Below are 57,671 nucleotides of genomic sequence, written 5' to 3'. Positions count from 1 at the left end.
ACGTATTGCGGCAAGGACGTATCTGGCAAATGTCCACGACAGACGATTCGATCCGCCAGTTCTGAAGGCTACGGATCAACAAGGACGCGAGGTCGACGTTGCTGCAAATCTCGACGCCTACCGCTTCTGTTTTATAGAAAAAAACCGAATCGACGCATTCTCAAGAATCGCTGCCCGGCCTAATGCTCAGCGAGCCGAACTGATTGCCACACTCTTTGGTATGGACCAGTTCAATGAATTCGTAGGCCACTTCAACGAGACCATTGACGGACAGCTTGTTCTGGTCGCAGAACTACAAACCACCTTGACGATGCGCCGGAACGCGCTGAAGGCAGACCAAGCAACCGTTAATGGAGAAGCTGCCTCCCAGCAACTGCTGGACGAAGAGGAATCCTCTCTAGCCAAGGAGTACGCAGTTGAACTCACTTATCAAACCCTGAAGGGCTTGATTGGTACAGGGGAATCTCCGGGACGTCTCCAAGAGCTTGATGACATCCTGGAAGCGGTTCCACCGAGTGTTCTTGGTGTCACACGACAAGGTCTCCAGAATGCTTTCGCAGAGGCACACCAGTGCTCCCAGGAGCTTGATGCGGTTATCGACTCTCTTCGGGCCAAGAGCGACCAAGTGTCCTTCAAGGCACTGTACAACTCTGTTCTCGCCTTGCAGCAGACTGTTGGAGACCGCTGCCCCGCTTGCGACACACCATTGAACGGTGACGCTCATGTTGCCGCAGATCCGTTTAAGAAGGCAGTCGACGGCTTGCAGCAGCTTGAAGAGCTGGGTGCCCTTCAAGAGCAACAGCAGACCATTGAGGTAAAACTTGGCCAAGCATCTCGCGCGTTGCGGCAGATGTTCTCCCCCCTCAGCGCGTTCATAACTGCTCACCAAGAAGAGGAATCAGTAGTCGGTCGATGGGCTCTGCAGCTCCCCGCGGAGCCTGTCGGTCGTTGGTGGACAGATATCTATCCCCAGCCCCCCACAGGCCAGCGCGGATTGCCTTCGGTGGATGAGATCCTCGGCGTAGTAGACCGCATGACCGCGCAAGACGAGGCGTCAAGGACGGCTCAGCGAGATCGACAACCGCACATCGATGAACGTCGGCGACTCAACGAATTCCAGCTAAAGGTGCAAGCGCAAGATCTCAGGCGGCAACAACTGCAAGCGGATATCGAAGCAGCACGTAACCGCATCAAAGCATTCGACGAAACAAATGCTGGGTTGATCGCACAAGCGGAGCAGGAGAGACTAGATATCGCCCGCGACAGGCCGTACAAGACCGCCTACGACAGATTTCTCGAAGTACTTAGATCTTATAGAGGTCAACTCCCTGGTCAGCTAATGGCTGGGCTGAATGACGCTGCCAGAGACCTCTATAACGCATTCAATCGCAATGATCGCGACGAGGACAAGCTATCAGCGCTGCATCTGCCTTTGACTGGCGAAGAAAAGATCGAAATCAGCTTCCGGGGAAATCCTGGGGCCCGCGTCGATGCGCTCCACGTTCTGAGCGAGGGGCATATACGCTGTCTCGGCCTTGCCATTTTGATGACCAAAGCGAAGAGCATCGGCTGCCCAGTTATCGTTTTCGACGATGCCATCAATGCCATCGACCATGACCATCGAGGCGGAATCCGAGAGGCGATCTTTGAGGGCGACCACTTCGCTCAAATCCAACTAATCGTCACCTGTCACAGCAACGAGTTCATTAAAGACATCCAACAACACCTTCCTGCCCATCGCAGAAATGCGTGCCAGGTCTACCTGTTCCGACATCACGATGGCAACTATCAACCGAGAGTTACCGGCAACGTACCGAGCGCGAATTACATTGCCAAGGCCAGGGCAGCAAGGGAAGCGCTCAACGACCGAGATGCGCTCGCTGCTTCTCGCCAAGCCTTGGAGATGCTGAGCGAGAAAGTTTGGCGGTGGCTTGGAAGTCATGGCCAAGGCGTGTTGAATCTCATGTTGGCTGGCGTCGGTGCCGAGCCTGCGTTGAGAAATCTATGCGAAGCGTTGGTCAAGAAATTGGGAGATGCCCAGACCTTCCACCATGCGAACAGAGAGCCACTTCTTGCTGCGTATGGCCGCATTTTGGGTATTCCAGTCAATAATCTTGTCTGGACCTACCTGAACAAAGGCACTCATGAGGAGGCAGACCGCGATGACTTTGACGGGGAACTTGTCGAGGTCGTTGTCCAAACTCTTGAGGAGCTAGACCGCCTAGATCTACGAGGCGGACGCTAGCATTCGTTGCGGCGCACGCCTGGTCTCGGCTGGGAGTAGCATTAACTTCAACTATAGGGGCGAGTACACAGGCAGCTCCTTTATCAATAGACTTCTCCCAACACAGATATTACGGCTAGCAGCGTAAGCAGCTAGCCGTAATATCTGTCGTTGAGCTATGACACATCGGACACCGAATGTGATTTGGTGTCCTACCAGGCGCTTGGTGCCCTGCCCTAGGCGACCAATCATCCAGGCATCCCCCGTGCAAGCCGAGTCTGATGTACATTGAAAGCCATCGACGACCACCCTGCTCCGCCTCAGAGATCGCCAATCTCGATCGCCCGCATATCCCGCACTACTGGGGGCAAAACTGGGGGCACATTTGAATTTTTTCCGCCTGAAAACACCGCCCTAGAGCCAAGTCAAAATGTTCTTCGGAGATCCGGATAGCCTCTAACCGTCGTCGGCAGGCTGTTCATCTTGATCATGCCTGCCTTTCACAGGCCGTGGGGATCGTCGATTCCAGACCACTTGATCGCCACACTTTATCGACCTGCAGCGTCGCGCTGCGCTACAAACTTAAGCTAGAGATTCGAACTTACCCTCATCGACCGCAGATCGTCGCAGTTCGAGGATCGTGCGCTCGTGCACAGCTCCCCACTCTCGCATGGCACTCACCAGAGGCGCGAGAGAGTTACCCAGTGGTGTGAGCGAATACTCTACTTTGGGCGGGACCTCGCGATAGATTTCGCGATGAATAACTCCATCAGTCTCCAGTTCCCTCAGCTGGAGGGTCAGCATCCTCTGCGTGATGTCTGGTATCAGGCGACGCAGCTCGTTGAAGCGCTTCGTCCCTGACATCAGATGAAACAGTATGAGCGATTTCCATTTCCCCCCAATGACATCGACGGTAAACGCGACGGGGCAAGCGAAGGCCTCCATCTCATCCTGAGGATTGCATTTTTTCACTTTAATCACCTTGGTATAAAAAGTGTGCCTACAGCACAAAATTGTGCGTACTTACACGAAAGTGCTGTGCACGCTAGCATGAATTCCATACCTGCCACTATGGAATCCGCTAGATGAGCTTGCTGCTGTCCCCCCATGAAATCAAAGGCCTTAAACTGAAAAACCGCGTCGTCATGTCGCCTATGTGTATGCACATGGCAGCGGATGATGGCTTCGTCACTGACTGGCACCGCGTTCATTACGGTGCTCGCGCTCTGGGTCAGGCGGCGCTGATTTTCCCCGAAACGCTGGCTATCCAGGCTGACGGTCGTATCGGTGCCGGTGACCTCGGTATCTGGAGCGATGAACACGTTGTCGGCTTGAAAGCGCTGACTGAACTGCTTCACGGTTTTGGTGCAAAAGCCGGCGCCCAGATCGGCCACGCGGGGCGCAATGCTGATCTGCCCGGTCTGATCCACATCGCGCCATCGGCGATTCCGTTCACGGAAACCAGCCCGGTGCCTCGCGAGCTCGCGGCGGATGAAATTCCGGGTTTGGTCAAGCTTTACGGCGATGCCGCACGGCGCGCCAGCGATGCCGGATTCGACGTACTTGAGATCCATGCCGCGCACGGTTACTTGCTGAGTGAGTTTCTTTCGCCGCTGGCGAATATCCGCGACGACGAATATGGCGGAGATGCCAAACGTCTCTATCGTTTCCTGCGGGAAGTGCTGGAGGAGGTCAAAACCCATTGGGGCGATCGCCCTCTGTTCGTTCGCATATCCAGTTCCGATTACGCCGAAGGCGGAAACACACCTGAGTCGTTCCTTGAATATGGTCGCTGGATGAAAGAGCAAGGTGTTGACCTGATCGACTGCAGCTCCGGCGGAATCAAGATGGTCAAGGTGCAGACCTACCCGGGTTACCAGGTCCCGGCCGCTGAATTACTGCGTAAGGAATTGCATATTGCTACAGGTGCTGTGGGTGTGATTCAGAGTGGGCGTCAGGCCGAAGAAATCTTGCAAAACGGCCGAGCTGATCTGGTGTTCGTGGGTCGGCAAATGCTGCGAGATCCATTCTGGGTTCGCACCGCTGCAGATGACCTGAAAGAAGTCATTGAGATACCTGCTGCCTACACACGCTATGGATCCGTCTGGCTTGATACCAAAGCGTGAAGTGCGTTTCGCATTAATCAATCAATGATCACTGGAGCAACAACATGACCAAGCCTACTTACGTCCAGGAATACCAAGCTATTACTGAAGTGCTGAACAAATACATTGAGGGCTGCAAGCAGGCCAAGAGCAGCATCATGCAGCCCGCTTTCAGTGAACAAGCGACCATGTATAGCGTCAATGGCGACGGCAAGCTGGAGGGTGGCGCGATTCCAATTCTGTTCGAGGGGATCGACAAGGGCTTTCGCCCGTCTCCGGACGCACCGGCAGCTATTGTCCGTATCGAGATCGTCGGTACTGCGGCGAGCGCTCGCATCGACGCTAACGACATGTCCGGCATCTCCTTCACCGACTTTTTCCATCTTCTGAAAGTGCATGGCAAGTGGACGGTGGTCAGCAAGATCTTCCACACCCACGTCGCACCTTGAATCTCAAATTATGAGTGAACGCATGAAAATTGCCTCTATCAAGAGCTTGTTTTTTGTCGGCCTGATTTCTGGTTTGGGCGCGATTGCTCAAGCAGATAACCTGCCAAGTGAGCAACAAGTCACCAGTGCAGTAGTGAGAAAACCTACGTATGTAGAAGAATATCAAGCGATCACTGAGGTGCTTGACAAGTACATCGAGGGTTGCAAGCAGGCCAAGAGCAGCATCATGAAGCCCGCTTTCAACGAACATGCGACGATGTACAGCGTCGGCGCCGATGGCAAGCTGACAGGCGGCGCGATTCAAACCCTGTTCGAGGGAATCGATAAGGATTTCCGGCCCTCCCCTGACGCCCAGGCCGCTATCGTCCGCATCGAAATCGTAGGCACTGCGGCTAGCGCTCGCATCGACGCTAACGGCATGTCAGGCATGTCTTTCACTGATTTCTTCCATCTACTGAAAGTCGAAGGCAAGTGGACTGTGGTTAGCAAGATTTTCCAGGCACATTGAAAGTTCGCATCAGGGCTGATCGCGTTCACCCTGGAAGGAGCCCCTCCACCTGATCACATTTTTGACGTACTCTGAACGCCTCTCACACACTTACCGCTTTAGAGCCAGGTCAAAGTGTTTTCGGGGTCCGAATAGCCTTTGAATCGACTCGTCGAATGCCACAGCAAAGCCCCGATTCAGGGGCTTTGTCTTTTTGCTGGTGCCCTACCTGAAGTTACAAGGACGTACTGATGTTCCCTTTGCTACAAATGCCATATGCAAAATCCGTGATCCGCTCCTTTCAGACCCTGCTGCTGGCAAGTTTTATCTTGCTTGGCAGCGGCTGCGCGATCATGTCGAACAAATTCACATTGAAAACCGAGTTGCCCGCAAACTACACGGTCTCCGTTACCGCGCAGTACAGCGAATTGTTCGCAGGCGTGTGTTTTTTACCTGACGACTACAAGGGCGATCCGGAGCCTGACAAGAAAAGATTCAGCAGCGCGTTCCATGCGACGCCTTTCACTTCAGAGTTCGAAGTGCCGGTCGGTTATACGCTCGAAGACTGCTTTATGGCACTCAGTGGCATTGAGTTCATGATCGAAGGGACGGACAAAGCCAACGATAACTACTTCGACATTTCCACGGTTGAGCTAGACGTAGAGACTTACCTCAAGGAGGACGAAGAGCTGTCCACCCGGATTGACGAGCAGCTACTTCAAGTGCGTTGTCATTGGGAGGCTCTAAAGCCCGGCAGTCCCGCCAAGCGCGAACTTCAATGTCATGGACTGGACGCCAACGGCAAGGAGCGCGAGGGCCGGCGATTGGGCATGCTGAAAAACCGCCAGCTTCAAGGATTGACGTTGCGCCTGAAGGTTGAAGAGGACGAGACCTCCCGCAAACCTTAGCCCCGACAGCGCCAGCAGCGTTAATTTCAGCGCCAGACACCGCTAATGGCCAAGTGCCTGATGACAAATCTTGTAATAAAGATTAAGTTACCGCCGCCTCGGCCTATGGAAGGTCGGGCAATTCGCATTCAAGTTAAGGAAAACGATGGCAATGGTCTATTGTCGTGCATGTGCCAAGGAGCTTCACGAAACGGCGCCCACCTGCCCCCAGTGCGGGGCTGGCCAGCAGGCCAACGTGCCGCACCAACAAGCCGGGTCGCCATGGCTGGCCATCGTTTCGTTGGTTTTAGGCATTCTCTGCGTACTCAGCCTGTTTGATGATTCCGAATGGGACAGTGACACGCTCGCTGGTTTGAGCGTTTTCGCTGTCGCAGGTCTCGTCTGCGGCATTCTCAGCATCAATAAAAGACTCCCTGGACACAATCTTGCAATCGCCGGCGTTGTCTTGTCGGGCATTGCTGCGCTTGTGTTCATCGGGCTGTCGATCGATTAATTTTTAGGGAAAAAAATATGAGCATGGTTTTTTGTCGTGGTTGCGCCAAAGAGATTCACAGCACAGCGGCAGCTTGCCCACAGTGCGGTGCGACTCAGGTAATCCAACAGTCCTATGCACAGGGCCCCGCGATTACAACGGGTAACCCATACATGGAAGCGTTGAAAAATTACGCTGTGTTCCAGGGCCGTGCCACTCGCCGCGAATACTGGATGTTCATTCTGATCAACCTCGGGATCGCAATAGTCATCGGCGTCATCGATGCACTGCTGAGCACCAAAGGTATCATCTCCAACCTTTACAGTCTGGCCATGTTCCTGCCGAGCATTGCAGTCGGCGCACGCCGCATGCATGACACCGATCGCAGCGGCTGGTGGTTGTTGCTGCCAATCGTCAACCTGGTGTTCCTGGCGCAAGACAGCCAGCCGGGGCCGAACCGTTTTGGTCCAAACCGTAAAGGCATCAACTGATACACGTCGGCATTTAGCTGATCGAGACGGCCTCTATGGCCGTCTCTTTGTTTGCGGCACCTTGGTTTCATTTCAATCTGAACATTACCTGTCGGGAATACAGAATTGTCATCAATCAGATTGATAGCCCCCTAACGAAAGGCGCATGCTAGAGGGCTTTCCCGGCGCTTATATCATTCCGAATGATAGTTACCTTCGTGTCATTCGATTCGTTTGCTTCCAGCCCGCCGATCATCATCCGCCCATCTTCAATACTTGGCGGATGCATTCCATGGAACAGTCACTCAAACATTTGCGCTTCCCGTTGGCCTTGTTGGCCGTCGTGGTGATGAGCGCCTGCGGCAAGAATCCGGAATCCGCCGCCGCCCCGCCCGCTGCCAAGGTCAGCGTAGCGAAGGTGCTGGAACAACCGGTCAACGAGTGGGACGAATTCACCGGTCGCCTCGAAGCTCCGGAAACCGTCGAAATCCGTCCTCGCGTCTCCGGCCAGATCGATGATGTCGCCTTCACCGAAGGTGCGTTGGTCAAGAAAGGCGACTTGCTGTTCCAGATTGATCCGCGTCCGTTCCAGGCCGAAGTTCGCCGCCTCGAAGCCCTGGTTGCTCAAGCCCGCGCCAATGCCAATCGCAGCGAAAACGAAGCCGTTCGCGGCGAACGTCTGCGCACCAGCAACGCCATCTCCGCCGAACTCGCCGACTCGCGCACCAGCGCCGCACAAGAATCCCGTGCAGCGGTAGGCGCGCTGCAAGCGCAACTCGATCTGGCGAAACTGAATCTGAGTTTCACCCGCGTCACGTCGCCGATCAGCGGCCGCGTCAGCCGTGCCGAAATCACCGCCGGCAACCTGGTCACCGCCGATACCACCGCGCTGACCAGCGTGGTTTCCACCGACAAGGTCTACGCCTACTTCGACGCCGATGAACGTGTGTTCCTCAAATACACCCAGCTCGCTCGTCAGGGCCAGCGCGGCGCTACGACCCCGGTGTACATGGGCCTGTCGAATGAAGACGGCAACCCGCATCAGGGCCAGATGAACTTCGTCGACAACCAGGTCAACCCGAAAACCGGCACCATCCGTGGTCGCGCCGTGTTCGACAACAGCGACGGCACTTACACCCCGGGTCTGTATGCACGTCTGAAACTGGTCGGCAGCGGCACCTACAACGCCATGCTGATCAACGACGAAGCCGTCGGAACGGACCTCGGCAAGAAGTTCGTGCTGGTGATGGATGGCGACAACAACACCGCCTACCGTCCGGTCGAACTCGGGCCGAAGATCGAAGGTTTGCGCATTGTGCGTAGCGGCCTGAACAAAGGCGACACGATCATCGTCAAGGGTCTGCAACGGGTACGTCCTGGCTCGCCGGTCACCCCTGAAGTGATCCCGATGGCCAGCGAACAGACCCTCGCGGCACTCGCTCAACAACGACAAGCGCTGGAAGCCAGCAACCTGCCTAAAGTCGCGCCAGCCAAAGGCGCGCCGGGTTCGGTTGTGAAACTGGCTGCTGCGACTCCACGCGGTTAAGGGACAACAACTCCGATGAATTTTTCCCAATTCTTCATTTCGCGGCCGATCTTCGCAGCGGTGCTGTCGCTGCTGATCCTGATCGCCGGTGCGATTTCGCTGTTCCAGCTACCGATCAGCGAATACCCGGAAGTCGTGCCGCCAACCGTGGTGGTACGTGCCAACTTCCCGGGCGCCAACCCTAAAGTCATCGGTGAAACCGTGGCCGCTCCGCTGGAGCAAGCCATCACCGGCGTCGAGAACATGCTGTACATGTCCTCGCAGTCCACCGCTGACGGCAAGATCACCCTGACCATCACCTTCGCGCTGGGCACTGACCTGGACAACGCGCAGGTACAGGTGCAAAACCGCGTGACGCGGACCGAGCCGAAACTTCCCGAGGAAGTGACGCGCATCGGTATTACCGTCGACAAGGCTTCGCCCGACCTGACCATGGTTGTGCACTTGACCTCGCCGGACAAGCGCTACGACATGCTCTACCTGTCCAACTACGCGATCCTCAACATCAAGGATGAGCTGGCTCGTCTGGGTGGTGTGGGTGATGTGCAACTGTTCGGCATGGGCGATTACTCGCTGCGCGTCTGGCTCGATCCGAACAAGACCGCTTCGCGTAATCTGACCGCCACCGATGTGGTCACGGCGATTCGCGAGCAAAACCGTCAGGTGGCTGCAGGCCAACTCGGCGCGCCCCCTGCCCCGAGTGCCCAAAGCTTCCAGTTGTCGGTCAACACCCAGGGCCGTCTGGTCAGCGAGGAAGAGTTCGAGAACATCGTCATTCGCGCAGGCGACAACGGTGAAATCACTCGCCTCAAAGACATTGCTCGCATCGAACTGGGCTCCAGCCAATATGCCCTGCGTTCGTTGCTCGACAACCAACCGGCGGTGGCCATTCCGATCTTCCAGCGCCCAGGTTCCAACGCCATCGACATCTCCAACGATGTTCGCGCGAAAATGGACGAGCTGAAGAAGAACTTCCCGCAAGGCATGGATTACAGCATCGTCTATGACCCGACGATCTTCGTGCGTGGCTCGATCGAAGCGGTGGTTCATACCCTGTTCGAAGCGCTGATCCTTGTAGTTCTGGTAGTGATTCTGTTCCTGCAAACCTGGCGCGCCTCGATCATTCCGTTGGTGGCGGTGCCGGTATCGTTGATCGGTACGTTTGCGGTGATGCACCTGTTCGGCTTCTCGCTCAACGCTTTGTCACTGTTCGGTCTGGTACTGGCCATCGGTATCGTGGTGGATGACGCCATCGTGGTGGTGGAGAACGTCGAGCGCAACATCGAGCTCGGACTGACACCGGTCGAGGCCACCAAGCGCGCCATGCGTGAAGTGACCGGTCCGATCGTTGCCACGGCACTGGTGCTGTGTGCGGTGTTTATCCCGGCGGCCTTCATCTCCGGCCTGACTGGACAGTTCTATAAGCAGTTCGCGTTGACCATTGCGATCTCCACAGTGATCTCGGCATTCAACTCGTTGACCTTGTCGCCTGCATTGGCAGCAGTTCTGCTGCGCAGTCACGATGCACCGAAGGATCGTTTCTCCAAGGTGCTGGACAAGATCTTCGGTGGCTGGTTGTTCCGTCCGTTCAACCGTTTCTTCGAACGTGCCAGTCATGGTTACGTCGGCACCGTGGCGCGGGTTATCCGCAGCAGCGGCATCGCCTTGCTGTTGTACGCAGGCCTGATGGTGCTGACCTTCTTCGGATTCGCGCACACCCCGACCGGTTTCGTACCCGGCCAGGACAAGCAATACCTGGTGGCCTTCGCGCAACTGCCGGACGCCTCGAGCCTGGATCGCACCGAAGACGTGATCAAGCGCATGTCCGACCTGGCACTGAAACAGCCAGGCGTGGAAAGCGCTGTAGCGTTCCCCGGTCTGTCGATCAACGGCTTCACCAACAGCCCGAACGCCGGCATCGTGTTCGTGACCCTGAAACCGTTCGACGAACGTAAAGATCCAAGCATGTCCGCCGGTGCAATCGCCGGTGCCCTGAACGGCCAGTTCGCCGGGATTCAAGAAGCCTACATGGCGATCTTCCCGCCGCCGCCGGTACAAGGCCTGGGCACCATTGGCGGTTTCCGTCTGCAAATCGAAGACCGGGGCAACCTGGGTTACGACGAGCTGTACAAAGAAACCATGAACATCATCAACAAAAGCCACAACGTGCCTGAATTGGCCGGACTGTTCACCAGCTACACCGTGAACGTGCCGCAGGTCGATGCCGCCATCGACCGGGAAAAAGCCAAGACTCACGGCGTGGCTGTCAGCGACATCTTCGACACCCTGCAGATCTACCTGGGTTCGCTGTATGCCAACGACTTCAACCGCTTCGGTCGTACTTATCAGGTCAACGTTCAGGCCGAGCAACAGTTCCGCCTCGAATCGGATCAGATCGGTCAGCTCAAAGTGCGTAACAACAAAGGCGAAATGATCCCGTTGGCGACCTTCATCAAGGTCAGCGACACCTCGGGCCCGGATCGCGTGATGCACTACAACGGCTTCATCACCGCTGAAATCAACGGTGCCGCAGCCCCCGGCTACAGCTCTGGCCAGGCCGAAAAAGCCATCGAGAAACTGCTCAAGGAAGAACTTCCGAACGGCATGACCTACGAATGGACCGACCTGACCTACCAGCAGATTCTGTCCGGCAACACTGCACTGTTCGTGTTCCCGCTCTGCGTACTGCTGGCGTTCCTGGTACTCGCTGCTCAATACGAAAGCTGGAGCCTGCCACTGGCGGTGATCCTGATCGTACCGATGACCCTGCTGTCGGCCATCACCGGCGTGATCATCTCGGGAGGCGACAACAACATCTTCACCCAGATCGGATTGATCGTACTGGTAGGACTTGCGTGTAAGAACGCGATTCTGATCGTCGAGTTTGCCAAGGACAAACAGGAAGAAGGCATGGACCCGCTGGCTGCGGTGCTTGAAGCTTGCCGTCTGCGTCTGCGGCCGATCCTGATGACTTCCTTCGCGTTCATCATGGGTGTGGTGCCACTGGTGTTCTCCAGCGGTGCCGGTGCCGAGATGCGTCACGCCATGGGTGTGGCGGTGTTCTCCGGGATGCTCGGGGTGACCTTCTTCGGTCTGCTGCTGACGCCAGTGTTTTACGTACTGATTCGTAACTTTGTCGAACGCGGTGAAGCCCGCAAAGCGGCCAAGTCCTTGAAACTGGAGGCGCAACAATGAGTCTGAAAGTCTTCCTGCCGAGTCTGCTGGTGTTGGCCCTCAGTGCCTGCGCCGTCGGCCCCGACTACAAGACCCCAGCCACGGAGGCGGCGCACATCACGTCCGCCACCGACGGCGCCGCAGGTCAGAAGAACTACGACCGTTCGAAGTTCGAAGGCATCTGGTGGCAGCAGTTCGATGATCCGACCCTTAACCAGTTGGTGACGCAATCGCTGCAAGGCAACCGTGAACTGCGCGTGGCATTCGCGCGCTGGAAAGCCGCCCGGGCAATCCGCGACGATGCCAGCAACGATGTAATGCCGACCATCACCAGTCGCGCCAGCAGTGATCTGGCCAAAGGTCAGATTCCCGGCCAGACCACCAACAGGGTGAATAGCGAACGCTATGACCTGGGGCTGGACATGGCCTGGGAACTGGACTTGTTCGGCCGCATCCAGCGCAATCTGGAAGCCAGCGATGCCGATCAGCAGGCTGCCGAAGCCGATCTGTACCAACTGCAAGTCAGCATGATTGCCGAACTGGTCGACGCTTACGGTCAACTGCGCGGTGCGCAACTGCGCGAGAAGATCGCACTGGCCAACCTGAAAAATCAGCAAGAGTCGCGCAAGATCACCATCAGCCTGCGTGACGCCGGCGTCGGCGATCAACTCGACGTGGAACGTGCCGATGCGCGTCTGGCCTCGGTCGAAGCCAGCGTGCCGCAACTGCAAGCGGAGCAGGTTCGACAGAAAAACCGCATCGCCACGCTATTGGGCGAGCGCCCGGACAAACTGACTGTCGATCTGAGCCCGACAGACTTGCCGGCAATTGCCAAGGCACTGCCAATCGGTGATCCGGGCGAACTGCTGCAACGTCGTCCGGATATCCTCAGCGCCGAGCGGCAATTGGCTTCCGCCACTGCGCGTATCGGCGTGGCCAAAGCGGATCTGTTTCCTCGGGTCAGCCTCAGTGGGTTCCTCGGCTGGACTGCCGGGCGTGGTTCGCAGATTGGCTCGTCGGCCGCCAGCGCCTGGGCACTTGGCCCGAGCATCACCTGGGCGGCATTTGACCTGGGTAGCGTTCGCGCCCGTTTGCGCGGCGCCGATGCGGATGCCGAAGGCGCGTTGGCCAATTACGAGCAACAAGTGCTGCTGGCACTGGAAGAGTCGGAGAACGCCTTCAGCGATTACGGCAAGCGTCAGCAACGCCTGATCTCGTTGATCCGTCAAAGCGAATCGAGCCGCAAGGCTGCCGACCTCGCCGAGATCCGTTACCGCGAAGGCACCGCCGACTTCCTCGTGCTGCTCGACGCCCAACGTGAACGACTGGCCGCCGAAGACAGCCAGGCGCAAGCCGAAGTCGACCAGTATCGCGGCATAGTAGCTATCTACAAGGCACTGGGTGGCGGCTGGCAACCGGAGACCGTCGCGACCAAGTAACCGATTTTCAAGAGCTCCTTTGGTTGGCCGCAACCAACCAATTTTTTGCCCCGCGTATCATTCGGTAGCGGGGTTTTTTTGTGCCTGTTTTTCGTGATCTCCCTGCCCCACTTGGCGAATGCCTGGCCTGCGTTACATTTCAACCTGCGTACCCAGTTCAATCACCCTGTTAAGCGGTAATTTGAAGTACTTCAGGTTGCTGTTGGCATTCTTCAGGAGGAACGCGAACAGGCTTTCTCGCCAGCGCGCCATCCCGATGCGCTTGGTGGGAATAACGGTCTCGCGACTGAGGAAATAGGTCGTGCGCATCGGGCTGAAGTCCAGCTCATGCAAGTGGCACAGACTCAACGCCATCGGCACGTCGGGTTCCTCCATGAAGCCAAAGTGCAGACTGACGCGGAAGAATCCTTCGCCATAGGCTTCAACCTCAAACCGCCGATCAGCAGTCACCCGCGGGCGATCTTCGGACACGACGGTGAGCAGTACCACTTGCTCGTGCAATACCTGGTTATGCAACAAGTTGTGCAAGAGCGCATGCGGCACAGCGTCAGCCCTGGCCGTCAGGAACACCGCTGTACCCTGTACACGATGCGGCGGCTGTGAGCGGATGCTGCTGATGAACAGCGGCAGAGGCAGTGCGGTCTCGTCCAGCCGCTCGACCATGATTTTTCGCCCGCGTTTCCAGGTGGTCATCAAGATAAATAAGCCAATACCCGCGATCACCGGGAATGCACCGCCCTGGAAAATCTTCGGTGCATTGGCGGCGAAGTACAGCGTGTCTACCAGCAAAAAGCCGAGCAGCAACGGAACCGCGAGCCAGCGCGGCGTCTTCCACAGAAGCAGGACAACCGCCGAAGACAACAGCGTGGTAATCAACATGGTGCCGGTCACCGCAACACCATAAGCGGCCGCCAGTGCACTGGACGACTCGAAACCGATCACCAGCAGAACGACACCCACCATCAGCGCCCAGTTGACCGTGCCGATGTAGATCTGCCCCTGCTCCTGGCTTGAGGTGTGCTGGATAAACATGCGCGGCACGTAGCCCAGTTGAATGGCCTGGCGTGTCAGGGAAAAGGCACCGGAGATGACTGCTTGCGACGCGATGATGGTCGCCATGGTAGACAGTGCAACCATCGGCAGCAGTGCCCAGCTCGGTGCGAGCAGGTAAAACGGATTGCGCACCGCCTCCGGGTTTTCCAGAATCAAGGCGCCCTGGCCGAAATAGTTCAGCGCCAGACCAGGCAACACCAGGATGAACCAGGCACGGGAAATCGGTTTGCGGCCGAAGTGGCCCATGTCGGCGTATAACGCTTCGGCGCCGGTCAATGCCAACACGACAGCGCCCAGGATCGCCACGCCCATTCCTGGGTGCGCGATGAAAAACTGCACTGCCCAAGCAGGATTAAGCGCCTGCAATACTTCCGGGCGCTGCAAAATGCCATGGATACCGAGTGCGCCCAGCACCACAAACCACACCACCATGATCGGGCCGAAGAGGATTCCGATTCGCGCCGTACCGTGTTTCTGGATCAGGAACAGCGCCACCAGCACGATCACTGAAATAGGCACGACCCAGTGCTCTATCCCGTCAAACGCCAGCTGTAGTCCCTCCACCGCCGAAAGCACGGAAATGGCTGGGGTAATCATGCTGTCCCCGTAGAACAGCGCAGCCCCGAACAGCCCCAGCAGAACCAGTATTTTGCTCATGTGCGGATAAGGGGCTGCTGCGCGGCGTGCCAATGCGGTCAACGCCATGATGCCGCCTTCACCCTGATTGTCGGCACGCAGGATGAACAGTACGTACTTGATCGAGACGACCCAGATCAGTGACCAGAATATCAATGACAGAATGCCCAGCACGCCGTCGTGATTCACCTGAACGCCGTAGTGGCCGGAAAACACTTCTTTGAGGGTGTAAAGGGGGCTGGTGCCGATATCCCCGTAAACCACACCGACAGCAGCGACGAGCAAGCCTGCTGCTGACGTTCTGGATGGGGAGTCCTCATTTACCGCGGTCGTTGTCACATTCAAGGGACGCTTCTCTCAACTTTTCTGAGGGTTGGGGCACGCCATCCTTGCGCATTCACGAATTCCGGCGCCTTCGCAACAGCGAGGCGCGCGGCCAAAAAGCGCGGCTAGTATCGTTACCGATCGAGACGTCTACCGTAAAGAAAGCGTAAAAATCGGCGGGCGCGAGCTGCAAACTTGAGACCATCAGGTCTGCGCGGTAGCCAAGGCGCGCGAGCGCGGCATATTACGTACCGTCAGACTTTTCGACGCAGATTGCAGGACGCTTCAACCAAAATGACAGATTCAGGTGTTTGACTCACAGCCCCAGCTGACCGAAGCTTGCCCTCTCTGGTTCAGTATCAATGTTTCGGATAACTGCATGCCCCAGTCTCGCCGCTACCTGTTCATCAGCCTTGGCCTTGTGCTTGTCATCATTGTTGCCTGGTTGTCCTTGCGCAGCACCGCACCGGTGATGCCCCAGTCGATCAAACACGGCTATAGCGAAGCGCTGGCCGCTGCACGCACCGGTCAACCGGGCGCGGCGCGCGTGCTGTATCAGCAATTGGCGCGCCCGGATATTTCGGTAAAACGCCGCGTCTGGTTGCACGCTGAACTGCCGAATTACCCGAGTCCGCAAGCCTTGAAGCTGGCAGATGCCGACCTGCAGAATGAAGCCGTCGAAGTGCGGCTCGCAGCCATAAAGAGCGTGGTCGGGCTGGTGCCGGGCGGGCCGCGCAGTCTACTGCTGGGGCCGATGCTGGATGACCAGGAGCAAAGCGTGCGTTTCGCTGCAATCAACGCCCTGCTCGGTTTATCGCCGGACGACCTCGGGTTGTATTTCGGCCCGCTGCAACAGGCCATCGACAGCTGGGAACAAGTGCTTAAAGCCCAACCGGAAAGTGCCGCCAATTACGCGCAACTGGCGCGTCTGCATCTGCACAACGCCGAACTCAAAGCGGCGCAGGAAGCGCTTGAGCAAACCCTGCGTCTGCAACCTGGAAATTTGCCGGCACTGGTGATGCAGATCGATGTGCTCGACCGCCAGGGCCAAAGCGACGCTGCCCGGCAACTGCTCGCCAAACAGCTGAAAAACCAACCGGACTCGGCCTATCTGCAACACGCGCTGGGCTTGTGGCTGCTGCACCACGGTCAGCGCGAGTACGCCCTGCTCGGCCTGTCCAAGGCCGTCGAGCTGGAACCCGACAACAAGGATTACCGCTACGACCTCGCGACTACCCTGCATGACGCCGACGAACTTGAAGCGGCGCAGAAGCAGTTGCAGGAGATCGTTCAGCGTCACCCGGCTGACCGCAAGGCGCGGGTATTGCTGATCAACTATTGGAAAGAAAGCGGCCAGTTGCAGAACGTGCAGATTCTGCTGGCTCAACTTGAGCAAATGAACCCGGACGACCCGTCATTGCAACAGGGACTCTAAACAATTTCGACAGAGTTTCTTCATCTGCATAAAGAAACTTCGGAACCGTCATCTAGGCCAGGGGTCAAGTGTTCAGGCAGGCAGGATTGGCAAAATGCGCCATCCGCTTCGCTCTCCTTAGTCACTAGAGGACATTTTTTGTCTAAATCTAACGAGTTGATCAGTGCAAAAGCCGCTACCGGCATCGAAGGTCTGGACGACATTCTTGCCGGTGGCCTTTCACGCGGTCATGTGTTTTTGCTGGAAGGTGAGCCCGGTACCGGCAAAACCACGGTCGCCTTGCAGTATCTGTTGGCGGGCTCGCGTGCCGGCGAACGCTCGTTGTACATCACGCTTTCGGAAACCGAGCGGGAGCTGCGTCAAGGCGCGCTCTCTCACGGCTGGGAACTGGACGAAAACATTGAGATTTTCGAACTGACGCCGCCGGAAAGCTTGCTCAACGCCGAACACCAGCAAAGCTTGCTCTACTCCTCTGACCTGGAGTTGGGCGAAGCGACCAAGCAGATTTTTGAAGTGGTCGAACGCTTCAAACCGACGCGTGTGGTACTCGACAGTCTGTCGGAGATCCGTCTGCTGGCGCAGAGCTCGCTGCGCTATCGCCGGCAGATTCTGGCGATCAAGCACTATTTCGTGCGCTATGACGCTACCGTCCTGTTGCTCGACGATTTGACTACCGAATCCCTCGACAAGACCGTGCACAGCGTCGCGCATGGCGTGATTCGGCTGGAAGAACTGACACCCGCCTACGGTGCCGAGCGCCGACGCGTTCGCATCGTGAAGTATCGCGGCCAGAAGTATCGCGGCGGCTTCCATGACTTCAGCATCCTGGAAGATGGCATTCATGTGTTTCCACGGCTGGTGGCAGCCGAGCATCGTAGCGACTCTGTCCGCTCACAATTGAGCAGTGGCATTCCTGAAATGGACAAATTGCTGGGCGGTGGCATCGAAACCAGTTCCAGCACGTTGATTCTCGGCCCGGCCGGTACCGGCAAATCGTTGATCACGATGATCTTTGCCGCTGCGGCAGTGGCACGCGGCGAGAAGGCAGCACTGTTCATATTCGACGAAGAGCTGGGATTGCTCTTCGAACGCATGAAAAATATCGGCATTGATCTCAAGGCCCTGCGCGATACGGGCAACCTGATGATCGAACAAGTTGACGCCGCCGAACTGTCGCCCGGCGAATTTGCCCATCGGGTCCGTCGCTGCGTCGACAAGGACAACATCAAGACCGTTGTCATCGACAGCATCAACGGCTACCAGGCGGCAATGCCGGAAGAAAATTCGCTCGTGCTGCACATGCACGAACTGCTGCTGTACCTCAACCGTCGCGGTGCTGCGACCTTCATGACGGTCGCGCAGCATGGGCTGGTCGGCGACATGCAGGCGCCGGTCGATATTACATACCTGGCAGATACCGTGATTCTCTTGCGCTACTTTGAGGCCATCGGCCAGGTTCGTCGGGCTATATCGGTGATCAAAAAGCGCACCGGCAGCCACGAATCGACGATTCGCGAGTACAAGATTTCGACCCAGGGCATGACCATCGGTGAACCGCTGGATGCATTTCAGGGTGTATTGCGCGGCGTCCCGACCTACATGGGCGCCAGTAAACCGCTGCTCAAGGAAGACAAGTTGTGACGGTCAACGTAACACCGTCCGAACGCGCGCTGATTCTCGCGCCCCAGGGACGCGACAGCCAGGTTGCGCTGATGATCCTCAACGAGGCAGGTTACGGCGGTGTGATCACGCCTGATCTGGGGTAACTGTGCGCCGAGCTTGAGTCCGGTGCGGGGCTGCTGCTGATTGCTGCGGAAGCGCTCACCGGTCTGGAGATCGAAACGTTACTGGCGTATCTGGAGCACCAGCCTACATGGTCTGACCTGCCGATCATTCTGCTGACCCATCATGGCGGCCAGGAGCAAGGGTTCTCCTCAAGACTGCGGGGGTTACTCGGCAACGTGACATTTCTGGAGCGCCCGTTTCACCCGGTGACCCTGGTCAGTCTGGTTTCAGCCGCCCTGCGCGGTCGCCGCCGACAATACGATGCGCGCGACCGCCTGATCGACCTCAGCGAAAGCGAGCAGCGACTGCAATCTACCCTGGAATCGCTGGAACAACAGGTCGAAGAACGCACTGCGCAATTGCGGCACAACGAAGAAGCCTTGCGCCAGTCGCAGAAAATGGAAGCGGTCGGTCAGCTTACCGGTGGTATCGCGCACGATTTCAACAACATGCTGACCGGTATCATTGGCAGTCTGGAGCTATTGCGTCGGCGCCTGGCGCGCGGTCGACTGGATGATCTCGACAGCCTGATCGATCTGGGCGTGACCTCCGCCAACCGTGCGGCCGGCCTGACTCATCGGCTGTTGGCTTTCTCCCGTCGGCAGTCGCTTGATCCCAAACCGGTCGATATGAACAGCCTCGTGCAATCGATGAGCGAGTTGCTGCAACGCAGCGTGAACGAAAGCATTCGGATGGAGCTGCATCTGGATGAGCAATTGTGGGTAGCCGAAGCCGACCCCAATCAACTGGAAAGCGCCCTGCTCAATCTGGTGATCAATGCCCGCGACGCGATGCCGGACGGCGGCAAACTGATGGTGCAGACCAGTAACCAGATCCTCGATGAGAGCTTCACTGCAGCCTATAGCAATTTGAAAGCCGGCGAATACGTGGTCTTGAGCGTATCTGACACCGGTTGCGGCATGCCTCCGAGCGTCAGCAGTCGCGCTTTCGATCCGTTTTTCACCACCAAGCCCATCGGCCAAGGCACAGGATTGGGCTTGTCGATGATTTACGGCTTCAGCAAACAGTCCGGCGGTCACGTGTCGATCGACAGTGAGATTGATCAGGGCACGACCGTTAGGCTCTACCTGCCGCGTTTCCGTGGCGAGCCTGTCCCGCAATCCTCTCCCAACCCAGAGCAAGCCCCCGATGCCGTCGAAGGCGAAACCGTGATGATCGTCGAGGACGATCCGGCCGTTCGCGTACTGGTCAGCGCGGTGCTCAGTGAATTGGGTTATGCGTATGTTGAAGCGAGTGACGCGGACAGCGCGGTGCCGATTCTGGATTCCACGCAGCGTATTGATCTACTGATCAGCGACGTTGGCCTGCCGGGCATGAATGGTCGGCAACTGGCCGAAATTGCGCGCCAGTTCAGGCCGGATCTGAAGGTGCTGTTCATCACCGGGTATGCCGAACACGCGGCGGTACGCGGCGGTTTCCTCGACTCGGGGATGCAGATGATCACCAAGCCTTTCACCTTTGATCTGCTGACCGCCAAAGTGCGCGAGATGATCAAAAGCTGAACGACAGACAAAAAAATGGCCTGCATCAGCAGGCCTTTTTTATGCCAACAATTCCTGAATCTTTTCCTGCAACACATCCAGATCGAACGGCTTTTCCAGGATCGGTGCCTTGAGCGTGATCGGGCTGCCGGTTTCGCGGATTTCCTGCGGATAACCGCTGATGAAAATCACTTTGAGATCCGGGCGCAACTTGACGGCCGGCTCGGCGATCTGCACGCCGGAGATGCCACCGGGCAGACGGAAATCAGTAATCAACATGTCCAGATGTGGCTTGCTCGCCAGAATCTCGAACGCCTGCTCGCCGTTTTCGGCCTGCAACACGCGATATCCCTGGCCCGACAGATAATCGGTCAGCACCATCAAGATAACCGGTTCGTCCTCGACGACGAGTACTACATCTTGTGCATCTACGCTCATGGGAAGCCTATGTTCGGTCAATAGCTGCTGATACGACCGTGTGGTCACTCAGAGGTTGCGTTTGTTTAGCCGATTTCCTGGAGCGGCAGACAAACGCGAAACAGGGCGCCCTCGTTGATCTTGCTCTCGACGACGATTGAGCCGCCATGGGCGGCGATGATCTGCTCGGAAATGAACAGGCCCAGTCCGAGCCCGGCCACCACCGTCTTGGCGGACACCCGTTCGAACTGTTGGAAAATGCGCTTCTGGTTCTCTTCGCTGATACCGATACCGCGATCCTGAACCTCGACCCGCGCCTCGCCATCTACAGCATAGACACGCACCTGAACCGGACTCCGGCCGCCGTAGCGCAAGGCGTTGGTCAGCAGGTTGGTCACCACTTGTTCGATGCGGAACTCGTCCCAATGCCCTTCCACCGGTTCCGGCGCAGAGAAGCTGACTTCGGTCTCGGCGGCTTCAATCTGCGCCGCAAAGTTTTCCAGCAGATTGCCTACCAGTTGCGCCAGATCGAAACGACTCGGGCGGATCGACAGCTTGCCGGTGCGGATACGCGACACGTCGAGCATGTCCTCGATCAGGCGGATCAGGCTTTTGATCTGGCGCTCATCGCGATCGACCATGGCGTGCATCTTGTCGAGGGTGAACGCCGCAGCGTTGTCCCGCGCCAGGTGCATCTTGCGCAGCTGGGTTTCGAGGATAAGGCCGTTCAGCGGCGTGCGCACTTCATGGGCGACGATCGACATGAAGTCATCGCGCATGCGCACCGCCTGCTCCAGCTCGCCTTGGGTGCTCTGCAATTTCTGCAACAGCACTTCCTGCTCGCGGCGGCTCTGTTCCAGCGCTTCGACCTGTTCTTTCATTGCCTTGCTTTGGCGATACAGGTCAACGAACACATTGACCTTACTCTTCACCGCGTGGATATCCAGCGGCTTGTGCAGGAAATCCACAGCGCCGCTTTCATAGCCCTTGAACGCGTAATTCAGCTCACGGCCGGCGGCGCTGACGAAGATGATCGGGATGTTCTTGGTTTTCTCGGTGCCGCGCATCAGCTCGGCCAGTTCGAAGCCGTTCATGCCGGGCATCTGCACGTCGAGAATGGCCATGGCAAATTCGTGCTGCAGCAGCAGCGACAGCGCTTCGTCGGCCGACAGGGCTTTATAGACGGTGCGGTCTTCGCGTTTGATCAGCGCTTCGAGGGCCAGCAGGTTCTCGGGCAGATCGTCGACGATCAGCAGTTTTGCTTGAATATTACTCAGCATGCGATTCGTTCCAGCTCGACAAGCAGACGGCCGATGCCGTGGATGGGAAGAATATGGTCCGGTTGATGAATCTTCAGTGCAGCTTTAGGCATGGTGTCGACCTGCGCGTCGTCCGGATCCTGCACGATGGTCAGCCCACCATAGCGTTTGACCTTGGCCAGGCCGCGCGCGCCGTCATGGTTGGCGCCGGTCAGCAGCACAGCGGCCAGTGTCGGCCCGTAGACATCGGCGGCGGATTCGAACAGAAAATCAATCGACGGTCGCGAATGGTGCAGACGCTCTTCGAGACTCAGCGACAAGCTGCGATCTTCTTCCACCGACAGGTGATACCCCGGCGTAGCGAAGTACAAAGTGCCAGCCTTGATCTCCTGTTTATCGCTCGCTTCCATGACCGGTAACGCCACGCGCCGGGAGAACACTTCGGCCAAATGGCTACGGCGATCATCCGGCAAATGCAGGACGACGATAATCGGCAATACAAATCCTGCACGCAGCGAACCGAACAACGTCAGTAACGCTTCAACGCCACCGGCCGAAGCGCCGATCACAATGGCCTCGATCCGAGGCAAATCCGCTGCGATATTCATGATTTGCGATAAATCCGTTCTTGTTTGACCAAGGGTTCGAACTGTTTGGCGTAATTGGAAAAATCCAGAGTCTCTTTGCTGCCCAGCACCAGAAAGCCGCGATGACACAGCGACTCATGGAACAATCCGAAGGCTCGATCCTGAAGCTTTTTATTGAAGTAAATCAACACGTTACGACAGGAAATTAATTGAGTTTCAGAGAACACGCTATCGGTCGCCAGACTGTGATCGGCGAACGTCACGTTCTCGCACAAGGTCTTGTCGAAAATCGCGTATCCATACGCGGCAGTGTAGTAGTCGGCGAACGAACGCTGACCGCCAGCCTGCTGATAATTGGCGGTGTAGGCGCGCACGTTCTCCATCGAAAAAATCCCCTGCTTGGCCTTGTCCAGCGAGCGCGGGTTGATGTCGGTGGCGTAAATGATCGTGCGGTCGAGCAGACCTTCTTCGCGCAGCAGAATCGCCATCGAATAGACCTCCTCGCCCGTGCTGCAGCCGGCGATCCAGATTTTGATCGATGGATAAGTCTTGAGCAGCGGCACCACTTCGCGGCGAATCGCCAGAAAGTGCGACGGATCACGAAACATCTCACTGACCGGAATCGTCAGTAATTGCAGCAACTGCATGAACGCGGTCGGGTCATGCAGAACTTTTTCCTGCAACGCCGAAATGGTCGCGCACTCGAACTGGCTCAAGGCGTGGTTGACCCGGCGCTTGATCGAAGCGCCGGAGTAATCGCGAAAATCGTAGCTGTATTTGAGGTAGATCGCCTCGATCAGCAGGCGCAACTCGATTTCGCTATTTCGCTCTGCCGGATTACTGCTTTCCACTAAATACGTTCCATTTTTGGCAACCACACGCGAATCAACGAGAACAGGCGATCGAGGTCGATAGGCTTGGCCAGGTAATCATTGGCGCCCGCTTGCAGGCAGCGCTCCTGATCGTCCTTCATGGCCTTGGCCGTTACCGCGATGATCGGCAGCTTGCGCCAGCGCGGATCCTTGCGGATTTCGATGGTGGCTTCAAAACCGTCCATCTCCGGCATCATCACGTCCATCAACACCAGATCGATGTCCTCGACCTCATTGAGTCTTTCGATCGCTTCCCGGCCATTTCGACCGATGACTACGACCGCACCTTTGGTTTCGAGTGCGCTGGTCAGGGCGAAAATGTTGCGCACATCGTCGTCCACCAGCAGCACTTTGCGCCCCTCGAACACCTTGTCGCGGCTGCGCGCGGTCTTGAGCATCTTCTGCCGTTCATGGGACAACTGCGATTCGACTTTGTGCAGAAAGAGTGTGACCTCATCCAGCAGCCGCTCTGGCGAGCGTGCGCCCTTGATGATGATCGAGCGCGAGTACTTGCGCAGATCGGCCTCTTCATCACGAGTCAGGTTGCGCCCGGTGTAAACGATCACTGGCGGGAACGAGCAGATATCCTCGGTGGCCATGCGCTTGAGCAGTTCGTTGCCGAGCATGTCCGGCAGCTTCAGGTCGATGACCATGCAATCGAAAATCGTCGTGCGCAGCAGCTCCAGCGCTTCCTGGGCGAGGCCGACAGCGGTGATTTCGATGTCTTCATCGCCGATCAGGCGAGCAATGCTTTCGCGCTGCAAGTCATCGTCTTCGACCAGCAACACACGTTTGACCTTCTGCGTCAGCTTGGCTTCGAGACGGGCGAACACGTCTTTGAGCTCTTCGCGGGTAGTCGGTTTGACTGCGTAACCGATGGCGCCCATGTGCATGGCTGCTTCGACGCGGTCCTCGACCGAAATCACGTGCACCGGGATGTGCCGGGTTTCGGCGCGTTCTTTCAGGCGTTGCAGCACTGTCAGACCGGAGTGATCCGGCAGGCGCATGTCGAGCAGGATCGCGTCCGGCACGAATTCCCGCGCCAGGTCGTAACCTTCGTCGGCACCATGGGCGACCAGGCACTGGTAGCCGAGTTCATGCGCCAGGTCGTACAGAATGTGCGCAAAATTCGGTTCGTCTTCGACCACCAGAATGCAGCGCGTGGCGAACGGCGCGTTGCCGCGATCGTCGTTGAAGCGTGGGATGTGCACCGGCGCCAATGGCGAAATTGGCGCGACCGGGGCGGCAAGCGGCGTGGTGGTTATCGAAGGGGTGAACGTCAGCGGCGCAAACGGGGTTTCGCCCGGTTCGCGGTATTGCAGCGGCAAGACCAGGGTGAAGACACTGCCCTGCCCCGGCGTGCTGCTGATGCTGATCGAGCCGCCGAGCAAGTTCGCCAGATCCCGCGAGATCGACAGCCCCAGACCGGTGCCGCCGTACTTGCGATTGGTGGTGCCATCGGCCTGACGGAACGCTTCGAAAATACTTTCCTGCTGATCCTTCGCGATGCCGATCCCGGAATCCTGCACGATAAACGCAATGCGCTCGTTCGGTTGAGCGGCAATGGTCAGGCTGACCGCACCTTTCTCGGTGAATTTCACCGCGTTCGACAGCAGGTTCTTGATCACCTGCTCCAGGCGCTGGCGGTCGGTGAACATCATGCCCGGTGCGCCCGGTTGCAACTCGACGCTGAACGCGAGTTTCTTGTCGGCCGCCAAAGGTTCGAACATGCCGCGCAAGCCTTCAGCCAAGCGCGCCACACTGGTGTTTTCCGGCAGCACTTCAAGCTTGCCGGCCTCGACTTTGGAAATATCCAGAATATCGTTGATCAGATTCAGCAGATCGTTGCCGGCGGAGTAGATCGACTCGGCAAACTTGACCTGTTCGGCACTGAGGTTGTCGTGCGGGTTTTCCGCGAGCAATTTGGCGAGGATCAGCGAACTGTTCAGCGGCGTGCGCAGTTCGTGAGACATGTTGGCGAGGAATTCGGATTTGTACTTGCTCGAGCGCTGCAACTCTTCGGCGCGCTCCTCGAGTTGCACTTGGGCCTGATTCAGCTCGGTGTTTTTCAGATCCATGGCGTCGCGCTGGTCGGCGAGGATCTGTGCCTGTTCGGCCAGTTGTGCGTTGGTCTGTTCCAGCTCGACTTGCTGGGTTTCCAGATGCGCCTGGGATTCCTTGAGGATTCGCGATTGCTCTTCGAGTTCTTCGTTGGCGGTTTTCAGCTCTTCCTGCTGCACCTGCAACTCTTCGTTGAGTTGCTGGGTTTCGGCCAGCACTTCTTGCAGACGCTGGCGATAACGCGCCGCTTCAATAGACGTGCCGATGTTGCCGGCAATCAACTCCAGCAGTTCGATGTCGCGGTCAGTGAGCGGACGCAGGAAACCCAGTTCGATCACGCCGTTGACGCGCTCGTCATCGCTGGTCGGCACCACCAGCACGCTGTGCGGCAAGCCTTGGCCAAGACCGGAACTGACTTTGAAGTAATCGGACGGCACCGAGTCCAGACGGATCAGGCGCGCTTGTTGCGCGACCTGGCCGACAATGCCTTCGCCGCTATAGATCGCCTGCTCCTGCTCTTCCTGCTCGCGGGAGAAACCATAGCTGGCGACGCGCTTCAATCCGCCATGTTCTTCGCGCACATACATGGCCGCCACGGCTGTACCGAGGTATTGCGCGCAGAATTGCAGAATGTTGCGCCCCAGCAGATTGAGCGTCAGTTGCCCCAGGACCTGCTCAGCCAGTTCGGTCTGGCCATTGCGCAGCCAGGCTTGTTGCTCCAGACGCCGGGCGCTGGCGTTTTGCGCAGCCAGGGTCGCACCGTAGCTTTCAGACAAATTGACCAGGTCGCGACGGCCGATGTAGGCCAGCAAAGCGCTGATACCAGCAACGAACAGCAAATAGAGGGTAATGCTCAAGATCGTGGTGCGGCGCACTTCTTCGTTGCGCGTGGTGCGCAACTGCTGCTCCATGTCGATCACGTCTTCGAACTGCTTGCGGATCTCGTCGGTCAAACGCTTGCCGCGACCAGCCTTGACCGCCGCACGGTAGTCACCGCTGGCGCGTTGCAGGTCGATCATCGATTGCGCGTAGGTCGCCCATTCGGTCTGCAACGCCTGCAAACGGCGCAGGCGGTCAGTCTGCACCGGGTTGTCGGCCGTCAGTTCGAGCAAGGTATTGAGCGCGACATTGATCCGCGGCTTGGCCGTTTCGTACGGATCGAGAAAATGCTCGTCGCCGCTGAGCAGGAAACCGCGCATGCCGGTTTCCAGATCGACGGTGAGCTTCACCGCTTCATTGGCGTTATTGATCACCCGGTCGGTGTGTTCAACCCACTGGATAACCGACAGCAAATAGGTAATCAGCGACACGAAGAACACGGCGCTGAGTACGCCAACGCCCAGCGGCAGGCTGATGTTGCGACTCAGGAGTTTACGAAACCGTTGCTCATCAACCGAAGACGGAGAGGACATGGATTAGCCTTGTCGAACTGTTGAAAAACACGGAGTTTGCCCGAAAACTACGGGCTGGATCCATATTTCTCACAGCTTATGCGGCTAAATCCTACATTTGCCTGCGCCGAATCATGGCCAACAGTTATCCTTGCCGGCCGTTTGCGCCTATGCTTTTTTGTATCCACGCGGGAACTTGTGGCTACGCGCCACTTACTCATGCAAGAGCCCGGTATTTTCGATCGACCGGCGCCCCTGAAATCCACCCTCGAGAGCAGCCAATATGTCCACCCCAGCATCCACCATCCTTGTAGTAGAAGACGACGACATCGTGCGTATGTTGATTGTCGATGTGCTGGAGGAACTGGAGTTCAAGGTGCTTGAGGCAGATGGTGGCGAGCAGGCGCTGGAGCAGCTCGCCAATGATGATGTGCATATCGACTTGATGATGACTGATGTCGGCCTGCCAGGGATGGATGGACGGGAATTAGCGCAAGAAGCACGCAAGCTGCGCCCTGCTCTGCCAATCCTGTTTGCCAGTGGTTATGCCGAAACTATCGATGCACCGAAAGATATGCATGTAATTGGCAAGCCGTTTTCGATTGATCAGTTGCGTGACAAGGTCAAGGGCATACTCCTGCAAGCTTGAATACGTACTGTCCTGTTGGTCAATCGCCGACTGACCGTCCCAGTGATCCCGCGCTACAGCTGTGGTTTAATCGCGACCCTTTCGTGTTAGCCCAATTCGTTGTCGTGTCGAGGTCCTGTTGTCCATGAACACCCCCCGCAATATCAGAGTGCTGGTGATTGGTTATGTCTGGCCAGAACCGCGCTCTTCTGCCGCAAGTGGGCATGTGATGCAAATCCTCGATACCTTCTTGCGACAGGGCTGGGACATTACGTTTGCCAGCCCTGCCGGTGCCGGCGAACATCCGGCTGACCTCACTGAATTGGGCATTCGCCAAGTCCCGATCGAATTGAACAACAGCAGTTTTGATGTATTCATCAGTGAGCTGGCGCCGGATATTGTCCTGTTCGACCAGTTCATGATCGAAGAACAGTTCGGCTGGCGCGTGGAGAAACACTGTCCCGACGCCCTGCGCGTTTTGGAAACCTCCGATTTGCAAAGTCTGCGGCACGCTCGGCACCAGCGCTTGAAAGATCGGCTCAAGGCCAGCGATGACGCCAACGACTTCAATGAGTTGTTCGCCCCAGCGCTGGCTGAAGAGTTTCAGTTGATGGCGGACACCGATCTGGCCAAACGCGAGATCGCCGCACTTTATCGCTGTGATCTGAACTTGATGATCTCGCAAGTGGAAATCGAGTTGCTGGTAGAGCAGTTCAAACTGCCGCGCGAACTGTTGCACTGGTGTCCGCTGATGGTCGACCCGCCCGTTGTGCCGGCGAAACCTTCCGAACAGCGCGCGCACTTTCTGAGTATCGGTAACTTTCGCCACGCGCCCAACTGGGATGCGGTGTTGTGGATGAAAACCACGATCTGGCCGCTGATCCGCGAACAACTGCCAAAGGCGCAACTGCATATATATGGTGCTTACACGCCGCCCAAGGCGACCGCGCTGCACAACGCGGCTCAGGGTTTTCATGTGATGAACTGGGCTGAGGATGCGCTGCAGGTCATGTCGGATGCGCGGATCTGTCTGGCGCCCCTGCGCTTTGGTGCCGGAATCAAAGGTAAATTGGTCGATGCGATGCTTTGCGGCACGCCGAGCATCACCACACCGATCGGAGCGGAAGCCATGCACGGTCACCACGCATGGCCGGGGGCTGTGGCCTTGACCGCGCAAGATTTCGCCAATGCGGCAGTGCAACTCTACGTTGATCAAACACGCTGGCAAACAGCCCAGGCGCGGGGACATGCACTGCTGGAGGAGCGTTACCAGCGTGTAGAACACGGCCTGGCGCTAGTCAACAAACTGCTCGATTGCCGTAACAATCTTGCCCAACTAAGAAACAATAACTTTACCGGAAGCATGCTGCGCCACCACGCACACAAAAGTACGCAATACATGGCGCAATGGATTGAGGCAAAAAACCGCAACTCATAGGATTACCGAAACTTGCGAACACACTAGCCAATAATCTGCATTAATTAATGCGTCGCCATCAAGTAACTTACGCCTTATAACCATCTTGCAACCGCCACCCTCACTACTTGATGGGTGGCGCATTATTCATTCACGCAAGATGAAATCATGAACGAACCAGATAACAACTATTCCAAGACTAACTGGATGGCTGCCACGCCCGCCATCGACTCACTGTCAATCTGTGAGTTGACGCTGCCGGGCACCCACAACGCGGGCAGTGACTGGCGGGCGTCGTATTCGATTTGGGCTCCTCCTCGCCATTGGCTGGCGTGCCAGCATGACTCGTTTTACGCCCAACTGCAGCACGGCGCACGGGTTCTGGACCTCCGGTTGGTGTATGAACCGAAGGCTGAAGGATTGGGTCGGTTTCGAGCCTGTCACGATAAATATCCAAACTCCAGAACATTGGGCCACATCATTGACGACGTAAATAATTTCCTGCGGAAAAACCCCGATGAATTTATCCTTCTGGACTTTCACAGCCTTGACGGCGCGGACTTTGATTACGATTACTTCAACAAAATGATTACTCACTTGCTCGGGCGCCGGCTTATCCCAAGCAGAAACATGCATCTCAGTCTGCATCAGCTCAAACAAGTCAGCGCTGAGCAGCGAGTGTTTGTTGCCGCAAGATCGCATTGGGAACTTGATAGCAATGTATTTCTCGATTACATCAACCATAAATGGATCGGCAAAGCATTGGTCAGCGCCGATGAATTGAAATTCTTTATCGACAAAGTTCTGCAGGCACCACCTGGCAGCTGGGCACCTTGGTCGCTTTCCGCCACCTGTTACTCCGCGCTGGGCGGCCCGGTGGATATTCACGACGAGCTGAATCAGTGGTTTGATCCTACTCACAGTGACTGGGCGGCGAGGTGCAACATTATCAACGTGGATTTCATTGAGGAGTCCAGAGTGGTTGAGTTTTGCCGAGAGGTGAACCTGGCCAAAGCTCGCCAGCGCACCCCTTGATCAAACGCTCTACACGCTAGCGCGACGGATGCGCAAAGAGGCATGATCCTTTGGCGATAACAAAAAAAGCGCCCAGCCATGACCCGAACTGCCCGCGTGACCGACCCCTCCTACGAGTTGATGGATGACCATAACGGCTTGTCCATCATCTACCGACAGCATGGCTTCCCCTGCCCGCTGGTGCGCTGGCATTTCCACAAGGAATACGAACTGCACCTGATTGTCGCCAGTTCGGGCAAGGTGTTCATCGGTGACTACATCGGCAATTTCTATCCGCAGACCTTGTTTTTGACCGGGCCAAATCTGCCGCACAACTGGATCAGCCAGGTTGCTGAAGAGGAGGTGGTAGAGAAGCGCGACATGCTGGTCAACTTCACTGATGAGCTGTTTGAGAGTGGCCATCAGGTATTTGCCGAATTGAAAACTCTGGCGCCGCTGCTGGAGCGTGCGCAATACGGCATCGAGTTCCGTTCGCCGCAGACCATCCGCCAGGCCATGACGCTGATGCAACGCATCGCCGATTCGCGCGGCATCACCCGCCTCGGCCATTTTCTGATCCTGATGGAGCTGCTCGCTGCCAGCGACGATTACCAGCTGCTGTCCGGCGCCACTACCCCGCAACTGGCCGACGAGCACAACATCGACCGCACCAACCGCGCGGTCGATTACATCTTCGCGCACTACGCGCGGGAACTGCCGCTGGAGGAAGTCGCCGAGCATTTGGGCATGAAACCGACTTACTTCAGTCGCGTGTTCAAACAGGCGACGGGGCGCAATTTCATCGAGTTCGTCAATCGCCTGCGCATCAGCAAGTCCTGCGAACTGCTGGCCGACGGCGACAAACCGGTGACCGAGGTGTGTTTCGAGTCGGGCTTCAACAACATCTCGAATTTCAATCGGCGCTTCCAGCAGCTCAAGGGCATGACGCCTTCGCATTATCGGCGCCTCGTCGTGCAACGCTTGACCGAGCAGAATCGCGGTTAAAAATCCAGTGCAAAAAAGTATCGGTTCCAGTGCTAGGGATGATTTGTAACGCCGGCGATTGAAGGCTGTAATCAGTGCACATTCTTCCTGCCCCGGAAGACACAAAAACAATAACTGTCCTTCTGATTCCTGCTGGACTCAGAAAAGGAGTGCACGATGCAACCCACTGCAAAAGCTCTGCTGGCCCTCACCTGCATGACCCTCAGCAGCGTCAGCCTTGGCGCCCAGACCCTGACCATCGCCACCGTCAACAATAGCGACATGATCCGCATGCAAAAGCTCTCGAAAACTTTCGAGACCGAGCACCCGGAGATCAAGCTCAATTGGGTGGTGCTGGAAGAAAACGTCCTGCGCCAACGCCTGACCACCGACATTGCCACCCAAGGCGGGCAGTTCGATGTGTTGACCATCGGCATGTACGAAGCGGCACTCTGGGGCGCCAAGGGTTGGCTGGAGCCGATGAAGGATCTGCCGGCCAGTTACGCCCTCGACGATGTGTTCCCCTCGGTGCGCGAAGGCCTGTCGGTCAAGGGTTCGCTGTACGCCCTGCCGTTCTATGCCGAAAGCTCGATTACCTATTACCGCACCGACCTGTTCAAGGATGCCGGCCTGAGCATGCCCGAGCGTCCGACATGGGAGCAGATTGCCGGTTTCGCGGAAAAACTCACCCACAAAGACAAAGAGCAGTACGGCATCTGCCTGCGCGGCAAGGCCGGTTGGGGCGAGAACATGGCGCTGGTCACCACTGTCGCCAATGCCTACGGCGCGCGCTGGTTCGATGAGCAGTGGAAACCTGAATTCACCGGCCCGGAGTGGAAAAACGCGCTGAACTTCTACGTCGAAACCATGAAGAAATCCGGCCCGCCGGGTGCTTCCAGCAACGGCTTCAACGAAAACCTCGCACTGTTCAACAGTGGCAAGTGCGCGATCTGGGTGGATGCCAGCGTCGCCGGCTCATTCGTCACCGATAAAACCCAGAGCAAAGTTGCCGACCACGTCGGATTCACCTTTGCCCCGCATCAGGTCACCGACAAAGGTTCGGCGTGGTTGTACTCGTGGGCGTTGGCGATTCCGACCAGTTCCAAATCCAAAGACGCTGCAAAAGAGTTCAGTGCCTGGGCTACCTCCAAAGAGTACGGCGCACTTGTTGCCGAGAAGGACGGCATCGCCAACGTGCCGCCGGGCACTCGCGCTTCGACTTACAGCGAGGCGTACATGAGCGCGGCGCCTTTTGCCAAGGTCACGCTGGAATCGCTGAAAGTTGCAGATCCGGGCAAGCCGACTCTGAAACCTGTGCCGTATATCGGCATTCAATTGGTGACCATTCCTGAATTTCAGGCGGTAGGTACGCAGGTTGGCAAGCTCTTCTCGGCGGCTCTGATCGGTCAGACCACGGTTGATCAGGCGCTGGCCGCGGCGCAGCAAACCACAGAACGCGAGATGACGCGCGCCGGTTACCCCAAGTAACCACCACTAAACCTGTGGGAGCGGGCTTGCCCGCGATAGCGTCAGCACAGTCAACATTGCTGTCGGCTGACAGACCGCTATCGCTGGCAAGCCAGCTCCCACAGTGAACTTCGTCTGCCTGTTCATCATTGGTTGTGATCGCCATGAATACTTCAACTGCCAAAGCCCACATCGACCTCGCCCAACCGCAGCGCAAAAGCCGCGTGGCCAATCCCGGCTGGTTTCTGGTCAGCCCGTCGGTGGCCCTGTTGCTGCTGTGGATGATCGTGCCGCTGGGCATGACCATCTACTTTTCGATGATCCGCTACAACCTGCTCTATCCGGGTGAAAACGAATTCGTCGGGCTGGATAACTTCAGCTACTTCCTGACCGATTCCGGATTTCTGCCGGGCGCGTCCAACACACTCCTGCTGGTGGGCAGTGTGCTGCTGATCAGCGTGGTGCTCGGTGTTTTGATCAGTGCGCTGCTGGAGGCCAGTGAATTCCTCGGTCGCGGCATCGTGCGGGTCATGCTGATTTCGCCGTTTTTCATCATGCCTACGGTCGGTGCGCTGATCTGGAAAAACCTGATTTTCCACCCGGTGTCCGGGATCCTCGCCTACCTCTGGAAGCTGTTCGGCGCGCAACCGGTGGACTGGCTGGCGCACTACCCGCTGCTGTCGATCATCATCATTGTCTCGTGGCAATGGCTGCCGTTCGCAATCCTGATTCTGATGACGGCGATGCAGTCGCTGGACCAGGAACAGAAAGAAGCGGCGCGTCTGGATGGCGCCGGTCCGATTGCGATCTTCTGGCACCTGACCCTGCCGCATCTGGCGCGGCCGATTGCCGTGGTGGTGATGATCGAAACGATCTTCCTGCTCTCGGTGTTTGCCGAAATTTTCACCACCACCAATGGCGGCCCCGGCTACGCCTCGACCAACCTCGCCTACCTGATCTACAACCAGGCGCTGGTGCAGTTCGACGTCGGCATGGCGTCTGCTGGCGGCTTGATCGCCGTGGCCATCGCCAACATCGCCGCGATCATTCTGGTGCGGATGATCGGCAAAAACCTGACCGACAAAGCCTGAGGCCTGCCATGACTCTTCAACAATCCCGTCGGCTACAAAGCCTGCTGCTCGGCACGTTGGCCTGGGCCATCGCCATCATCATTTTCTTCCCGATCTTCTGGATGGTGCTGACCAGTTTCAAGACCGAAATCGACGCCTTCGCCACGCCGCCGCAGTTCATCTTCACACCGACGCTGGAGAACTACCTGCACATCAACGAGCGCAGCGATTACTTCAGCTTCGCCTGGAACTCGGTGGTGATTTCCTTCAGTGCCACGGCGTTGTGCCTGCTGATCGCGGTGCCGGCAGCCTACTCGATGGCGTTCTACGAAACCCAGCGCACCAAAGGCACGCTGCTATGGATGCTCTCGACCAAGATGCTGCCACCGGTGGGCGTGCTGATGCCGATCTACCTGCTGGCCAAGAGTTTCGGCCTGCTCGATACGCGCATTGCGCTGATCGTGATCTATACGCTGATCAACCTGCCGATTGTGGTCTGGATGATTTACACCTACTTCAAGGACATTCCCAAAGACATCCTCGAAGCCGCCCGCCTCGACGGCGCCACGCTGTGGCAGGAAATGGTTCGCGTGCTGCTGCCGATTGCCAAGGGCGGACTCGCCTCGACGGTGTTGCTGTCGCTGATTTTGTGTTGGAACGAGGCGTTCTGGTCGCTGAACCTGACTTCCTCCAAAGCCGCGCCATTGACTGCTTTGATCGCGTCCTACTCAAGTCCCGAAGGGTTGTTCTGGGCCAAGTTGTCGGCGGTCTCGACCCTGGCCTGTGCGCCGATCCTGATCTTTGGCTGGTTCAGTCAGAAACAACTGGTGCGCGGCCTGTCGTTCGGCGCCGTGAAATGAATCAAAAGCAAAAGATCGCAGCCTTCGGCAGCTCCTACACAGAGCACGCCGTCCCCCTGTAGGAGCTGCGGCACGCTGCGATCTTTTGATCTAAAAAAACAACAACGCGGAGGCCCACCATCATGGCCAACCTGAAAATCAAGAATCTGCAAAAAGGCTTCGAAGGCTTTTCCATCATCAAGGGCATTGACCTTGAGGTGAACGACAAGGAATTCGTGGTATTCGTCGGCCCGTCCGGCTGCGGCAAATCCACCCTGCTGCGCTTGATCGCCGGGCTGGAAGAAGTCAGCGGCGGCACCATCGAACTCGACGGTCGCGACATCACCGAAGTCAGCCCGGCCAAACGCGATCTGGCGATGGTGTTCCAGACCTACGCCTTGTACCCGCACATGACCGTTAAAAAGAACATGTCGTTCGCCCTCGATCTGGCCGGTGTGCCGAAAGCTGAAGTCGAGGAAAAAGTCGGCGAAGCGGCACGCATTCTCGAACTCGGGCCGATGCTCGAACGCAAGCCAAAACAACTGTCCGGTGGCCAGCGCCAGCGTGTAGCGATCGGCCGGGCGATTGTGCGCAACCCGAAAATCTTCCTGTTCGACGAACCGCTGTCCAACCTCGACGCCGCGCTGCGTGTGCAAATGCGTCTGGAACTGCTGCGTCTGCACAAAGACCTGCAAGCGACGATGATCTACGTGACCCATGATCAGGTCGAAGCGATGACCATGGCCGACAAGGTCGTGGTACTGAATGGCGGCAAGATCGAGCAGGTCGGCTCGCCGCTGGATCTGTATCACAACCCGGCCAACCTGTTTGTCGCCGGTTTCCTCGGCACGCCGAAAATGGGTTTCCTCAAGGGCAAAATCGCGCGGGTCGATAGCCAGAGTTGCGAAGTCGCGCTGGACGCCGGCACGCGCATCAGCCTGCCCTTCAGCTCGGCGAACCTGAGCGTCGGCGGTGCCGTGACCCTAGGCATTCGCCCGGAACATCTGGAACTGGCGCAAACCGGCGACTGCACCTTGCAAGTCACCGCCGACGTCAGCGAACGTCTGGGCAGCGACACCTTCTGCCACGTCAAAACCAATGCCGGCGAAGCCCTGACCATGCGTGTGCGCGGAGACTTGGCGAGCCGTTATGGCGAGCAATTGAGCCTGCATCTCGACGCCAGCCACTGCCATTTATTTGATGCCGACGGCGTGGCGCTGACCCGCCCGCTGCGCGCAGCCGCCTGATTTCGGGACTGACTGATGAAACTCAACATCTCCAACCTCAATCGCCTCGCCGCCGAAGTGCAACTGCCGGCGTACAGCCTTAACGACACACGGCAAGGCATCGCACACATTGGTGTCGGCGGCTTTCACCGCGCACATCAGGCGTACTACACCGACGCCCTGATGAACACCGGCGAAGCACTGGACTGGGCGATCTGCGGCGTCGGCCTGCGCGCGGAAGACCGCCGCGCCCGTGACGATTTGAAAGAGCAGGATTACCTGTTCACCCTGTTCGAACTCGGTGACAACGACGACACCGAAGTGCGCGTCATCGGCGCGATCCGCGACATGCTCTTGGCCGAGGATGGCGCCCAGACACTGATCGACAAACTCGCCGATCCGCAGATCCGCATTGTCTCGCTGACCATCACCGAGGGCGGTTACTGCATCGACGACAGCAACGACGAATTCATGGCGCATCTGCCGCAGATTCAGCACGATCTTGCGCATCCTGATGAGCCGAAAACCGTGTTCGGCTTCCTCTGCGCAGCCCTGGGCAAACGCCGCGCCGCCGGCACTCCGGCGTTCACCCTGATGTCCTGCGATAACCTGCCGCACAACGGCGCCGTTACCCGTAAAGCGCTGCTGGCATTTGCTGCGTTGCGCGATAGCGAACTGCGTGACTGGATCGAGACCAACGTGAGTTTCCCTAACGCGATGGTCGATCGCATCACACCAATGACCAGCACTGCGCATCGCCTGCAACTGGCAGACAAACACGCGGTGGATGATGCCTGGCCGGTGGTTTGCGAACCGTTCGTGCAATGGGTGCTGGAAGACAAATTCGTCAACGGTCGGCCGGCGTGGGAAAAGGTCGGCGTGCAGTTCACCGACGATGTTTCGCCGTATGAAGAGATGAAGATCAAACTGCTCAACGGCAGTCATCTGGCCCTGACTTATCTGGGCTTTTTGAAGGGCTACCGCTTCGTCCACGAGACCATGAATGACCCGTTGTTTGTGCGCTACATGCGCGCCTACATGGATCTGGATGTCACCCCGCAACTGGCGCCGGTGCCGGGGATCGATTTGTCCGATTACAAGGACACGCTGGTGGCGCGCTTTTCCAATCAGGCGATTGCTGATCAGCTGGAGCGGGTTTGTTCGGACGGGTCGTCGAAATTTCCCAAGTTCACTGTTCCTACGATCAATCGATTGATTGTTGATGGGCGTGAGACCAAGCGGGCGGCGTTGGTGGTGGCGGCTTGGGCGCTGTATTTGAAGGGTGTGGATGAGAATGGTGATGTTTATTCGATTCCTGATCCTAGAGCTGCGTTTTGTCAGGCGTTGGTGGCGGAGGATGCGTTGATCAGCCAGCGGTTGCTAGGGGTTGAGGAGATTTTTGGTGCGGAGATAGCGCAGTCGGCGGAGTTTTTGGCGGCGTTTGAGTGGTGTCTGCAGAGTTTGCGCGCGGTTGGAGTTTCGCGGACTCTGGAGCGCGTGCTGGCTTGAGTAGCCCCTCACCCTAGCCCTCCCGAAACGTCGGACCGCCCGGAGGGAGAGGGGACTGACCGAGGTGTTTTTTCGAGCTACGCCGAACTGACAATTTAGAGTCGAACTCAGGTTCTGAAAAGCACCTAGATCTGCCCCCTTTCCCCCTCGCCCCCTTGGGGGAGAGGGTTGGGGTGAGGGGGTAACGTTATTGATCTTCACCGCAAATTCCACAGGCTCACACCATGACCACCCAACAACTCTTCCTCGGCATCGACTGCGGCACCCAAGGCACCAAAGCCGTCATCCTCGACGCCTCCAGCGGCGAAGTCCTCGGCCAGGGCGCCGCGCCGCACACGATGATCAGCGCCGCCAACGGCCGGCGCGAACAGGACACCGCTCAATGGCTGCAAGCGTTCACCCTCGCCACTCGCCAGGCGCTGCTCGACGCACACATGGACGGCCAGGCAATCCTCGGCATCGGCGTGTCCGGCCAGCAACACGGTCTGGTATTGCTCGACGACCAAGGCCAGGTTCTACGCCCGGCCAAGCTCTGGTGTGACACCGAAACCAGCGCAGAAAATGATCGTCTGCTCACCCATCTGGGCGGCGAAACCGGTTCGCTCGAACGCCTAGGCGTAGTCATCGCCCCCGGCTACACCGTGTCCAAACTGCTCTGGACCAAAGAGCAACACCCGGCAGTTTTCTCGCGCATCGCTCGCATTCTGCTGCCCCACGACTACCTGAATTTCTGGCTCACCGGGCGCTGTTGCAGCGAGTACGGCGATGCTTCCGGCACCGGTTATTTCAACGTGCGCACTCGTCAGTGGGACTTGCAACTGCTGCGCGACATCGACTCGACGGGGCGCCTGCAATCCGCGTTGCCGGAGCTGATCGACGCCCATCAACCCGTCGGTACCATCCTGCCAGCGATTGCCGAACACTTGGGCATCAACCCCCACGCGCTGGTCTCAAGCGGCGGCGGCGACAACATGATGGGCGCCATCGGCACCGGCAATATCCAGCCGGGCGCGATCACCATGAGCCTCGGTTCGTCCGGCACCGTGTACGCCTACTCTGACGTGCCGAAGGTCAGTCCGGACGCGTCGGTCGCGACCTTCTGCTCCTCCAGCGGCGGCTGGCTGCCGCTGATCTGCACCATGAACCTGACCAATGCCACCGGCGCTATCCGCGAGCTGTTCGACCTCGATCTCGGTCAGTTCAACGCGCTGGTCGAACAAGCGCCGATTGGCGCCGAAGGCGTGAGCATGTTGCCGTTCCTCAACGGCGAACGCGTGCCCGCCCTGCCCCACGCCACGGGCAGCCTGCATGGCCTGACCAGCAGCAACCTGACCCAGGCCAATCTGTGCCGTGCCGTGGTCGAAGGCACAACCTTCGGCTTGCGTTATGGACTGGATCTGTTGCGCCAGAATGGTTTACAAAGCCGCAGCATTTGTTTAATCGGCGGCGGCTCGAAGAGCGCAGTGTGGCGGCAGATCGTCGCCGACATCATGAACACCCCGGTCATCTGCACCCAACAAAGCGAAGCCGCGGCCCTCGGTGCGGCGATTCAGGCCGCGTGGTGCACGTCATGGTCGAACGGTCACGAACATACGTTGGCAGACCTGTGCCAGCGCTGCGTGAAACTCGATTTGAGCAGTGAAACCCTGCCGATTGCTGCGCATGTCGCGGCGTTTCAGCAGGTCTATGAACGCTATCAACAGCATGTCGCAACCCTATAAAGAGCAAACAACTATGTACCTGGTGTGTGGCGAAGCCCTGTTTGATTTTTTCAGCGAAGACGATGCCAGCGGCCTGGCCTCGAAAGTCAATTTCAAGGCGATTGCCGGCGGCTCGCCGTTCAACGTCGCGGTGGGATTGCGCCGCTTGGGCGTGGATTCGGCGCTGTTCGCCGGGCTGTCCACCGATTACCTCGGCCGGCGTTTGCGGCAAGTGTTGCAAGAAGAAGGCGTACGTCCGGACTATCTAGTGGATTTTGCCGCGCCGACCACGCTGGCTATGGTTGCAGTCGGGGCCAATGGTTCGCCGCACTACAGCTTCCGTGGTGAAGGCTGCGCTGATCGCCAATTGAGTGAGGCGCATCTGCCGGCGCTCGGCCCTGAAGTGCGCGGTCTGCACATTGGATCGTTTTCGCTGGTGGTGCAGCCGATTGCCGACACCCTGCTCGCACTGGTCAAACGTGAAAGCGGCAACCGCCTGATCAGCCTCGACCCCAACGTGCGCCTCAATCCCGAGCCGAACATCGACCTGTGGCGCGAACGCATTGCCACGCTGGTGCAGCTGGCGGATCTGATCAAAGTCAGCGACGAGGACTTGAGCCTGCTCTACCCGGAGCAGGATCCGCAGCGCGTGATCGAAGGCTGGCTCGAACACCGTTGCCAAGTGGTATTCCTCACCCGTGGTGGCGAGGGTGCGACTGTGTTCAGTCGAGCCCATGGTTCATGGTCGGTGCCAGCCTGTTCGGTACAGATTGCCGATACGGTCGGCGCGGGTGATACCTTCCAGGCCGCGTTGATTACGTGGCTGACCGAGCAAAGACTGGATTCAGTCGAGGGCGTGCAAGGGCTGGGTCGCGAACAGATCGACGCGATGCTTCAATTTGCAGTGCAAGCCGCCGCGCTGACCTGCAGCAAAACCGGTCCGGATTTGCCTTATCGCCACCAACTGACCTGACCGAGTAAACTGCCGCCCTTTTTACGCGCATGACGGGATGACAGCTTTTGAATTCAGGGCGGATGGTTGGACTTTTAACATTGGCGGCAGTGCTGAGCGGATGCGGCACCTCGCCGCCGCGTTCGCCTGAAGACATTTGCGAAATCTTCCGCGAAAAAGGCGATTGGTACGACGCCGCGCAAGTCACGCAAAAGCGCTGGGGCGTACCGATACAGGTGCCGTTCGCGATCATGTATCAAGAGTCAGGCTACCGCTACGACGCCAAGACGCCGCGCAAATACCTGTTGTGGGTGATCCCGTGGGGCCGCGTCTCGACTGCCTCGGGCTATGCTCAGGCCAAGGATGAAGTGTGGGCCGACTACCAGAAAAGCACCGGACGCAGCGGCGCTGATCGCGAAGACTTCGACGACGCCATCGACTTTGTCGGCTGGTACATGGACAAGACCACGTCGATCAACGGCGTGTACAAGTACGACGCCTATAACCAATACCTGAACTACCACGAGGGCTGGGGCGGCTATCGTCAAAAGACCTACGCCGCCAAGGCCTGGTTGATGCCGACTGCGCGCAAAGTCCAAAACCGCTCGGACGTTTATGCCCGCCAATATGCCGGGTGCAAGAACGACCTGAATCGCGGGTTCTGGAGCCGGTTCTGGCATTGGCTGTAGCAGGCGGCGCCTGAACGACCGCCATCGCGGGCAAGCCCGCTCCCACAGGTTCAGTGGTGTTCACGAATGGTGTGCACGACGCGGTCACTGTGGGAGCGGGCTTGCCCGCGATGGCGGTCCCCCAGACACTACAAATTACAGGACTGAGAAGTTGTAACTCACAATCAGCCGGGTCTCATCCACATCCCGGGCAAACTTCTCGTAGTTGGTCCGGTACGTCGCATTACGCAAACGCAGACTCACATCCTTGAACGTGCCGCTCTGCACCACGTACTTCAATTCGCTGTCGCGTTCCCACTCTTTACCTTCCTGATCACTGCCCGGCACCTTGATGTGATCACCATTCACATAACGCGTCAGGAAGCTCAAACCGTTAATGCCGATTGCCTTGAAGTCATAGTCATAACGCAACTGCCACGAGCGTTCCTGGGCGGCGGCGAAGTCATTCACCTGCACATAGTTGACCAGGTACGGATTGCTGCCATCAAGATATGGCATCGAGTTGTCACCGTTCATGCGCTGCCAACCGGCGCTGAAGGTATGACCGCTGACTGCGTAAGACAACAGGCTGCTCAACGCGCGGTTATCAATCGAACCCGCCCGAGCCGCGCCGCTGTCGGCACTCTTGAGCAAGCGCACATCGGCTTTCAACACGCCGTTGCCCAGCGGCTGGTTGGCCAGCAGACCAACGAAGTGCTGACGGTAGATGTCTTCCAGTTCGGCGTAGTGATACTGGCCGGTCAGGCGGTCGTTGATCTTGTAGTCGAATCCGTACATGTCGAAATGATCGGCGGTGGTGTTACAGGCATAGCGCTTGTTCTTGCAGTGCACGCGCAGGTCTTGCGAATCGGTGGAATCGCGCGCGGTGTACTTGTCCAGGCGCGCAGCCATGAAGGTCAAATCCTTCACGTCCTTCGACGTCAGCATTGCGCCATTGAACATGGTTGGCAGCAAACGACCGTCGTTGTATTTGAGCAGCGGCAGATCCGGCAACAGTGCGCCGTACTTCAGCACTGTATCCGAGACTTTCACTTTAGCCGTCAAGCCGAGCTTGGCGTATTGATCCTTCGAGCCGCGCGGGCTGTCGCCGCTGGACGGCAGCAGCCCGCTGTTGCTGCTGTCGGCGCTGGAGTCGAGTTTGAAACCGAGCATGCCCAGCGCATCGATGCCGAAACCGACCGTGCCTTCGGTGTAACCCGATTGCAGGTTGAAGATGAAGCCCTGAGCCGACTCTTCACGCTTGGACGCGCCCTGATCATTCGACGTGTGCCCGTCACGGAAATCGCGGTTGAAATACACCGTGCGCGATTCGATTTTCGCCGTGGTGTCTTCAATAAATCCGCTGGCCTGTGCCTGCGCGGTAAAACCGGCGCACAGCAGCAAGGCTCCGAAGCCCAATGACGGACGCGGGGTGATGAGGGCAAATGGGGGACGCATGAAAAACTCCAACAGAACAGCGATTGCGCCACGCGCAGATCGCCAAAAAAAAGCTTCCGATCCGGATCGACATACGCCGGGAGGAAGTGAAACGCGGGGGTGAAAAGCGATGATGGCAGATGGCTTTGACGTGCTACAGGCGACTTTAGTCTGAAACTGACTGATTGTTCTTCGCTATTCGAAGGGCCTGAGACAGTGCATCAGCGTTGCTGGTTTGTAGGCGAACACCCGAATTCATTGTGCGAAACATCTGTCCTAAGGGATTTCCCTATAGCCCCGGCGGGTATTGCCTACGGTATTTTCGGGTTGTACGAGATCGGCTATTCCTGCAACATCGACACCCTGCTTATTCAATGGACGGAATTCAAGGCATGCTGGACGCCAACGCAACCCACATCACCCTCACGCTCGAAGGCGCCTCTGCCGACCTGCAAGTGCTCAGCTTCACCGGTCGCGAAGCCCTCAACCAGCCCTTCCGTTTCGACATTGAACTGGTCAGCGCACGCCCCGACCTCAAGCTCGAAGAACTCCTGCACAAACCTGGCTGCCTGACGTTCGGCGCTACTGGTGAGGGCAAGATTCATGGTCTGGTGTACCGCATCGAGCAAGGTGATTCCGGCAAGACCCTGACCCGCTACAGCATCAGTCTGGTGCCGCAACTCGCCTACCTGCGTCACAACCATGACCAGCAGATTTTCCAGCAGTTAACCGTGCCGAAGATCATCGCCAAGGTTCTGGAAGATCGCGGGATTCTGGCCGACGCCTACAGCTTTCAGCTCAGCGCCGAATACCCGCAACGTGAGTACTGCGTGCAGTACGACGAATCCGACCTGCATTTCATCCAGCGTCTGTGTGAAGAAGAAGGCATTCACTTCCACTTCCAGCACAGCAGCAGCGGACACAAACTGGTGTTCGGCGATGACCAGACGGTGTTCCGCAAACTGAAAGCGGTCAACTACCAGCAAGACTCGGGCATGACCGCCGACAAACCGGTGATCAAGCGCTTCAACCTGCGCCTGGAAACCCGCACCACCCGCGTCAGCCGCCGCGATTACGATTTCGAGAAACCAAAGATCCTGCCCGAAGGCGCAGCCAAATCCGAGTTCGCCCCGGATCTTGAGGACTACGACTACCCCGGTCGCTTCACCACCCGCGAGCGCGGCAAATTCCTCTCGACCCGGGCCCTGGAACGTCATCGCAGCGACTACAAACTGGCCGAAGGCAAAGGCGACGAGCCGACCCTCACCAGCGGCCATTTCCTGACCCTCGCCGAACACCCGCGCGCCGAGTGGAATGATATGTGGCTGTTGCTGGAAATCGTTCACGAAGGCAAACAGCCGCAAGTGCTCGGCGAAAACGTCACCAGCGACGTCACCGACAACAAAAGCGATTTCCATCAGGGCTACCGCAACAGCTTCCTCGCCACGCCGTGGGACGCGCACTTCCGCCCTGCCCTCGAACACCCGAAACCCAAAGTCCTCGGCAGCCAGACCGCCGTCGTCACCGGCCCGCCCGGCGAAGAAATCCACTGCGACCAGTACGGCCGCATCAAGGTCCAGTTCTTCTGGGATCGCGACGGCCAGTCCAACGACCAGACCACCTGCTGGATGCGCGTCGCCAGCGGCTGGGCCGGCAGCGCCTACGGCGGCATCGCCATCCCGCGCGTCGGCATGGAAGTCCTCGTCACCTTCCTCGAAGGCGACCCCGACCAGCCATTGGTCACCGGCTGCCTGTACCACAAGGAAAACGTCGTCCCCTACGACCTGCCGGCGAACAAAACCCGCAGCACCTTCAAAACCCTCAGCTCCCCGGGCGGCAAGGGCTACAACGAATTTCGCATCGAAGACAAAAAAGGCGTCGAGCAAATCTACATCCACGCCCAACGCGACTGGGACGAAAACATCGAGCACGACCAGAAAATCCGCGTCGGCAACGAGCGGCACGACACGGTCGAGGCCAATGTTCTCAGCGAATTCAAAGTCGAAGAACACCGCATCACCTATCTCGATCGCAAGAGCGAAATGCGCGCGGATGATCACCTGACGGTTGGCGTGACTCAGCATGTGAAGGTGGGCACCGGGCAGTTCGTCGAGGCCGGGACGGAAATCCACTACCACGCTGGCGAGAAAGTCGTCGTCGAAGGCGGGATGGAACTGACGGCCAAGGCTGGCGGGAGTTTCGTGAAGGTTGATGCGGGTGGCGTGACCATCAGCGGGGCTGAGGTGAAAGTGAACACCGGTGGTGCGCCGGGCGCTGGCACCGGGATCGGCATCCTCGCCCCGGTCATCCCGTGGGCGGCCGCCAAAGACAAGGCCGGCGCTCTGCTCGTCCCGGCTGCCGTGCAGATGGCTTTGGCCAAAGCAGCCCGTAAAGCAGGCGACATTCGCTGCCCGATCTGTGAAGCGTGCCGCGAAGGTAAATGTGATCTGGGAGCCACAGCATGAGCGACGCCCTCAACAACTGGCTGGGCGAACAGGCACGCCTGAACCGTGTGCTGATCCTCGCCCTCGACAGCCTCGCCGAGCCTAACCCGGTCACTTCGCTGTACAGCGCTGGCGTGATGAAGCGCTCGGTACAGCTCTATCGCCGCACCGAATTCGCGCAGTTCGCGTCCATCAGCCCCTGGCTGACCGAACTGCACAACCCGGGTGACGAAGCTTTCCGCAAATTACTGGACGACCCGCAACGCAACTGGGGCTGGATCGGCAGCATGGACAAGGCTGACCTCGACAGCCTGACCCAACACTGGATCGCGCGTATGGTGATCGACGAAGACGGCGACCGCTCGCTGTTTCGCTTCCAGGACAACCGCGTTCTCGCGCGCTGCCTGGGCATTCTGAAAGAGACCGATTGGCCTCTATTGCTCGGGCCGCTCAGCAGCGTGATGTATTGGGACGAGGATCAGTGGAAAAGCGTAAACAACACCAAGCCGGGGATGTATACGGTGCCGAATCCTGCGCCTTGGCTACAAGTCCCGACACCGCCGGAGCGTTCGCGGGAAATCCTGCAGGCAAACTTGAAACGCTGGTTGCTGGTAAATCACGCAGAAACTGCCGCAGAACTTTCGCAAACCCGCAACATCCTCGAATGGCTGGAAGAGCAGATCGATCTGCTCGAATCCTGGCAATGGAACACACCGGAGCAACGCGAGTTCATGCTGACCCTGCGCCTCGATCCCAAGTGCGCAGAGGATGTGGCGTGGCAACCGCTGCCCGGAGAAACACCGGAGCAACATTTCGGGCGCTGTGAGCGAGTTTTTGCGGTGATATCCGACAACCTCGGGCGCAGTTAAAGCAGGGCTTCTTGAGCGTCGTTCGCTCGAAGCAACAACCCGCAAAACAAAGGACAACCAAATGCGTTACCGCAAAGCTTTCAATGGACTTGCTCGCAGCTTGATGATCGGGTTGGGCACGATTGGAGTTACCGCATGTTCTGTTGCTCAACAGGACAGTTTTACTTTGGTTACTGAGCTTCCGCCAGGGTTTCAGATAATGGTTGAGGCGCAGTATGTTCCACGGCTCGGCGAGACGTGCAGTGTCCCGGTAAAGAAAGGGCGCGAACATCCCGGGTTCAAATTCTTCAAGCAGGAACGTAGTGAAAAGGCCCAGACCGCAACATTTGAAGTTCCGCTGACTAATGTGGAAGAAGGTTGTCCACTGGTATTGGATAATTTTGATTATGAGGTTTATGCAAAATTTGCTGCGGGATTTGATGATGTAGGTCGGGATTACACTGGAGTCGCGTTCCAGGAAGGCACGGCTGATCACGCAGGGCTTCCTACACCATTAACTTTGCGAAGAGAGTGCGCATGGTCCTTCCGTACAATGGGACCTGACCGAGTTATCGTAAAAATATTGAAATGCACTCCACTGGAAACTCCGGAGCAAGCTAATGGCTCTGTTGCAAAGGGGCCTTTGCAGCGCTCGCAATTGGGAGGAAAGACTTTGACAGTCTCCTTCTCACTTTCTAGTGAGGAAAAGCCAGCTGTCGGGGACAACTGGGTTAAATTTCCCAATGGGTGGAAGAGATGCATGGGCAAGAATCTGGAGGACGCGTATGCATTCTGTCGCGGCAATACTACCGATTTCAAACCATTCAAAATGCCCGACGGACGCGATTGCACCATCTACCCGACCTGTACCGAATAAGGAAATTCATTTATGACGGCAAAAAAGGCAGAGCAACCGTTGCTCAAGGGTGGCAAAGAACCGTGTCCGCTCAGAGGCACAAAAGTAAGTTTCCGGCTAGTTGATGAGACTGGAAATGGCAAGCCCTACGCAGGGCTGAAGTATGTCGTTACTGACAGTGTCGAGCAGCGCTATGAAGGCACACTGGACGCGACAGGCTTTGGTGAGGTACTGAACCATTACGAAGGACCAGTAGTCCTGACGGTCGATCAACCTTACACCGGGGAAGAGGCGGAATATAACTGGTTGATGACAAGACAGAGTTATCCGCTGAGAATTAGCGAGTTGCAAGTACGGGCCGAAAAAACACGTTTTGTCCGTAAGGATGGTTTACGAGTTGAAAACAATCCTGCAAAAGCCACAGCAGATCAGTTCTTTCACGTTGAAGTAAGCCACCTAGTCGAAAAAAGCGCGCATCTGCCTAGGGAGTCAAAAGCCAAATACCCTCCCAACCAAAGCCTGTTAAAAGTAATGGGCGATCTTGGGTTCGGTCCAGAGCATTCAAGTCTCTGGGGTGTCGCTCTACTCCCGAACAAACTCACCGTTCTTGAAGTTCGCCCTCTGCGAGCATTTCGCCCAATGCTGTCGAGAGACAACAAATTCAGCGCTCTGAATTTGTATCAACTATCGCTTTTCGCCGCGTTGAGCTACTGCGATTTTGGTCAGTCACCAGCTGAAAAGCCAATTGACACCGTGAGTTTCCCTCTCGATCCTAGCGTGGGAAACATGTTTGGCGAGGGCATGGCTTGTTACAAAGAATCTTGGAAGATTAACGCCCAGCAACCGTCCGCCTACTATCCGCTCTACGAAGACGTGCCTTATTCAAAACGCTTCGAAATCCTTCCTTTCGATCCAACGCTGTACGATCAGAACAAGCAGGAACTGGGTGCCAAGCAAGAGCATCCCGCAAAATGGCACTTTTTCGATGACAGCAAAATTGACAATGGCACCAATACTCAAGCTTTCATCACGCACCATGACGAAATCATCCTTATTTCTATACGAGGGACACTGGAACTCGTCGATTTCGTGCGCGACACCGATGCAGAGCAGATTCCTGTGAGATGGGGTGTGGGTAAAGCTCACCAAGGTTTTTACCAAGCTTATGAGGCGATGAGCGAATTTATTGATACTTATCTCTTTAACTTCCACACCGACCAAAAAGTCATCATCTGCGGCCATAGCCTTGGCGGAGCCATTGCAACTTTGCTCGCCGAAGCGCTGCGACAAGGCTCGAAAAAATACGACATCCTGCTTTACACCTACGGCTCGCCAAGAGCCGGTAATGCTGACTTTGTCAAAGGCGCATCCGAACTGGCCCACCACCGCATGGTCAACGACAACGACCCAATCCCAAGTGTTCCGGCCCTCTGGATGAACACCCGGAAAAGTATATGGGTGCCTGGTGTTATCATTAGTTTCATTTCCGGCCCCTTCGGTGCAATGATTTTTGGTGTCGGTATATCGCAGATCGGAGGTTCATCCTACGAGCATCAAGGCGAACTGCACCATTTCATGCCAGTGCATTTTAAAGGCCGTGAGCAATCTTCTATTCTGTGGAATCCCGGGTGCGAATCCATCGAAGGTGCAGCATGTACTAAACAGTTGCAAAAGCTAGGTGACATGCCAGTCCGCGCGCCCTTCATCCAACAATTGTTCCAAATGCCTCACCATTACATGGCATCGGCCTACATCCCGAACGCATGGGCAACACTTCGCCGCTGGCAGCAAACTCAAAAGAAAGGGGGCACTGTGGTGACGAAAACCGAATACGATCAGGTCTCCTACGAACTGGCGGAAATGCGGGCACGCTTGGAAGCCAAAACGGCAGAATTGAATTCTCTCCTCTCTGATCGGAGAGAGCTGACGCAACAAACGAGAATACTGACGGCAGAAATCGGCCTAGTAGACATGTCCTGCCAGCGCCTCAATAGGCTGCGCCGTATCACAATTGCCCCAGAGGACATCTACGGCTCTGCAACTCAAGCACCGGAACATGACCTGAACGTAGAACGGTGGTTGGCGAAGAAGGAGAACAATATCGAGGTACAGCTTGCTATGATTCCCCAAGCGAGCAGTGCTCAACTTCGGACCGCATAGCATTTGAACAGTCAGGGGAGATTGTGCTTGCAGCTTCATCCTGCAGCATCCTCCTCTGCTTATTCAATGGACGGAATTCAAGGCATGCTGGACGCCAACGCAACCCACATCACCCTCACGCTCGAAGGCGCTTTCCGCCGACTTGCAAGTGCTCAGCTTCACCGGTCGCGAAGCCCTCAACCAGCCCTTCCGTTTCGACATTGAACTGGTCAGCGCACGCCCCGACCTCAAGCTAGATTCACTTAAACTTGAGGCATAAAGACATGATCAAAAGACAAAAATTCTTCAGCGATGCTCATTATAAAAACTTCTTAAGAGAGAGCATGACGAAGCAGGCGAGCTTTTAAAAACCACCAAATTCAAATCCGACTCCCCGAAAGGCGAAGCGACTCTTCGTTCAAGCTTTATTCAGCGCCTCGCACTTCGAAAACTAACTGCGACATATACAGCGGGAGAAGATATATCGTCTCTTACCCACTTACTGGAGGATCTAATTCAAAAATATGAAGTCAGTCAAGCAGCGCTAGCAGAATCTGAACAAGCTCCAGACATCTCGCCACTAGCGATTGACGACTGGCCACACGAATATGAAGAATGCGTACAAGTTATAGGCCTTTGCATCCTTTTGCATCGCATAGATCTCCTTAAACGCTTTGTAAGGCTAACGGACAATGCAGGTTATGCAGGTGATGACACGTTGTACGAGGACTTGCTCTGCAAAGTCTTACCAGGCAGAAGTGATATAGGCCAATGGTACCACGATGTTTACGCCCCTCTTGTTGAAGCGATATATGCAGAAACAAAAGAAGATGCCTCGAATTTGCTTAAGAAATCAATGGTACTCAGCTTTTAGACAAGCCTCTTGGCACGACACTCACCTTCAAGGAGAGGAAGGTAACTGCGTAGGATATTGGGCATTCGAAGCAGGGGCCATTGCATTTTTATACGGCATAGACGACAGCAAAATAGACCATATGGTCTATCCAAAAGACTTGGTCGAATATGCCCGAAATCATCCAATATCTAATGCATCTCAGGTCGCTCGCATAGATGCGGGGCAACCGTGCAGCAAGACTGGCTATTGGTTCACCCCGGCACAAGCCAATTCCAGACGGCGCTTCTCACATCGTGAAATCATGCCTGAGTTCGGTGAGTCAAACTCGAACCACACAATTTGGTACTGGACAGGCGAAGATTAAATCGCCCCACCATTCGGTCAGACCATTTTTAGGGGCCGACCAGACATGTAAACTTTACCCTCATCAAAATGGACGCTGGATTCAACATCATGGAATTGCAATTCACCATCACCCCCGAACACACACAAATGCGCATCGGCAAACTCCTTGAGCAAGAAATGCTCAAGGACGATCAACTGCATGCCCGGGTAACAGGCTATGTAAATCACCAGCAGGACCGCTTGCTCGCCCCGCTTATGTTTTTCCTCGGTTTGAGTGCCGGCGCACTGGCGATCTATTTCCCCGCGCGCGAGCTCAGCCCCGAGAAATTCATCTCCTTGGCGCTGTTCGCAGTGATATTCGGACTGTGCTGGTGGCGCTTTTCCGGGCGGCTGCTGGGTCGTTTACGCAACCGTATCGCTTCCAACCGTACCAAGAAGCCGCGTATGCCTTTTCGCAGCGCGAGCCAGCGCCTGATCGAATTGAAGCTCCGTACCCAGCTCAAGGCTACAGAAGGTGCTTATCGTCTGGAGTTTGACGACCATGGTTTCACCCTAATCCATACGACAGGCAAAAGCACCCAATGCACTCTGGCTTGGGCGCAGATAGTGCGGCTAAAGATCACGCCCGACTTCTGTTCCGTAGCCTGCGCCAAACTGGATAGCAAGGGCGAGGCATACCACATCCCACGACACAGCGATGTGATGGACGCAGACATGTATCAGCAATGCTTGGAAGTGTTTTTGAGCCGGGTTCCTGTTTTGGCCAGTTGATGCCAGGAATCTGCCGAGCGCTCGCCCAGAAACAATCCCCCCACACGACAGCCGGCATTCACCCCGGTTAACCATCCCTTAACGCCGCGGTCAAAAACTCTACTGAACCGCACGCCCTCAGCCCTTCGCTGACGCCCAGTGCGGCAGGTTCGGCGCTGTTGCCGAGTCCAAAGCATTCGGGAGTCCACCATGAACATTCGCTCACTTCTGCTCACCACCGCCCTCGCCTGCTCTGCGTTTGCCGGGTTGGCTCAGGCCAACGACACATCCGCCACGTCCACAGCTGTGCCCTATCGATACGGCATGCCGCTGCACGTTGCCAAAGTCGTGTCACTGACCGAGCCGCAAACTCTGGAGTGCAAGGTCATCACCGCTGACATGAAGTACATCGACAACACCGGCAAGCCTGAGGAAATCAGCTATCGGAAATTGTCTGACGCGTGCAGTTATCAAAACTGACGGAAACGTCTGATTCGCGGGTCTGCGGTAGGCAGGCATCGGTCAGGGCGGTTATGCTCGGGCCTCTCCCTACTGCCGCAAGGATTCGCCATGCAGTTGTCGTTTCGCACGTTGTCGACCTTCACCTGTTCGTTGTGTTTTCTGCTGGCGCTGGTTTGGGGGCTGGTCCCGGAGGTGTTGCTGGCGATCTGGAGCATCGAATATTCACCGGCAGCCGGGTTTGTCGCGCGGCGCAGTGCGGTGCTGTTTGCGGGGTTGGGGGTGATGTTTTATCTGGTGCGTAATGCGCCAGTGTCGATAGCGCGCAATGCCATGAGCAACGGATTTATCGTCGGCTGTTTCGGTTTGGCGGTGCTGGGTTTCGCAGAATGGTTGAACGGCCATGCCGGCCCCGCGATCTTGCTCGCGGTGCTGGTCGAGTTCGCGCTGGGCCTTGGATTTGTGCAGGCCCGGCGCGTGACGGTCGAACTGGGTGAAACGGTCGGCTAAATAGCTTTCGATCGCGGCAGATAGTGATGAGGGGTGGCGTTTTGCGCCAGATCCATGCGCAAACCGGCGATCAGACCGTTGATCTCGCGGCAGCTGTTGAGGTGACTGGCATCGATGCCGCTCACCAGCAGATCAACCTGATCGGTCTGGTGATCGCCATACACTTTGACGGTCATCGACAGATCCGGGGACAGCGTGCATTGGCAGCGTTTCGGCAGGAAACTGCTCTCAATGATATTGCGGAGTTCCAAGGCAGACAGAAACATGGCTAACGCTCTCCTTACTGTGAGATTGCCAATCAAGTATTCACGTTGACCGTTACCACTTCTCTGCACGGGTGTGTCCCCGCTGATTCCTTGAGTGTGACAAGCGGTTGTACTGCGAAATGCCCATTGGATTGTAGGCGCCCAAACCCGGCGCGCCGCACCTATTGAACGCATAAAACGTGCCTTCCATCGGGTGGTTCTCGCCGTCATAGAAATCAACAACTTGCGCGGGTGGCCAGCATTGGGCCTGTTGCAATCTGCAAGATTGATCAGATCGGGCAGCGCAATTTGCAACCCGTGGCGGGTTTGCATTCGGCGCCGGTGACAGTGAGAATGCCAGTCATCACCCTACACCCGCACGGAGGCCTTTATGGGTACTTTCACCGTTTACGCGACCACCGGCCTGATGCTTGCCGGCCTCTCCACTATCGCCCACGCGGCGAAGCTCGAAGACACTGCGCCGTATCCCAAGGCTGAAGCCGGCTTCACCCGTCAGGTGATCCATCTGCCGCAGCAGCCGCAGGAAGAGAACTTCCAGGTCGAAGTGCTGGCCGGCAAAACCCTTGAAGTGGACTGCAATCGCCAGCGCCTGGGCGGCGTGCTCGACGAGAAGAATCTCGAAGGCTGGGGTTATCCGTTTTACCGCTTGGAGAAGGTCATCGGGCCGATGAGCACAAAGATGGCCTGCCCTCCCGGCAGTAAGACAAAGCGCGCATTCGTGCCGGTCGTGGGTGACGGATTCAGGATTCAATACAACAGCAAATTGCCGATCGTGATCTACGCGCCGAAAGACGTCGAAGTGCGCTACCGCATCTGGACTGCTTCGGACAAAGTTGGCACAGCCATTCCGGAATAATCTGCCAAGGAGCGCGCTGCTTGATTACCTGCCACGTCAAATATGTCATCGATCCTTATCAACTCACTGCATTCGAAGCTTATGCCAAGGCCTGGCTGGGCATTGTCGAGCGCTTGGGCGGCACCCATCACGGGTACTTTTTGCCGTCCGAGGGCGCGAGCAACATCGCTTACTGTCTGTTCAGTTTTCCTTCGCTGGCGGATTACGAAAGTTACCGGCACATCGCGATGACCGACCCTGAAAGCACGGCGCTGGTGGAATCGTTGGTGGCGAACAAGTTCATCCTCAGCTACGAGCGCACCTTCCTGCGCCCCTTGCTGGCCTGATTACACTCTTGCCGGAATGCCGAACGCTGCCGCGCGTTCTGCGACATGGCGCAAGCTGTCGAAATTGATGTTGGCGCCGGAGTCGATGGCAATCAGCGTTTGATTTCGTGCGCCGGTTTGCACCACTCTCACCAAGGAAGGAATGCATGATGTCTGTCGCCCTGCCCCTCGCGGCTTTGATCGCGTTCAGTGGCTACACCGTTTCTGTGATGCTGCAAGCCGAACAGTCGTTGCTCGATTTCGGCATCAGTCTGATGTCGCGACCCGATACCGCGCAGGTGGTGATCGATCTGTATCTGCTGGCGACGTTGGCCGGCGTGTGGATGTTTAAGGATGCGCGCAAGCGTGGCCAGTCTGGCTGGTCGGTGCTGCCGTATCTGTTGCTGACGGCCATATTTGTGTCGGTCGGGCCGCTGTTGTATCTGGTGGTTCGCGGCCTCAAAGATCGCAAATTGAAAACCCCGATCACTTCGTCAAGCGCCTGAGCCCGAACAACATCGCGCCTGCCGCCAACATCATGGCCAGCAGAAACAGCGGGTACGCCACCCACCACGGCGTGCCCGCGGTCATCATGCTGAACTCGGACATGCCGCCAATGCTTGCGATCAGGTTGAGCGGCAAAAACACCACGTTGATCAGCGTCAGTTTGCGCAGCAGGCCGTTGGTGCTGTTATTCATCAGATTGCCGCGCGCATCGATCAGCCCGGAGAACACCGTCGAGTAGATCTCCGCTTGTTTGTAGCACTGGTTGTTTTCGATGATCAGATCGTCGATCAGGCCAAGCGCTTCGCTGCCGAAATGCTGCTTTTCAGCATGATTGCGTAGCCGCGTCAGTACTGCGCCGTTGCTGTGCAGGGCGTTGATGTAATAGATCAGGCTTTCGCTGAGGTTAAACATTTGCAGCAGATGTTGATCCTGCATCGAGGCGTTGAATTTCTGCTGCAACTCCCGGGCAACCAGTTTGATCACCTTCAGATGCCCGAGGTAGTGATGGATGTTGTTGAACAACAGATCGAGCAACACATCCAGTGGCGTATTCAGCGATTGCCGTGTGCCGACGCCATGCAGCGGCGTGTCGTCGGTGGCGATCACCAACAGTTGGCCCGGCGAAAACAGCAAGCCGCAGGAAGAGACCTCAAACGCCAGGCTACCACCGCCGGAATAGTTTTCCGGACGTTTCCAGATCAGGAACAAATGGTCTGGATGGAACTCAATCCGTGACACTTCATCCGGGTCCAGTGCCGAGGCCAGCGCATGTTCATCCAGCTTGAAGTGACTGTGCAGCAAGTCGCGCTCGGCGGCGTCGGGGTTGCTGAACAGCATCACTTCGGCATCCAGCCGTTCTACCCGCTGCAAGGCTCCGTGGCTCAGTGCAAAGCTGTTGATCATCGGCGCATCACCATGCCTGCCCACGGCGTTTAAGCTCCAGACGCCGCACGAACTCTTCCAGCACCAGCGAATACAGATCGTCCTGCAAGTAGGCGTCCTCGGTGCCGGCATCGAGGTTGGGATTATCGTTGACTTCGATGACCACCACTTTGTCGCCAGCCTGTTTGAGGTCGACGCCGTAGAGGCCGTCGCCGATCAGATTCGCGGTCTTCACCGCCAACTCCACCACGGCGCGCGGCGCCTCGTGGATCGCCATGGTGCGGCACTCGCCATTGACGTCCTGCCCTTTGGCCTTGTGGTTGTAGATTTGCCAATGGCCCTTGGACATGAAGTACTGGCAGGCAAAGATCGGTTTGCGGTTGAGCACGCCAATGCGCCAGTCGTACTCGGTGTAGAAAAACTCCTGAGCCAGCAACAGCACCGAGTGTTCAAACAGTTCAGCAGTGGCTTCGAGCAATGCCTGCTGGCTTTCAACCTTGATCACGCCACGGGAAAAACAACCGTCGGGGATCTTCAGCACCAACGGGAATCCCAAGCGCTCGCCGACCCGCTCGAAATCTTCCGGTCGCTCCTTGTAGAGAATTTCGGTGGCGGGCATGCCCAGTTGATGGCTGTTGAGCAGGTCAGTCAGATAGACCTTGTTGGTGCAGCGCAGGATTGAGGCTGGATCATCCATCACCACCAACCCTTCGCTTTCGGCTTTTTTGGCGAAGCGATAGGTGTGGTTGTCGACGCTGGTGGTTTCGCGGATCAGCAAGCCGTCGTACTCGGCCAGGCGTGCGTAGTCCTTGCGCTCGATCAGCTCGACGTCGATGCCCATACCCTTGCCGACGCGGATGAAATTCTCCAGCGCCCGAGGGTTGGACGGTGGCAAGGCTTCTTGCGGATCATGCAGGATCGCCAGGTCGTAGCGGGCCACTTGGGGTGATCGTGGACTGCGCCAGATCTTGCGACTGAAACTGTCCAGCGCATTGGCAAACTGATCTTCCTGATCGTCGCGCAACTTGTGCAGCGCACCGGACTTTACACCTTCAATATGCCAGCCGTTATTTCTACGGAATTCAACTAACAGAATCGGACACGGGAACACTTCAAACAATTGTCGCGCCAAGTCCTGCAACGGCTCGATATTGGTTTTACCGAAGTACAGTGTCAGGGTAAAACCTTCGGTATCGCTGTAGAGCTGATGGTTCAGCGCTTTTTCCAGCGTTTTATCGAGATCGTCCAGCGCCAGGCCGTAGAGTGATTTGCGCGTCAGTTCGCTGATGGTCCGCACCGACGGAATCACCTTGTGCCCTCGCGCCTCGGCGAGCAACGAACAGTAATAGCCGTGCCCCAGGTACTTGTAGCTGCGGCACAGGTTGATCACCTGCACCCGCTTGCCCGACTCGTCATCACGGGTTTTCTCGAGGTATTCCTGAGCCGTGAGGATGTCTTCACTGGGAAAGTAAGAGGCCCAGTCTTCCTTGCGTTCGACAATGATCAACACTTGACTGGAAACTCTCGCGACTGGATTTAAATAAGTTGCCGTCGGCAAACTTTGCTCGGATACTTCGCGCCAATGACCCTGTACCGCTGACATAGAGATTGATCCGTTGGAGAACAAGACCTTTTCTATTAAGCACGAACTTTTTCGAAAGTCTCGTTTCGTTACGCAACTTTTACGGCGGTCATATGCACACTGTTTTTCGTTCGGCAGTAGTTGAAGACTTGCCGGCGCTACTGGCGCTGGAAACCCACTGTTTCACCACAGACCGCCTGACCCGGCGCAGCTTTCAATGGATGATCACCCGTGCCCACGCGCAGCTGCTGGTGGCCGAGCGCGATGGACAGCTGGCGGGTTACGCCTTGGTGTTGTTTCATCGCGGCACATCGCTTGCGCGGCTGTATTCGATCGCGATTGCTCCCGAGGCGCGAGGTCTCGGGATGGGCACGCAACTGTTGCAGCGCATTGAAGCCTGTGCGCTTGAGCATGATTGCGCGTACCTGCGGCTGGAGGTTCGCACTGACAACCCGGCCGCGATAGCTCTTTATGAAAAGCACGGCTACCGGCGCTTTGCGCTGATTCACGATTACTACGAAGACCATGCCGATGCGTTGCGCCTGGAAAAACGTATTCTTCAGCACCGCGACTCGCGCAACATCAACGTTGCGCATTACCAGCAAACCACCGACTTCACTTGCGGCCCGGCTTGTCTGTTAATGGCCATGGGCGCCTTGCAGGCCGATCGGCTGCTGGAGCGGCGCGAAGAGCTGCAAATCTGGCGTGAGGCGACCACTGTTTTCATGACCTCCGGGCATGGCGGATGCAGTCCGCAGGGTTTGGCGCTGGCGGCTTGGCGGCGCGGCTTTCGGGTGCAACTGCAACTGAGCGTAAACGGGCCGCTGTTCCTCGACGGCGTGCGCGATGAGCATAAAAAAGACGTCATGCGCCTGGTGCATGAAGAGTTCACCGCGCAGTTACGTGACTCCGATGTTGAGCAAAGCATCGGCACCACGCTGGATTTGCCGCGCTTGCTTGATGCAGGAGGACAGCCGCTGGTGTTGATCAGCAGTTATCGACTGACCCGATCCAAGTCGCCGCACTGGGTGATGGTCACCGATTGCGATGACGAATTCGTTTATCTGCACGACCCGGATGTCGATCACAGCCAGCACCGACAGTCCATCGACTGCCAGCATGTACCGGTCAGCCATGGCGAGTTCGACAAGATGTGCCGGTTTGGCCGGGGCAAGTTGCGGGCGGCGGTGGTGCTGTATGCCCGCAACGAATAACCGAGACACCGAGAAACTGTGGCGAGGGGGCTTGCCCCCGTTCGCCTGCGCAGCAGGCGCATTTCGAAACTGGGCCAAATTCAGGGCCGCTTCGCGCCCCAACGGGGGCAAGCCCCCTCGCCACAAAAGTTGTAGGTGGTAGGGATTGCGTTATTTCAGCCCGATTTTGTACAGCGCGCCATCCGACTCATCCGTCAGTACATACAGGTAACCATCCGGCCCTTGGCGCACGTCGCGGATGCGCTGCTTGAGTTCACCGAGCAGGCGTTCTTCGTGCACAATTTTGTCGCCGTCAAACTGCAAGCGAATCAGCTCCTGATCCACCAGTGCGCCGATAAACACGTTGTGCTGCCACGGTTTGAAACGGTCGGCGTCATAGAACGCCATACCTGTTACGCCCGGAGACTTCTCCCAGACATGATGCGGCCCGAGTGTGCCTTCGGCGGTTTCGCCCTTGGCTTCAGGGATTGGCAGAAGGGAATAATTGATGCCATGGGTCGCCAATGGCCAGCCATAGTTCTTCCCGCGCTCGACGATGTTCACCTCGTCACCGCCGCGCGGGCCGTGCTCGTTTTCCCACAGGGTCCCGGTCCACGGGTTGAGCGCCGCGCCTTGTGGATTGCGATGGCCGTAGGACCAGATCTCTGGACGCACGCGAGACTGGCCAACGAAAGGATTGTCGTCCGGCACTTTGCCGTCGGGATAGATCCGCGCGACCTTGCCTTGCAGCTTGTCCAGATCCTGCGCAGTCGGGCGGTCGTTGTTTTCGCCCAACGTGATGAACAGATAGCCGTCACGGTCGAATACCAGCCGCGAGCCGAAATGGTTGCCAACTGACAGTTTCGGTTCCTGGCGGAAGATCACTTTGAAATCCTTCAGCGTTTTCAGATCATCGGACAGACGCCCGCGTCCGACCGCAGTGCCAGCCTTGTCACCGGCGCCGCCGCCCTCGGCGTATGACAGATACACCATACGATCGGCCTTGAAGTCCGGCGACAGCACTACATCAAGCAGACCACCCTGCCCCTTGGCCCAGACCTTGGGCACGCCGCTGATCGGCGCCGACAACTTGCCGTCCGCGCCGACCACCCGCAGGTTTCCAGGCCGCTCGGTCACCAGCATGCCCTGGCGATCCGGCAGAAACGCCAGCGCCCATGGATGCTCCAGACCTTGAGTGATGGTCGTCACTTCAAGCGTGCCCTGCTCGCTTTGCAGTTCCTTGGGGCCCTCGGCGAAAACCGGGGCGGTAAAGCTGATCAATGCGCTGGCGCACAAACTGGCCAGAAGGGTTTTACGCAACATGCACGATTCCTTTTGTTTGTTGGCGGGTCGGCAGCTCAACGGG

General features: G+C 57.2%; 50 protein-coding genes and 3 pseudogenes (2 of these 53 only partly in view). 39 read left to right on the top strand and 14 right to left on the bottom strand.

What is annotated here, in order from left to right; all coding sequences use genetic code 11:
* Positions 1 to 2,245 carry the 3' portion of an AAA family ATPase gene (locus ACOI8A_RS22340; RefSeq protein WP_420657814.1) on the top strand. Its footprint begins 167 nt before the window's first position, so 2,245 of the gene's 2,412 nt are visible here — the last part of the coding sequence; the start codon falls outside the window, past its left edge; it ends in the stop codon at positions 2,243 to 2,245.
* Positions 2,246 to 2,806: 561 nt separating this feature from the next.
* Here the strand turns inward: ACOI8A_RS22340 and ACOI8A_RS22335 are convergent.
* The gene (locus ACOI8A_RS22335) at positions 2,807 to 3,196 is read right to left on the bottom strand and encodes a winged helix-turn-helix transcriptional regulator (protein WP_420649782.1); all 390 of its coding nucleotides are present in this window, start codon (positions 3,194 to 3,196) and stop codon (positions 2,807 to 2,809) included.
* A gap of 113 nt (positions 3,197 to 3,309) precedes the next feature.
* On the opposite strand from ACOI8A_RS22335, the gene namA reads away from it, so the two are divergent.
* The 9 genes from namA to ACOI8A_RS22290 all read left to right on the top strand — a co-directional run bounded on the left by namA (position 3,310) and on the right by ACOI8A_RS22290 (position 13,274).
* Positions 3,310 to 4,350 (top strand): NADPH dehydrogenase NamA, encoded by a 1,041-nt coding sequence (gene namA, locus ACOI8A_RS22330; protein WP_420649783.1) that lies wholly within the window; start codon positions 3,310 to 3,312, stop codon positions 4,348 to 4,350.
* A gap of 44 nt (positions 4,351 to 4,394) precedes the next feature.
* Positions 4,395 to 4,778, top strand: coding sequence for a nuclear transport factor 2 family protein (locus tag ACOI8A_RS22325; protein ID WP_420649784.1), 384 nt, complete (start codon positions 4,395 to 4,397; stop codon positions 4,776 to 4,778).
* Positions 4,779 to 4,911: 133 nt separating this feature from the next.
* Entirely contained in the window at positions 4,912 to 5,286 is a 375-nt protein-coding gene (locus ACOI8A_RS22320) for a nuclear transport factor 2 family protein (RefSeq protein WP_420649954.1), read from the top strand.
* Between the two features lie 230 nt (positions 5,287 to 5,516).
* Positions 5,517 to 6,173 carry a hypothetical protein gene (locus ACOI8A_RS22315; RefSeq protein ID WP_420649785.1) on the top strand — a complete coding sequence of 219 codons (657 nt, stop codon included), beginning with the start codon at positions 5,517 to 5,519 and terminating at the stop codon, positions 6,171 to 6,173.
* A gap of 145 nt (positions 6,174 to 6,318) precedes the next feature.
* On the top strand, positions 6,319 to 6,666 hold the full coding sequence (locus tag ACOI8A_RS22310; protein WP_420649786.1) for a DUF4190 domain-containing protein: 348 nt from the start codon (positions 6,319 to 6,321) through the stop codon (positions 6,664 to 6,666).
* Positions 6,667 to 6,683: 17 nt separating this feature from the next.
* The gene (locus ACOI8A_RS22305) at positions 6,684 to 7,136 is read left to right on the top strand and encodes a DUF805 domain-containing protein (protein WP_420649787.1); all 453 of its coding nucleotides are present in this window, start codon (positions 6,684 to 6,686) and stop codon (positions 7,134 to 7,136) included.
* Positions 7,137 to 7,407: 271 nt separating this feature from the next.
* On the top strand, positions 7,408 to 8,661 hold the full coding sequence (gene mexE / locus ACOI8A_RS22300; protein WP_420649788.1) for a multidrug efflux RND transporter periplasmic adaptor subunit MexE: 1,254 nt from the start codon (positions 7,408 to 7,410) through the stop codon (positions 8,659 to 8,661).
* A gap of 15 nt (positions 8,662 to 8,676) precedes the next feature.
* Complete coding sequence (locus tag ACOI8A_RS22295) at positions 8,677 to 11,856, top strand: efflux RND transporter permease subunit (protein ID WP_420649789.1); 3,180 nt, start codon at positions 8,677 to 8,679, stop codon at positions 11,854 to 11,856.
* The gene (locus ACOI8A_RS22290) at positions 11,853 to 13,274 is read left to right on the top strand and encodes an efflux transporter outer membrane subunit (protein ID WP_420649790.1); all 1,422 of its coding nucleotides are present in this window, start codon (positions 11,853 to 11,855) and stop codon (positions 13,272 to 13,274) included. Before ACOI8A_RS22295 ends, ACOI8A_RS22290 begins: the two co-directional genes overlap by 4 nt.
* A 132-nt stretch (positions 13,275 to 13,406) precedes the next feature.
* Here the strand turns inward: ACOI8A_RS22290 and ACOI8A_RS22285 are convergent, their stop codons facing one another.
* Positions 13,407 to 15,308 carry a potassium transporter Kup gene (locus tag ACOI8A_RS22285; protein ID WP_420651458.1) on the bottom strand — a complete coding sequence of 634 codons (1,902 nt, stop codon included), beginning with the start codon at positions 15,306 to 15,308 and terminating at the stop codon, positions 13,407 to 13,409.
* 358 nt (positions 15,309 to 15,666) lie between these two features.
* Here ACOI8A_RS22285 and ACOI8A_RS22280 point away from each other — a divergent pair, with 358 nt between their 5' ends.
* The 3 genes and pseudogenes from ACOI8A_RS22280 (at position 15,667) to ACOI8A_RS22270 (ending at position 20,030) form a co-directional block, all read left to right on the top strand.
* On the top strand, positions 15,667 to 16,722 hold the full coding sequence (locus ACOI8A_RS22280) for a tetratricopeptide repeat protein (RefSeq protein WP_420649792.1): 1,056 nt from the start codon (positions 15,667 to 15,669) through the stop codon (positions 16,720 to 16,722).
* A gap of 138 nt (positions 16,723 to 16,860) precedes the next feature.
* Positions 16,861 to 18,363 (top strand): ATPase domain-containing protein, encoded by a 1,503-nt coding sequence (locus ACOI8A_RS22275; protein ID WP_420649793.1) that lies wholly within the window; start codon positions 16,861 to 16,863, stop codon positions 18,361 to 18,363.
* Positions 18,360 to 20,030: pseudogene (locus ACOI8A_RS22270) on the top strand (ATP-binding protein). The gene ACOI8A_RS22275 and the pseudogene ACOI8A_RS22270 overlap by 4 nt, the downstream one beginning before the upstream one ends.
* Positions 20,031 to 20,069: 39 nt before the next feature.
* On the opposite strand, the gene ACOI8A_RS22265 reads toward ACOI8A_RS22270, so the two are convergent.
* From ACOI8A_RS22265 to ACOI8A_RS22245, 5 genes are all read right to left on the bottom strand, one after another.
* Positions 20,070 to 20,447: a response regulator gene (locus ACOI8A_RS22265; protein ID WP_102356158.1), complete on the bottom strand. Its 378-nt coding sequence runs from the start codon at positions 20,445 to 20,447 to the stop codon at positions 20,070 to 20,072.
* A gap of 65 nt (positions 20,448 to 20,512) precedes the next feature.
* The gene (locus ACOI8A_RS22260; protein ID WP_420649795.1) at positions 20,513 to 21,706 is read right to left on the bottom strand and encodes a hybrid sensor histidine kinase/response regulator; all 1,194 of its coding nucleotides are present in this window, start codon (positions 21,704 to 21,706) and stop codon (positions 20,513 to 20,515) included.
* On the bottom strand, positions 21,700 to 22,293 hold the full coding sequence (locus tag ACOI8A_RS22255; RefSeq protein WP_420649796.1) for a chemotaxis protein CheB: 594 nt from the start codon (positions 22,291 to 22,293) through the stop codon (positions 21,700 to 21,702). Before ACOI8A_RS22255 ends, ACOI8A_RS22260 begins: the two co-directional genes overlap by 7 nt.
* Positions 22,290 to 23,123 carry a CheR family methyltransferase gene (locus tag ACOI8A_RS22250; protein ID WP_420649797.1) on the bottom strand — a complete coding sequence of 278 codons (834 nt, stop codon included), beginning with the start codon at positions 23,121 to 23,123 and terminating at the stop codon, positions 22,290 to 22,292. Before ACOI8A_RS22250 ends, ACOI8A_RS22255 begins: the two co-directional genes overlap by 4 nt.
* Positions 23,123 to 26,617, bottom strand: coding sequence for a response regulator (locus ACOI8A_RS22245; RefSeq protein WP_420657813.1), 3,495 nt, complete (start codon positions 26,615 to 26,617; stop codon positions 23,123 to 23,125). The genes ACOI8A_RS22250 and ACOI8A_RS22245 overlap by 1 nt, the downstream gene beginning before the upstream one ends.
* Before the next feature lie 262 nt (positions 26,618 to 26,879).
* Between ACOI8A_RS22245 and ACOI8A_RS22240 the strand changes: the two genes are divergently transcribed.
* The 12 genes from ACOI8A_RS22240 to ACOI8A_RS22185 all read left to right on the top strand — a co-directional run bounded on the left by ACOI8A_RS22240 (position 26,880) and on the right by ACOI8A_RS22185 (position 40,091).
* Positions 26,880 to 27,245: a response regulator gene (locus tag ACOI8A_RS22240; protein WP_420649799.1), complete on the top strand. Its 366-nt coding sequence runs from the start codon at positions 26,880 to 26,882 to the stop codon at positions 27,243 to 27,245.
* A gap of 124 nt (positions 27,246 to 27,369) precedes the next feature.
* On the top strand, positions 27,370 to 28,662 hold the full coding sequence (locus tag ACOI8A_RS22235) for a glycosyltransferase (protein WP_420651457.1): 1,293 nt from the start codon (positions 27,370 to 27,372) through the stop codon (positions 28,660 to 28,662).
* 147 nt (positions 28,663 to 28,809) lie between these two features.
* Positions 28,810 to 29,676 (top strand): phospholipase, encoded by an 867-nt coding sequence (locus ACOI8A_RS22230; RefSeq protein ID WP_420649801.1) that lies wholly within the window; start codon positions 28,810 to 28,812, stop codon positions 29,674 to 29,676.
* A 78-nt stretch (positions 29,677 to 29,754) separates the two neighbouring features.
* Positions 29,755 to 30,660 (top strand): AraC family transcriptional regulator, encoded by a 906-nt coding sequence (locus ACOI8A_RS22225; RefSeq protein ID WP_420649802.1) that lies wholly within the window; start codon positions 29,755 to 29,757, stop codon positions 30,658 to 30,660.
* Positions 30,661 to 30,816: 156 nt separating this feature from the next.
* The gene (locus tag ACOI8A_RS22220) at positions 30,817 to 32,127 is read left to right on the top strand and encodes an ABC transporter substrate-binding protein (RefSeq protein WP_420649803.1); all 1,311 of its coding nucleotides are present in this window, start codon (positions 30,817 to 30,819) and stop codon (positions 32,125 to 32,127) included.
* Between the two features lie 143 nt (positions 32,128 to 32,270).
* On the top strand, positions 32,271 to 33,197 hold the full coding sequence (locus tag ACOI8A_RS22215; protein WP_420649804.1) for a carbohydrate ABC transporter permease: 927 nt from the start codon (positions 32,271 to 32,273) through the stop codon (positions 33,195 to 33,197).
* 8 nt (positions 33,198 to 33,205) lie between these two features.
* The gene (locus ACOI8A_RS22210) at positions 33,206 to 34,036 is read left to right on the top strand and encodes a carbohydrate ABC transporter permease (protein WP_420649805.1); all 831 of its coding nucleotides are present in this window, start codon (positions 33,206 to 33,208) and stop codon (positions 34,034 to 34,036) included.
* Positions 34,037 to 34,158: 122 nt separating this feature from the next.
* Entirely contained in the window at positions 34,159 to 35,262 is a 1,104-nt protein-coding gene (locus tag ACOI8A_RS22205; RefSeq protein ID WP_420649806.1) for an ABC transporter ATP-binding protein, read from the top strand.
* A gap of 15 nt (positions 35,263 to 35,277) precedes the next feature.
* Positions 35,278 to 36,750, top strand: coding sequence for a mannitol dehydrogenase family protein (locus tag ACOI8A_RS22200; RefSeq protein ID WP_420649807.1), 1,473 nt, complete (start codon positions 35,278 to 35,280; stop codon positions 36,748 to 36,750).
* Between the two features lie 224 nt (positions 36,751 to 36,974).
* Positions 36,975 to 38,471: a xylulokinase gene (xylB, locus tag ACOI8A_RS22195; RefSeq protein ID WP_420649808.1), complete on the top strand. Its 1,497-nt coding sequence runs from the start codon at positions 36,975 to 36,977 to the stop codon at positions 38,469 to 38,471.
* 13 nt (positions 38,472 to 38,484) lie between these two features.
* A complete protein-coding gene (locus ACOI8A_RS22190) occupies positions 38,485 to 39,423 on the top strand; it encodes a carbohydrate kinase family protein (RefSeq protein WP_420649809.1) in 939 nt (312 codons plus the stop codon).
* Between the two features lie 62 nt (positions 39,424 to 39,485).
* Positions 39,486 to 40,091 (top strand): hypothetical protein, encoded by a 606-nt coding sequence (locus tag ACOI8A_RS22185; RefSeq protein WP_420649810.1) that lies wholly within the window; start codon positions 39,486 to 39,488, stop codon positions 40,089 to 40,091.
* A gap of 135 nt (positions 40,092 to 40,226) precedes the next feature.
* On the opposite strand, the gene ACOI8A_RS22180 is transcribed toward ACOI8A_RS22185, so the two are convergent.
* A complete protein-coding gene (locus ACOI8A_RS22180) occupies positions 40,227 to 41,528 on the bottom strand; it encodes an OprD family porin (RefSeq protein ID WP_420649811.1) in 1,302 nt (433 codons plus the stop codon).
* Between the two features lie 371 nt (positions 41,529 to 41,899).
* On the opposite strand from ACOI8A_RS22180, the gene ACOI8A_RS22175 reads away from it, so the two are divergent.
* The 10 genes and pseudogenes from ACOI8A_RS22175 (at position 41,900) to ACOI8A_RS22130 (ending at position 50,714) form a co-directional block, all read left to right on the top strand.
* Complete coding sequence (locus tag ACOI8A_RS22175) at positions 41,900 to 43,972, top strand: type VI secretion system tip protein VgrG (RefSeq protein WP_420651456.1); 2,073 nt, start codon at positions 41,900 to 41,902, stop codon at positions 43,970 to 43,972.
* Positions 43,969 to 44,820 (top strand): DUF4123 domain-containing protein, encoded by an 852-nt coding sequence (locus ACOI8A_RS22170; protein WP_420649813.1) that lies wholly within the window; start codon positions 43,969 to 43,971, stop codon positions 44,818 to 44,820. Before ACOI8A_RS22175 ends, ACOI8A_RS22170 begins: the two co-directional genes overlap by 4 nt.
* A gap of 61 nt (positions 44,821 to 44,881) precedes the next feature.
* Entirely contained in the window at positions 44,882 to 45,676 is a 795-nt protein-coding gene (locus ACOI8A_RS22165) for a hypothetical protein (RefSeq protein WP_420649814.1), read from the top strand.
* 12 nt (positions 45,677 to 45,688) lie between these two features.
* The gene (locus ACOI8A_RS22160; protein ID WP_420649815.1) at positions 45,689 to 47,815 is read left to right on the top strand and encodes a lipase family protein; all 2,127 of its coding nucleotides are present in this window, start codon (positions 45,689 to 45,691) and stop codon (positions 47,813 to 47,815) included.
* A gap of 84 nt (positions 47,816 to 47,899) precedes the next feature.
* Positions 47,900 to 48,059 (top strand): annotated as a pseudogene (locus ACOI8A_RS22155) (type VI secretion system tip protein VgrG); the annotation flags it as partial.
* Between the two features lie 162 nt (positions 48,060 to 48,221).
* Positions 48,222 to 48,668 (top strand): PoNe immunity protein domain-containing protein, encoded by a 447-nt coding sequence (locus ACOI8A_RS22150; RefSeq protein ID WP_420651459.1) that lies wholly within the window; start codon positions 48,222 to 48,224, stop codon positions 48,666 to 48,668.
* Positions 48,577 to 49,014: a PoNe immunity protein domain-containing protein gene (locus ACOI8A_RS22145; protein WP_420651455.1), complete on the top strand. Its 438-nt coding sequence runs from the start codon at positions 48,577 to 48,579 to the stop codon at positions 49,012 to 49,014. Before ACOI8A_RS22150 ends, ACOI8A_RS22145 begins: the two co-directional genes overlap by 92 nt.
* An 89-nt stretch (positions 49,015 to 49,103) precedes the next feature.
* Positions 49,104 to 49,766, top strand: coding sequence for a hypothetical protein (locus ACOI8A_RS22140; protein ID WP_420649816.1), 663 nt, complete (start codon positions 49,104 to 49,106; stop codon positions 49,764 to 49,766).
* 189 nt (positions 49,767 to 49,955) lie between these two features.
* Complete coding sequence (locus tag ACOI8A_RS22135) at positions 49,956 to 50,225, top strand: DUF2790 domain-containing protein (RefSeq protein ID WP_420649817.1); 270 nt, start codon at positions 49,956 to 49,958, stop codon at positions 50,223 to 50,225.
* Between the two features lie 90 nt (positions 50,226 to 50,315).
* Positions 50,316 to 50,714 carry a hypothetical protein gene (locus ACOI8A_RS22130; protein WP_420649818.1) on the top strand — a complete coding sequence of 133 codons (399 nt, stop codon included), beginning with the start codon at positions 50,316 to 50,318 and terminating at the stop codon, positions 50,712 to 50,714.
* On the opposite strand, the gene ACOI8A_RS22125 is transcribed toward ACOI8A_RS22130, so the two are convergent.
* Positions 50,711 to 50,980 carry a DUF1652 domain-containing protein gene (locus ACOI8A_RS22125; protein WP_420649819.1) on the bottom strand — a complete coding sequence of 90 codons (270 nt, stop codon included), beginning with the start codon at positions 50,978 to 50,980 and terminating at the stop codon, positions 50,711 to 50,713. The two genes, ACOI8A_RS22130 and ACOI8A_RS22125, sit on opposite strands and share 4 nt — an antisense overlap.
* 370 nt (positions 50,981 to 51,350) lie before the next feature.
* Between ACOI8A_RS22125 and eco the strand changes: the two genes are divergently transcribed.
* Together eco and ACOI8A_RS22115 are read left to right on the top strand one after the other, a co-directional pair.
* Complete coding sequence (gene eco / locus ACOI8A_RS22120) at positions 51,351 to 51,836, top strand: serine protease inhibitor ecotin (RefSeq protein WP_420649820.1); 486 nt, start codon at positions 51,351 to 51,353, stop codon at positions 51,834 to 51,836.
* 20 nt (positions 51,837 to 51,856) lie between these two features.
* Complete coding sequence (locus ACOI8A_RS22115; protein ID WP_420649821.1) at positions 51,857 to 52,162, top strand: NIPSNAP family protein; 306 nt, start codon at positions 51,857 to 51,859, stop codon at positions 52,160 to 52,162.
* A 30-nt stretch (positions 52,163 to 52,192) separates the two neighbouring features.
* Here ACOI8A_RS22115 and ACOI8A_RS22110 read toward each other — a convergent pair.
* A pseudogene (locus ACOI8A_RS22110) lies at positions 52,193 to 52,267 on the bottom strand (hypothetical protein); the annotation flags it as partial.
* A gap of 41 nt (positions 52,268 to 52,308) precedes the next feature.
* Between ACOI8A_RS22110 and ACOI8A_RS22105 the strand changes: the two are divergent.
* Entirely contained in the window at positions 52,309 to 52,647 is a 339-nt protein-coding gene (locus tag ACOI8A_RS22105) for a DUF2834 domain-containing protein (protein ID WP_420649822.1), read from the top strand.
* On the opposite strand, the gene ACOI8A_RS22100 is transcribed toward ACOI8A_RS22105, so the two are convergent.
* Complete coding sequence (locus tag ACOI8A_RS22100) at positions 52,628 to 53,551, bottom strand: magnesium transporter CorA family protein (RefSeq protein ID WP_420649823.1); 924 nt, start codon at positions 53,549 to 53,551, stop codon at positions 52,628 to 52,630. The two genes, ACOI8A_RS22105 and ACOI8A_RS22100, sit on opposite strands and share 20 nt — an antisense overlap.
* Positions 53,552 to 53,558: 7 nt before the next feature.
* Entirely contained in the window at positions 53,559 to 55,133 is a 1,575-nt protein-coding gene (locus tag ACOI8A_RS22095; RefSeq protein WP_420651454.1) for a RimK family protein, read from the bottom strand.
* 92 nt (positions 55,134 to 55,225) lie between these two features.
* On the opposite strand from ACOI8A_RS22095, the gene rimI reads away from it, so the two are divergent.
* Positions 55,226 to 56,326: a ribosomal protein S18-alanine N-acetyltransferase gene (gene rimI, locus ACOI8A_RS22090; RefSeq protein WP_420649825.1), complete on the top strand. Its 1,101-nt coding sequence runs from the start codon at positions 55,226 to 55,228 to the stop codon at positions 56,324 to 56,326.
* A gap of 150 nt (positions 56,327 to 56,476) precedes the next feature.
* Here rimI and ACOI8A_RS22085 read toward each other — a convergent pair whose 3' ends face one another.
* Positions 56,477 to 57,628 carry a PQQ-dependent sugar dehydrogenase gene (locus ACOI8A_RS22085; protein ID WP_420649826.1) on the bottom strand — a complete coding sequence of 384 codons (1,152 nt, stop codon included), beginning with the start codon at positions 57,626 to 57,628 and terminating at the stop codon, positions 56,477 to 56,479.
* A gap of 35 nt (positions 57,629 to 57,663) precedes the next feature.
* Positions 57,664 to 57,671, bottom strand: the end of a protein-coding gene (locus ACOI8A_RS22080) for a hypothetical protein (RefSeq protein WP_420649827.1). The gene runs 334 nt beyond the window's last position; the window shows 8 of its 342 coding nt (coding positions 335-342); its start codon lies beyond the right edge, outside the window — the gene reads right to left on this strand; it ends in the stop codon at positions 57,664 to 57,666.

The organism is Pseudomonas sp. P4795, from assembly GCF_048822895.1.
Classification (GTDB): Bacteria; Pseudomonadota; Gammaproteobacteria; order Pseudomonadales; family Pseudomonadaceae; genus Aquipseudomonas.
This window is presented reverse-complemented; position numbering and strand designations above follow the sequence as displayed.

Excerpts from the sequence above, each read along its gene's own strand:
- ACOI8A_RS22205 (WP_420649806.1), top strand. The coding sequence starts at position 34,159 with ATGGCCAACCTGAAAATCAAGAATCTGCAAAAAGGCTTCGAAGGCTTT.
- ACOI8A_RS22225 (WP_420649802.1), top strand. The coding sequence starts at position 29,755 with ATGACCCGAACTGCCCGCGTGACCGACCCCTCCTACGAGTTGATGGAT.
- ACOI8A_RS22160 (WP_420649815.1), top strand. The coding sequence starts at position 45,689 with ATGACGGCAAAAAAGGCAGAGCAACCGTTGCTCAAGGGTGGCAAAGAA.
- ACOI8A_RS22265 (WP_102356158.1), bottom strand. The coding sequence starts at position 20,447 with ATGAGCGTAGATGCACAAGATGTAGTACTCGTCGTCGAGGACGAACCG.
- ACOI8A_RS22145 (WP_420651455.1), top strand. The coding sequence starts at position 48,577 with ATGTTTACGCCCCTCTTGTTGAAGCGATATATGCAGAAACAAAAGAAG.
- ACOI8A_RS22295 (WP_420649789.1), top strand. The coding sequence starts at position 8,677 with ATGAATTTTTCCCAATTCTTCATTTCGCGGCCGATCTTCGCAGCGGTG.
- ACOI8A_RS22210 (WP_420649805.1), top strand. The coding sequence starts at position 33,206 with ATGACTCTTCAACAATCCCGTCGGCTACAAAGCCTGCTGCTCGGCACG.
- ACOI8A_RS22315 (WP_420649785.1), top strand. The coding sequence starts at position 5,517 with ATGTTCCCTTTGCTACAAATGCCATATGCAAAATCCGTGATCCGCTCC.
- ACOI8A_RS22140 (WP_420649816.1), top strand. The coding sequence starts at position 49,104 with ATGGAATTGCAATTCACCATCACCCCCGAACACACACAAATGCGCATC.
- ACOI8A_RS22280 (WP_420649792.1), top strand. The coding sequence starts at position 15,667 with ATGCCCCAGTCTCGCCGCTACCTGTTCATCAGCCTTGGCCTTGTGCTT.
- ACOI8A_RS22085 (WP_420649826.1), bottom strand. The coding sequence starts at position 57,628 with ATGTTGCGTAAAACCCTTCTGGCCAGTTTGTGCGCCAGCGCATTGATC.
- ACOI8A_RS22245 (WP_420657813.1), bottom strand. The coding sequence starts at position 26,617 with ATGTCCTCTCCGTCTTCGGTTGATGAGCAACGGTTTCGTAAACTCCTG.
- ACOI8A_RS22200 (WP_420649807.1), top strand. The coding sequence starts at position 35,278 with ATGAAACTCAACATCTCCAACCTCAATCGCCTCGCCGCCGAAGTGCAA.
- rimI (WP_420649825.1), top strand. The coding sequence starts at position 55,226 with ATGCACACTGTTTTTCGTTCGGCAGTAGTTGAAGACTTGCCGGCGCTA.
- ACOI8A_RS22180 (WP_420649811.1), bottom strand. The coding sequence starts at position 41,528 with ATGCGTCCCCCATTTGCCCTCATCACCCCGCGTCCGTCATTGGGCTTC.
- ACOI8A_RS22190 (WP_420649809.1), top strand. The coding sequence starts at position 38,485 with ATGTACCTGGTGTGTGGCGAAGCCCTGTTTGATTTTTTCAGCGAAGAC.
- ACOI8A_RS22220 (WP_420649803.1), top strand. The coding sequence starts at position 30,817 with ATGCAACCCACTGCAAAAGCTCTGCTGGCCCTCACCTGCATGACCCTC.
- xylB (WP_420649808.1), top strand. The coding sequence starts at position 36,975 with ATGACCACCCAACAACTCTTCCTCGGCATCGACTGCGGCACCCAAGGC.
- ACOI8A_RS22240 (WP_420649799.1), top strand. The coding sequence starts at position 26,880 with ATGTCCACCCCAGCATCCACCATCCTTGTAGTAGAAGACGACGACATC.
- ACOI8A_RS22325 (WP_420649784.1), top strand. The coding sequence starts at position 4,395 with ATGACCAAGCCTACTTACGTCCAGGAATACCAAGCTATTACTGAAGTG.
- mexE (WP_420649788.1), top strand. The coding sequence starts at position 7,408 with ATGGAACAGTCACTCAAACATTTGCGCTTCCCGTTGGCCTTGTTGGCC.
- ACOI8A_RS22135 (WP_420649817.1), top strand. The coding sequence starts at position 49,956 with ATGAACATTCGCTCACTTCTGCTCACCACCGCCCTCGCCTGCTCTGCG.
- ACOI8A_RS22255 (WP_420649796.1), bottom strand. The coding sequence starts at position 22,293 with ATGAATATCGCAGCGGATTTGCCTCGGATCGAGGCCATTGTGATCGGC.
- ACOI8A_RS22100 (WP_420649823.1), bottom strand. The coding sequence starts at position 53,551 with ATGATCAACAGCTTTGCACTGAGCCACGGAGCCTTGCAGCGGGTAGAA.
- ACOI8A_RS22165 (WP_420649814.1), top strand. The coding sequence starts at position 44,882 with ATGCGTTACCGCAAAGCTTTCAATGGACTTGCTCGCAGCTTGATGATC.
- namA (WP_420649783.1), top strand. The coding sequence starts at position 3,310 with ATGAGCTTGCTGCTGTCCCCCCATGAAATCAAAGGCCTTAAACTGAAA.
- ACOI8A_RS22170 (WP_420649813.1), top strand. The coding sequence starts at position 43,969 with ATGAGCGACGCCCTCAACAACTGGCTGGGCGAACAGGCACGCCTGAAC.
- ACOI8A_RS22310 (WP_420649786.1), top strand. The coding sequence starts at position 6,319 with ATGGCAATGGTCTATTGTCGTGCATGTGCCAAGGAGCTTCACGAAACG.
- ACOI8A_RS22230 (WP_420649801.1), top strand. The coding sequence starts at position 28,810 with ATGAACGAACCAGATAACAACTATTCCAAGACTAACTGGATGGCTGCC.
- ACOI8A_RS22215 (WP_420649804.1), top strand. The coding sequence starts at position 32,271 with ATGAATACTTCAACTGCCAAAGCCCACATCGACCTCGCCCAACCGCAG.
- ACOI8A_RS22125 (WP_420649819.1), bottom strand. The coding sequence starts at position 50,980 with ATGTTTCTGTCTGCCTTGGAACTCCGCAATATCATTGAGAGCAGTTTC.
- ACOI8A_RS22185 (WP_420649810.1), top strand. The coding sequence starts at position 39,486 with ATGGTTGGACTTTTAACATTGGCGGCAGTGCTGAGCGGATGCGGCACC.
- eco (WP_420649820.1), top strand. The coding sequence starts at position 51,351 with ATGGGTACTTTCACCGTTTACGCGACCACCGGCCTGATGCTTGCCGGC.
- ACOI8A_RS22175 (WP_420651456.1), top strand. The coding sequence starts at position 41,900 with ATGCTGGACGCCAACGCAACCCACATCACCCTCACGCTCGAAGGCGCC.
- ACOI8A_RS22305 (WP_420649787.1), top strand. The coding sequence starts at position 6,684 with ATGAGCATGGTTTTTTGTCGTGGTTGCGCCAAAGAGATTCACAGCACA.
- ACOI8A_RS22095 (WP_420651454.1), bottom strand. The coding sequence starts at position 55,133 with ATGTCAGCGGTACAGGGTCATTGGCGCGAAGTATCCGAGCAAAGTTTG.
- ACOI8A_RS22260 (WP_420649795.1), bottom strand. The coding sequence starts at position 21,706 with ATGCTGAGTAATATTCAAGCAAAACTGCTGATCGTCGACGATCTGCCC.
- ACOI8A_RS22105 (WP_420649822.1), top strand. The coding sequence starts at position 52,309 with ATGATGTCTGTCGCCCTGCCCCTCGCGGCTTTGATCGCGTTCAGTGGC.
- ACOI8A_RS22130 (WP_420649818.1), top strand. The coding sequence starts at position 50,316 with ATGCAGTTGTCGTTTCGCACGTTGTCGACCTTCACCTGTTCGTTGTGT.
- ACOI8A_RS22290 (WP_420649790.1), top strand. The coding sequence starts at position 11,853 with ATGAGTCTGAAAGTCTTCCTGCCGAGTCTGCTGGTGTTGGCCCTCAGT.
- ACOI8A_RS22235 (WP_420651457.1), top strand. The coding sequence starts at position 27,370 with ATGAACACCCCCCGCAATATCAGAGTGCTGGTGATTGGTTATGTCTGG.